The organism is Sphingomonas sp., from assembly GCF_013812825.1.
GTDB lineage: Bacteria > Pseudomonadota > Alphaproteobacteria > Sphingomonadales > Sphingomonadaceae > Sphingomicrobium.
The window spans coordinates 55,382-99,328 of the sequence record NZ_JACCSU010000027.1; the positions used below are offsets into that span (position 1 = coordinate 55,382).

General features: G+C 66.6%; 46 protein-coding genes. 20 read left to right on the forward strand and 26 right to left on the reverse strand.

Annotation, left to right across the window (positions count from 1 at the left end; all coding sequences use genetic code 11):
• Positions 1-11: 11 nt before the first annotated feature.
• The 9 genes from H0T81_RS03725 (at position 12) to queE (ending at position 6,621) form a co-directional block, all read left to right on the forward strand.
• Positions 12-821 (forward strand): ABC transporter permease, encoded by an 810-nt coding sequence (locus H0T81_RS03725; protein WP_294010068.1) that lies wholly within the window; start codon positions 12-14, stop codon positions 819-821.
• Positions 822-949: 128 nt separating this feature from the next.
• Positions 950-1,456 (forward strand): hypothetical protein, encoded by a 507-nt coding sequence (locus tag H0T81_RS03730; protein WP_294009967.1) that lies wholly within the window; start codon positions 950-952, stop codon positions 1,454-1,456.
• A 167-nt stretch (positions 1,457-1,623) separates the two neighbouring features.
• Positions 1,624-2,052 (forward strand): hypothetical protein, encoded by a 429-nt coding sequence (locus H0T81_RS03735; RefSeq protein ID WP_294009970.1) that lies wholly within the window; start codon positions 1,624-1,626, stop codon positions 2,050-2,052.
• Positions 2,053-2,202: 150 nt separating this feature from the next.
• Positions 2,203-3,393: an aspartate aminotransferase family protein gene (locus tag H0T81_RS03740; protein ID WP_294010069.1), complete on the forward strand. Its 1,191-nt coding sequence runs from the start codon at positions 2,203-2,205 to the stop codon at positions 3,391-3,393.
• 41 nt (positions 3,394-3,434) lie between these two features.
• Positions 3,435-4,337 carry an Hsp33 family molecular chaperone HslO gene (locus H0T81_RS03745; protein ID WP_294009972.1) on the forward strand — a complete coding sequence of 301 codons (903 nt, stop codon included), beginning with the start codon at positions 3,435-3,437 and terminating at the stop codon, positions 4,335-4,337.
• Positions 4,338-4,369: 32 nt separating this feature from the next.
• Positions 4,370-4,789, forward strand: coding sequence for a DUF3617 family protein (locus H0T81_RS03750; protein ID WP_294009974.1), 420 nt, complete (start codon positions 4,370-4,372; stop codon positions 4,787-4,789).
• A gap of 151 nt (positions 4,790-4,940) precedes the next feature.
• Entirely contained in the window at positions 4,941-5,291 is a 351-nt protein-coding gene (locus H0T81_RS03755) for a DUF3147 family protein (protein WP_294009977.1), read from the forward strand.
• Complete coding sequence (gene queC, locus H0T81_RS03760; RefSeq protein WP_294009979.1) at positions 5,288-5,986, forward strand: 7-cyano-7-deazaguanine synthase QueC; 699 nt, start codon at positions 5,288-5,290, stop codon at positions 5,984-5,986. The genes H0T81_RS03755 and queC overlap by 4 nt, the downstream gene beginning before the upstream one ends.
• 2 nt (positions 5,987-5,988) lie before the next feature.
• Positions 5,989-6,621: a 7-carboxy-7-deazaguanine synthase gene (gene queE, locus H0T81_RS03765; RefSeq protein WP_294009982.1), complete on the forward strand. Its 633-nt coding sequence runs from the start codon at positions 5,989-5,991 to the stop codon at positions 6,619-6,621.
• Between the two features lie 10 nt (positions 6,622-6,631).
• On the opposite strand, the gene H0T81_RS03770 is transcribed toward queE, so the two are convergent.
• The 3 genes from H0T81_RS03770 to lipB all read right to left on the reverse strand — a co-directional run bounded on the left by H0T81_RS03770 (position 6,632) and on the right by lipB (position 7,986).
• Complete coding sequence (locus H0T81_RS03770) at positions 6,632-6,907, reverse strand: hypothetical protein (RefSeq protein WP_294009985.1); 276 nt, start codon at positions 6,905-6,907, stop codon at positions 6,632-6,634.
• A gap of 97 nt (positions 6,908-7,004) precedes the next feature.
• Positions 7,005-7,238, reverse strand: a complete 234-nt coding sequence (locus H0T81_RS03775; protein ID WP_294009989.1) for a hypothetical protein — start codon at positions 7,236-7,238, stop codon at positions 7,005-7,007.
• Between the two features lie 85 nt (positions 7,239-7,323).
• Positions 7,324-7,986, reverse strand: coding sequence for a lipoyl(octanoyl) transferase LipB (gene lipB, locus H0T81_RS03780; RefSeq protein WP_294009992.1), 663 nt, complete (start codon positions 7,984-7,986; stop codon positions 7,324-7,326).
• 100 nt (positions 7,987-8,086) lie between these two features.
• On the opposite strand from lipB, the gene H0T81_RS03785 reads away from it, so the two are divergent.
• On the forward strand, positions 8,087-8,917 hold the full coding sequence (locus H0T81_RS03785; RefSeq protein ID WP_294009994.1) for a hypothetical protein: 831 nt from the start codon (positions 8,087-8,089) through the stop codon (positions 8,915-8,917).
• On the opposite strand, the gene H0T81_RS03790 is transcribed toward H0T81_RS03785, so the two are convergent.
• Positions 8,863-9,492: a GNAT family N-acetyltransferase gene (locus H0T81_RS03790; RefSeq protein WP_294009996.1), complete on the reverse strand. Its 630-nt coding sequence runs from the start codon at positions 9,490-9,492 to the stop codon at positions 8,863-8,865. The two genes, H0T81_RS03785 and H0T81_RS03790, sit on opposite strands and share 55 nt — an antisense overlap.
• Positions 9,493-9,625: 133 nt before the next feature.
• Positions 9,626-10,480, reverse strand: coding sequence for an oxygen-dependent coproporphyrinogen oxidase (hemF, locus tag H0T81_RS03795; protein WP_294009998.1), 855 nt, complete (start codon positions 10,478-10,480; stop codon positions 9,626-9,628).
• Between the two features lie 177 nt (positions 10,481-10,657).
• On the opposite strand from hemF, the gene petA reads away from it, so the two are divergent.
• From petA to H0T81_RS03815, 4 genes are all read left to right on the forward strand, one after another.
• The gene (petA, locus tag H0T81_RS03800; RefSeq protein WP_294010000.1) at positions 10,658-11,236 is read left to right on the forward strand and encodes a ubiquinol-cytochrome c reductase iron-sulfur subunit; all 579 of its coding nucleotides are present in this window, start codon (positions 10,658-10,660) and stop codon (positions 11,234-11,236) included.
• 16 nt (positions 11,237-11,252) lie between these two features.
• Positions 11,253-12,563, forward strand: a complete 1,311-nt coding sequence (locus tag H0T81_RS03805) for a cytochrome b/b6 (protein ID WP_294010002.1) — start codon at positions 11,253-11,255, stop codon at positions 12,561-12,563.
• 15 nt (positions 12,564-12,578) lie between these two features.
• On the forward strand, positions 12,579-13,508 hold the full coding sequence (locus H0T81_RS03810; protein ID WP_294010004.1) for a cytochrome c1: 930 nt from the start codon (positions 12,579-12,581) through the stop codon (positions 13,506-13,508).
• Between the two features lie 100 nt (positions 13,509-13,608).
• Entirely contained in the window at positions 13,609-14,148 is a 540-nt protein-coding gene (locus H0T81_RS03815) for a hypothetical protein (RefSeq protein WP_294010006.1), read from the forward strand.
• A gap of 15 nt (positions 14,149-14,163) precedes the next feature.
• Here the strand turns inward: H0T81_RS03815 and H0T81_RS03820 are convergent, their stop codons facing one another.
• From H0T81_RS03820 to H0T81_RS03830, 3 genes are all read right to left on the reverse strand, one after another.
• Complete coding sequence (locus H0T81_RS03820) at positions 14,164-14,607, reverse strand: MaoC family dehydratase (protein WP_294010007.1); 444 nt, start codon at positions 14,605-14,607, stop codon at positions 14,164-14,166.
• A 65-nt stretch (positions 14,608-14,672) separates the two neighbouring features.
• Positions 14,673-17,138: a TonB-dependent receptor gene (locus tag H0T81_RS03825; protein ID WP_294010008.1), complete on the reverse strand. Its 2,466-nt coding sequence runs from the start codon at positions 17,136-17,138 to the stop codon at positions 14,673-14,675.
• A 91-nt stretch (positions 17,139-17,229) separates the two neighbouring features.
• On the reverse strand, positions 17,230-19,068 hold the full coding sequence (locus H0T81_RS03830; protein ID WP_294010010.1) for a tetratricopeptide repeat-containing sulfotransferase family protein: 1,839 nt from the start codon (positions 19,066-19,068) through the stop codon (positions 17,230-17,232).
• A gap of 20 nt (positions 19,069-19,088) precedes the next feature.
• Between H0T81_RS03830 and H0T81_RS03835 the strand changes: the two genes are divergently transcribed.
• A complete protein-coding gene (locus tag H0T81_RS03835) occupies positions 19,089-19,748 on the forward strand; it encodes a phosphatase PAP2 family protein (protein WP_294010012.1) in 660 nt (219 codons plus the stop codon).
• Here H0T81_RS03835 and H0T81_RS03840 read toward each other — a convergent pair.
• Together H0T81_RS03840 and ychF are read right to left on the reverse strand one after the other, a co-directional pair.
• Positions 19,723-20,091, reverse strand: a complete 369-nt coding sequence (locus H0T81_RS03840) for a VOC family protein (protein WP_294010016.1) — start codon at positions 20,089-20,091, stop codon at positions 19,723-19,725. The two genes, H0T81_RS03835 and H0T81_RS03840, sit on opposite strands and share 26 nt — an antisense overlap.
• 10 nt (positions 20,092-20,101) lie before the next feature.
• Positions 20,102-21,202, reverse strand: a complete 1,101-nt coding sequence (gene ychF, locus H0T81_RS03845) for a redox-regulated ATPase YchF (RefSeq protein ID WP_294010019.1) — start codon at positions 21,200-21,202, stop codon at positions 20,102-20,104.
• A gap of 116 nt (positions 21,203-21,318) precedes the next feature.
• Here ychF and H0T81_RS03850 point away from each other — a divergent pair, with 116 nt between their 5' ends.
• Positions 21,319-23,793, forward strand: coding sequence for an NAD-dependent epimerase/dehydratase family protein (locus H0T81_RS03850; RefSeq protein WP_294010022.1), 2,475 nt, complete (start codon positions 21,319-21,321; stop codon positions 23,791-23,793).
• On the opposite strand, the gene H0T81_RS03855 is transcribed toward H0T81_RS03850, so the two are convergent.
• The 6 genes from H0T81_RS03855 to H0T81_RS03880 all read right to left on the reverse strand — a co-directional run bounded on the left by H0T81_RS03855 (position 23,790) and on the right by H0T81_RS03880 (position 29,980).
• Positions 23,790-24,389, reverse strand: a complete 600-nt coding sequence (locus H0T81_RS03855; protein ID WP_294010024.1) for a TIGR02466 family protein — start codon at positions 24,387-24,389, stop codon at positions 23,790-23,792. The genes H0T81_RS03850 and H0T81_RS03855 overlap by 4 nt on opposite strands.
• On the reverse strand, positions 24,386-24,964 hold the full coding sequence (gene pth / locus H0T81_RS03860; RefSeq protein WP_294010027.1) for an aminoacyl-tRNA hydrolase: 579 nt from the start codon (positions 24,962-24,964) through the stop codon (positions 24,386-24,388). Before pth ends, H0T81_RS03855 begins: the two co-directional genes overlap by 4 nt.
• A 92-nt stretch (positions 24,965-25,056) precedes the next feature.
• Positions 25,057-25,755: a 50S ribosomal protein L25/general stress protein Ctc gene (locus H0T81_RS03865; RefSeq protein WP_294010030.1), complete on the reverse strand. Its 699-nt coding sequence runs from the start codon at positions 25,753-25,755 to the stop codon at positions 25,057-25,059.
• A gap of 143 nt (positions 25,756-25,898) precedes the next feature.
• On the reverse strand, positions 25,899-27,878 hold the full coding sequence (locus tag H0T81_RS03870; protein WP_294010033.1) for a TIR domain-containing protein: 1,980 nt from the start codon (positions 27,876-27,878) through the stop codon (positions 25,899-25,901).
• A 176-nt stretch (positions 27,879-28,054) separates the two neighbouring features.
• Positions 28,055-28,870 carry a TraB/GumN family protein gene (locus H0T81_RS03875; RefSeq protein ID WP_294010036.1) on the reverse strand — a complete coding sequence of 272 codons (816 nt, stop codon included), beginning with the start codon at positions 28,868-28,870 and terminating at the stop codon, positions 28,055-28,057.
• Between the two features lie 210 nt (positions 28,871-29,080).
• The gene (locus H0T81_RS03880; RefSeq protein WP_294010039.1) at positions 29,081-29,980 is read right to left on the reverse strand and encodes a TraB/GumN family protein; all 900 of its coding nucleotides are present in this window, start codon (positions 29,978-29,980) and stop codon (positions 29,081-29,083) included.
• A 134-nt stretch (positions 29,981-30,114) separates the two neighbouring features.
• Here H0T81_RS03880 and H0T81_RS03885 point away from each other — a divergent pair, with 134 nt between their 5' ends.
• Both H0T81_RS03885 and glyS read left to right on the forward strand, forming a co-directional pair.
• The gene (locus H0T81_RS03885; RefSeq protein WP_294010041.1) at positions 30,115-30,987 is read left to right on the forward strand and encodes a glycine--tRNA ligase subunit alpha; all 873 of its coding nucleotides are present in this window, start codon (positions 30,115-30,117) and stop codon (positions 30,985-30,987) included.
• Positions 30,987-33,362: a glycine--tRNA ligase subunit beta gene (glyS, locus tag H0T81_RS03890; protein ID WP_294010043.1), complete on the forward strand. Its 2,376-nt coding sequence runs from the start codon at positions 30,987-30,989 to the stop codon at positions 33,360-33,362. The genes H0T81_RS03885 and glyS overlap by 1 nt, the downstream gene beginning before the upstream one ends.
• Here glyS and H0T81_RS03895 read toward each other — a convergent pair.
• From H0T81_RS03895 to H0T81_RS03930, 8 genes are all read right to left on the reverse strand, one after another.
• Complete coding sequence (locus H0T81_RS03895) at positions 33,359-33,658, reverse strand: hypothetical protein (RefSeq protein WP_294010046.1); 300 nt, start codon at positions 33,656-33,658, stop codon at positions 33,359-33,361. The two genes, glyS and H0T81_RS03895, sit on opposite strands and share 4 nt — an antisense overlap.
• A 75-nt stretch (positions 33,659-33,733) precedes the next feature.
• On the reverse strand, positions 33,734-34,723 hold the full coding sequence (locus H0T81_RS03900; RefSeq protein WP_294010049.1) for a type II secretion system F family protein: 990 nt from the start codon (positions 34,721-34,723) through the stop codon (positions 33,734-33,736).
• Positions 34,724-34,739: 16 nt separating this feature from the next.
• Entirely contained in the window at positions 34,740-35,708 is a 969-nt protein-coding gene (locus H0T81_RS03905) for a type II secretion system F family protein (RefSeq protein ID WP_294010052.1), read from the reverse strand.
• Positions 35,709-35,769: 61 nt separating this feature from the next.
• Positions 35,770-37,035, reverse strand: coding sequence for a pilus assembly protein CpaE (locus H0T81_RS03910; RefSeq protein WP_294010055.1), 1,266 nt, complete (start codon positions 37,033-37,035; stop codon positions 35,770-35,772).
• Between the two features lie 3 nt (positions 37,036-37,038).
• On the reverse strand, positions 37,039-37,668 hold the full coding sequence (locus H0T81_RS03915; protein WP_294010057.1) for a CpaD family pilus assembly protein: 630 nt from the start codon (positions 37,666-37,668) through the stop codon (positions 37,039-37,041).
• 29 nt (positions 37,669-37,697) lie between these two features.
• Positions 37,698-39,131, reverse strand: coding sequence for a type II and III secretion system protein family protein (locus H0T81_RS03920; protein WP_294010058.1), 1,434 nt, complete (start codon positions 39,129-39,131; stop codon positions 37,698-37,700).
• 1 nt (position 39,132) lies between these two features.
• Positions 39,133-40,191 carry a Flp pilus assembly protein CpaB gene (cpaB, locus tag H0T81_RS03925; RefSeq protein WP_294010060.1) on the reverse strand — a complete coding sequence of 353 codons (1,059 nt, stop codon included), beginning with the start codon at positions 40,189-40,191 and terminating at the stop codon, positions 39,133-39,135.
• A 45-nt stretch (positions 40,192-40,236) separates the two neighbouring features.
• Positions 40,237-40,710 carry a prepilin peptidase gene (locus H0T81_RS03930; RefSeq protein ID WP_294010062.1) on the reverse strand — a complete coding sequence of 158 codons (474 nt, stop codon included), beginning with the start codon at positions 40,708-40,710 and terminating at the stop codon, positions 40,237-40,239.
• A 63-nt stretch (positions 40,711-40,773) separates the two neighbouring features.
• Between H0T81_RS03930 and H0T81_RS03935 the strand changes: the two genes are divergently transcribed.
• Entirely contained in the window at positions 40,774-41,895 is a 1,122-nt protein-coding gene (locus H0T81_RS03935) for an FAD-binding oxidoreductase (protein WP_294010064.1), read from the forward strand.
• Here the strand turns inward: H0T81_RS03935 and rnhA are convergent.
• Entirely contained in the window at positions 41,892-42,353 is a 462-nt protein-coding gene (gene rnhA, locus H0T81_RS03940) for a ribonuclease HI (RefSeq protein ID WP_294010071.1), read from the reverse strand. The genes H0T81_RS03935 and rnhA overlap by 4 nt on opposite strands.
• Positions 42,354-42,382: 29 nt before the next feature.
• Positions 42,383-43,330: a 4-hydroxy-3-methylbut-2-enyl diphosphate reductase gene (gene ispH, locus H0T81_RS03945; RefSeq protein WP_294010065.1), complete on the reverse strand. Its 948-nt coding sequence runs from the start codon at positions 43,328-43,330 to the stop codon at positions 42,383-42,385.
• A gap of 92 nt (positions 43,331-43,422) precedes the next feature.
• Here ispH and H0T81_RS03950 point away from each other — a divergent pair.
• On the forward strand, positions 43,423-43,947 hold a 525-nt coding region (locus tag H0T81_RS03950), incomplete at its 3' end, for a hypothetical protein (protein WP_294010067.1).

Genomic DNA, 43,947 nt, shown 5'->3' on the forward strand with positions numbered 1-43,947 from the left:
ATCAACCTCCGCTGTGGCTTCGCAACGAGCCCGGAGCGCCGGTGTTGAGCGGAGTCAACTGGGTCGGCCTCAAGACCCTCTATATCAAGGAGGTGCGCCGCTTCTTCAAGGTGCAGATGCAGACCGTGTGGGCGCCCGCGGTCACGACCCTGCTCTACCTAGTCATCTTCACCGTCGCTTTGGGCCGGGGCGGACGCACCGTCCTGGGCGTCGATTTCGCCGATTTCCTCGCGCCCGGCCTGATCGTCATGGCAATGCTCCAGAACGCCTTCGCAAACTCGAGCTTCTCGCTGCTGGTCGGCAAGATGCAGGGCAACATCGTCGATTATCTGCTGCCGCCGCTGTCGGTCGGAGAGCTGATCGCCGGGCTGGTCGGAGCCGCGGTCACGCGCGCTTTCCTGGTCGGCCTGGCGGTGTGGCTGGCGATGCTTTTCTGGCCCGATGTGTCGGTGACTGTCCGAGAGCCGCTGGGGCTGCTGTGGTTTGCACTGATGGGGTCGCTGATGCTCTCCTTCCTCGGCCTCCTGACGTCGATCTGGGCCGACAAGTTCGACCACGCCGCGGTGATCGGCAATTTTGTCGTGACGCCCTTGTCGCTGCTTTCGGGCACCTTCTATTCGGTCGAGCAATTGTCGCCGACCTTCCAGGCGATCAGCCACGCCAACCCGTTCTTCTACGTGATCTCGGGCTTCCGCTACGGCTTCCTCGAGGTGACCGATTCTCCGCTGTGGATCGGCGCCGCCGTGCTGCTCGTCATCAACACCGCGCTGTGGGGGACCTGCTACGCGCTTTTGAAAAGCGGCTGGAAAATCAAGAACTGAAAAATTGCCCCGCTGTCGCCGGCTGTGGGGTTAATCTTGTTGAACGGCTGATAACGATCGCGTTCAGCCTCACCTCAATCGGCGAGGCGCACCTTCCCTCGCATCACCCGCTCACAAGGAGAGCCAAGATGCGTCCCGTCCTGATTTCCCTTGCCGCCGCCGCTTCGGCTCTCGCTCTCGCGACCCCGGCTTCGGCCCAATATTTCCCCGTTCCGCAGGGCTACGCCTACGGCCATCAAGGCAATTATGGCCAGGTCCGTCGCCTCCAAGCCCGGATCGATCATATCCAGCGCCAGATCCGCATCCTCGACCGCCGCAACATCCTGAGCGACCGCGAGGCGCGCCGGCTGCGCCAGGATTCGCGCGAGCTCGAGCGCCGGCTTCGGTTTGCCGCCCGCGACGGTCTGCACCCGCAGGAGCGCTACCACATCGAGCGCCGTCTCGCCCGCCTCGAGCATCGCCTGTTCCGCGACGCTCGCGACGGCAACCGCCGGGGTTATTACGACGGCCGCCAGGGTGGCTTCGACCGCGACCGCGACGGCCGCGACGACCGCTGGGAACGCGACCGCCACGATCGCGACGACCGCCGGGATCGCGACCGCCGGCGCGACCGCGACGATGACGACGACGACTAAGCTCGTCGGCTAGTCCAAGCAAAAGGCGCTCCGGACGCGAGCCGGGGCGCTTTTGATCGCACCGGTTTTTCGCGCCGGCGTGAACGGTTCATAACGGCTGCGTTCAGCGTCTCCTCAACAGCGGTATGCGACAAGGGCAGCTCAGCTTGCCCACGAGGAGAATTGAGATGCGAACTGCACTTTTCACCATCGGCGCCGCAGTATCGGCTCTCGCCGTCGCGGCCCCGGCTTCGGCCCAGTATTTCCCGCCGCCCCCGCCGCCCGGCTATGCTTACGGACAGCCGCCCCACGCCTATGGCTACGGGCACCGGCCGCCCGTCTATGGCTTGGGCCATGCGCGCGCGATGAAGGCGCGGCTCGACCACATGCAGCGCGAAATCCGCCGCCTTGCGCAGTATCGCATGATCTCGCGCAACGAATATCGCGATCTCATTCGGGACTCGCGCGACATCGAGCGCCGCCTGATCCGCAACGCCCGCGACGGCCGCGGCCTCAGCCCGCGCGAAGCCTACAACGTCGAGCGCCGGATCATCCGTCTCGAGCACAAGATCGCCCGCGACGTCCGCGACGGCCGGCAGTGGCGTTACCGCTGGTAACCATCGCCGCGGCCGCCTGGCGGCACCGCTCAAGCCGAAAGGCGCGCCGGGCGACTGGCGCGCCTTTTTCTTTCCAGGTGCGATGGCTATAGCTCGCGCCGGGCGCCCGCGAGGCCGCTTGACGAACCGACACTGCAGGGAATGCTTCGCATGGCCATCACTCCGCTCATGCCCGTCTATCCGCGCTCGCCCGTGCGGCCGGTTCGCGGCGAGGGCGTCTATCTCTATGGCGAGCAGGGTGAAAAATATCTCGATTTCGCCTCCGGAATCGCGGTCAATCTGCTCGGCCACGGCCACCCGCATCTGACCACGGCGATCCAGGAGCAGGCGGCGACCTTGATCCACGTGTCCAACCTCTATGGAAGCCCGCAGGGCGAGGCGCTGGCCAAGCGCCTCACGGACCTGACCTTCGCCGACACGGTGTTCTTCACCAATTCGGGAGCCGAGGCGGTTGAGTGCTCGATCAAGACCGCGCGCCGCTACCATCACTCCAAGGGCAACCCGCACAAGCATGAGCTGGTCACATTCTCGAACGCCTTTCACGGCCGGACGATGGCGACCATCAGCGCCACCGACCAGGTGAAGATGATCGACGGCTTCGCGCCGCTCCTGCCGGGTTTCAAGGTGGTCCCGTTCGACGACCTCGAGGCGGCGCTGGCGGCGGTCGACGACAACACCGCCGGCTTCCTGCTCGAGCCGGTCCAGGGCGAGGGCGGGATCCGCCCGGCGAGCCACCAATTCATCAGCGGCCTTCGCGCCGCCTGCGACGACAAGGACCTGATGCTGCTGTTCGACGAGGTCCAGTGCGGCGTCGCGCGCACCGGCACGCTCTACGCCTACGAGCAATACGGAATCGCGCCCGACATCTTAGCGACCGCCAAGGGCATCGGCGGCGGCTTTCCGCTCGGCGCCTGCCTGGCGACCGAGAAAGCCGCGAGCGGGATGGTGGTCGGCACTCATGGCTCGACCTTCGGCGGCAACCCGCTGGCGATGGCCGCCGGCCAGGCGGTGCTCGACGTCGTCGCCAACGACGAGTTCCTTGCCCGGGTCCGCCAGACGGGCGACCGGCTGCGCTCGGCGCTCGAGCAGATGATCCCCAACCACGACCATTTGTTCGAAGGCGTCCGCGGCATGGGGCTCATGCTCGGCGTCAAGATGAAGAGCGACAGCCGGGCATTCGTCAATTACCTGCGCACCCGCGGCCTGCTGACGGTCGCTGCGGGCGACAATGTGATGCGGGTCCTGCCGCCGCTGATCATCGAGGAGGCCCACATCCGCGAGTTCGTCGATGCGCTGTCGGCCGCCGCCGCCGATTACGAGGTCCCGGCCGCCGCCGCCTGAGGCGAGTTGAGCGGCTGCCGGACGCCTCCTATCTAGCCGCAATGCAGACAATCGACCTTGGCACCGACGTCGCGCTCGGCGTCACCATCCCGGCGCGCAACGCCCGCGGGCGGCTAGCGCGGATCGGGCCGGTGCTCGAGGAGGTACTTGCGAAGCACAAGTACCCGCCAATCATCGAGCGGTTGCTCGCCGAGGCTTTGGTTTTGACCGCCCTGCTCGGCTCGCTGCTCAAGGACCCGACCGGCCAGACCACCCTCCAGGCGCAGACCGAGAACGGGATCGTCGACCTGCTGGTGTGCGATTATCTCGGCGGCGAGCTGCGCGGCTATGTCCGGCATGACGCCGGGCGGCTGGCCGAGGCAGGCCCGCAGCCGTCGCTGTTCGCTTTGTTCGGCAAGGGCTATCTGGCGATCACCTTCGACCAGCCGGCGACCGACGAGCGCTACCAGGGCATCGTTCCGCTCGAGGGCAACAGCCTGGCCGAAGCCGCGCAAAGCTATTTCACCCAGTCCGAGCAAATCCCGAGCATCGTCCGGCTCGCCGCCGCCAAGGGCGCCGGCGGCTGGAGCGCCGGCGGCCTGCTGTTCCAGCACCTGCCGGAGGGCGAGGAAGGGCGCGATCGGCTGCACACGCGGCTCGACCACCCCGACTGGCCGCACGTCGCCATCCTCGCCGGCTCGGCCAAGCCCGACGAGCTGACCGACCCGGGCCTGCCCCTGGACGACCTCGTCTGGCGCCTGTTCCACGAGGAGGACGAAGTTCGGACCCTGGAGCCGCTCGCGCTCACTCGGGGCTGCCGTTGCAACCGTGACTATGTGCGCTCGGTGATCGCCCGGTTCCCGGCCGACGAGCGGCAGGCGATGGTCGGCGAGGACGGGCTGATCCGGGTCGATTGCGCGTTCTGCTCGCTGAGCTTCCCGATCGCGCTCGACGAAGTGACCTGAAGTCGTCGGCTCTTCCAAAAATTTACGATTCCATGCTAAAAACCGCGATTATGCGGCGGGTGCGGACGGTTTCGGTGAGTTGTGCCGGTGCGGCAGCCGTGTTGCTGTCGGCAGCGGCGGCGCGCCCGTCGGCTCTCGACCAGACCAGCCCCGGCCTGTGGGAGCTGAGCGGCCTGCCGAATGCCGGCGCCGCCGTTCGCCAATGCGTCGGCGACACCGCCGCGCTCGCCCGGGTCGAGCACCGCGGCCAGAGCTGCACGCAGGTCGTGATCAAGGACAATCCGACGTGGACGGAGATCCATTACACCTGCACCGCGGGCGGCTTTGGACGCAGCAAACTCACCGTCCTGACGCCGCGGTCGCTGCGCATCGAAACCCAGGGAATTTCGGCGAAGTCCCCGTTCAACTACACGGTCCAGGCGCGGCGGGTGGGTGGCTGCAGCGCTCATTAAGCGGGGGTTTAACCAAGCTGTCCTAGAAGGTGCGGGTGCCGGATTTGGCACGCTTTCCTCCCAATCGGACTTACGTCCGATACCTGGGCCGTCGCGTCCTCGGACGAGGCGGCCCTTCTTTTGTCCCCGGCTCGGCAGTAGAGGGCGCTCGATGCTCTATCTGCTCGTCAAGGCGGCCGTTTCGGGAGTACTGATCGCGGTCATTTCGGAAGTGGCGCGCAAGAACCCCGGCTGGGGCGGGCTGCTGGCCTCGCTTCCACTGGTGTCGCTGATCGCCATTGTCTGGCTGTGGCGCGACACCCACGACCCGCAGCGAGTCGCCGAGCAGGCCATCAGCACCTTCTGGTTCGTCCTGCCCTCGCTGCCCCTGTTCCTGATCCTGCCGCTGCTGATCCGGGCCGGGTGGGGATTCTGGCCGGCGATCCTGTTGTCGGTCGTTGCCACGCTCGGCCTCTACGCGGCGATGATCGCGTTGAGCGCCCGGGTGGGGTTGCGGCTGTGAAGCGCAAGGCCGTCGTCCTGCTGTCGGGCGGGCTCGATTCCATGGTTTGCGCGGCCCTCGCCCGCGAGGCGGGGTTCGAGGTGCTGGCGTTGACCATCGACTACGGCCAGCGCCACCGAGTCGAGCTGGCGGCCGCCGAAGCGATCGCCGCGCAACTGGCCGACCGCCACATTGTCCTGCCGCTCGACCTGACCCGATTCGGCGGCTCGGCGCTGACCGGAGGGGCGGAGGTCCCCAAGGACAGGCTGGCCGAGCGAAGCTCGGGCACCGGGATTCCGGTCACCTACGTGCCGGCGCGCAACACGATCTTCCTGAGCCTGGCGCTGGCCTGGGCGGAAGCGGCCGGCGCCCGCGACCTGTTCATCGGAGTCAATGCGCTCGACTATTCGGGCTATCCCGATTGCCGGCCCGAATTCGTCGCGGCGTTCGAGGCGCTGGCGAACCGCGCGACCAAGGCCGGAGCCGAAGGCGAGGGGTTCCAGGTCCACGCGCCGCTGCTGGACATGAGCAAGGCGGATATCGCCCGCCAGGCCAAGCGCCTGGGGCTCGACGCGGCGATGAGCCACAGCTGCTACGACCCGGCGCCCGACGGCAGCCACTGCGGCCATTGCGATGCCTGCCTGCTGCGCGCCAGGGGCTTTGCCGAGGCCGGGCTGCCCGATCCGACGCGCTACGCCGAGGCCGCGGAGGGCTGAACATGACCTACGCCGTCAAGGAAGCCTTCCTGACGCTCCAGGGGGAAGGCGTTCAGTCGGGCTGCCGGGCGGTGTTCCTGCGCTTTGCCGGCTGCAACCTGTGGTCGGGTCGGGAGGCGGACCGTGCCTCGGCGCAGTGCAATTTCTGCGACACCGATTTCGTCGGCACCGACGGACCCGGCGGCGGGAAATTCACGACCGCGGACGAGCTCGCCGCGCATGTCGCAGCGCTGTGGGGCGACAGCGACGAGCGCCGGCTGGTGGTGATCACCGGCGGCGAGCCGATGCTGCAGCTCGATTCGGCGCTGGTCGATGCGCTCCACGCCGCCGGCTTTCGAGTCGCGGCCGAGACCAACGGCACGCTGGCCGCGGTGCCGGGCCTCGACTGGCTGTGCGTCAGCCCCAAGGCCGGGAGCGAGGTCGTCCAGCGAAGCGGCGACGAACTGAAGCTCGTCTGGCCGCAGCCGGGGATCGACCCGGTCGAGTTGGAACAGTGGGAATTCCGCCATTTTCTCGTCCAGCCGATGGATTGCGACGACGGCCGGGCGGCGGTGGAGGCGGCGATCGGGCTGGCGATGGAGCGGCCACGGTGGCGACTGTCGCTCCAGGCGCACAAGGTCGTCGGGCTGCCGTGAGAGCGGCCACCTAGTCGGCGTTATTGGCGGTCTCGTTGTTGGCGGTCTCATTGCCCGCCGAGCCCTCGTTGCCGGCCAAATTGTCCGTCTCGTTGAGGGTGAAATCCACGTCGGCGGCCATGTTCGCGTCCTCGCCGGTCGCGGCGTCGATCGACGTCGTATCGTTGGCGGAAATGTTCTGGGCGGCGAGGTCCTGGTCGACGTTGGTCGTGTTGGCGACGGGCTGGTCGCTGTTGCACGCCGAAATTGCCACGGCCGCACCGGCGACCAGGATCAGAACACGCATTCGAACCTCCCTGCCTTCATCATGGGCAAAAAAAGAGGCTGCCGGCGAACCGGCAGCCCCTGTCAGGTGGCACTTCGTTGCCGAAGAGCCAAGCCAATTACAGCGTGTTGGTTGTCGTGTTGACGTCCGCGTTCATGTCCGCGTTGGCGTCCATGTTGTCGGTCGCGTTCATGGTCATGTTCGCGTCGAGATTGGCGTCGAGAGTGTTATCGATGACGATGTTCTCGGCTGCGAGATTCTCGTCGACGTTCATTGTGTTGTCGGCGGCTTCGTTGCTGCTGCAAGCCGAAACCGCCAGGGCCGCACCGGCGACCAGGATAAGAGCACGCATTCAAAACTCCCTAGATTATCCGATCTGGAGCGGTAATCGCCGCTGCCCAAATCGCGTGCACAATAGGCTGAAGCGCTCGTGCCCATCAAGACACTTTGTCGGACTGGCCTAAGTCGTTGACGAACCGGTGGAAACAGCGCTTCAGGGCGGCATCAACGCGGGTCATGGGCATTTGTTGCCCGAGCTCCGCGAGGCTGGTGACGCCGAATTCCGCGATGCCGCACGGGACGATCCCGGCGAAATGCGACAGGTCCGGAGCAACGTTGATCGAGAAGCCGTGAAGGGTCACCCAGCGCTTCACTCGCAGGCCGAGCGCGGCGATCTTGGCTTCCTGGGGGCCGTCGCCGACCCAGATGCCGATGCGGTCCGGCGAGCGGTGGGCGGCGACCCCGAGCTCGGCGAGCGTGGCGATGATCCAGTCTTCGAGAGCATGGACGAAGCGGCGGATGTCGCGGCCGCGCGCATCGAGGTCGAGCATCAGATAGCCGACCCTCTGGCCCGGCCCGTGGTAGGTGTAGCGCCCGCCGCGCCCGGCATCGTGGACCGGCAAGCCCAGCGGATTGCTGAGCTCGGCCGGGTCGGAGCTGGTGCCGGCGGTGAACAAAGGCGGGTGCTCGAGCAGCCACACGCATTCGCGCCCGCTGCCGGCGCGGATCGCCGCCGCCCGCTGCTCCATGAAGGCCAGCGCCTCGCCGTAGGGCACCAGGCCGGGGCTGATTCGCCATTCGATTTCGTCAAAATCGTCCATCGGCGGGGGTGAGATGGAGCGGCGGCGCGCCTTCGGCAAGCAGATTGCGCCGGGCGCTTTAGCTCCGCATAAGCGCGCCAAACCATCGAAGGGGGCACAGGTGGCCAGATTATCGATTTCGAAGGCGTGGGACGAGACCCGGGCGCTGCTCAGCCGCAACGGCAAGCTCATGACGACCGTCGCCGCGGCCATGTTCCTGCTCCCGCAGGTGATCGTCGGGGTGATCACCGGGCAGGGCACGGACGCATCCGAGACTGCTCCGGCGCTCGGACTTCCAATTTTTTTGATCGCCGCGATCATTGGAGTGGTCGGTCAACTGGCGATCGCTTGGCTGGCGATCGGCACCGGCATCAGCGTCGGAGAATCGATCCGCCATGGGTTGCGGCGGACGCTGCCGTTCATCGGCGCGTTTCTGCTGATGATTGCGGCGTTCGTGATCTTTTTCGTGATCGCGGCGGGGCTGCTGATGGCCCTGGGGGTGGTCGACGCGACCGTCGCCCAGCCGAGGCCCGGGGATGTCATCATCATCCTGCTAATAATGCTGGTGCCGATGTTGTTCGTTGCGGTTCGAATGCTCCCCTCGGTGGCGGTGGCGGTGGCGACGGCCGAGCCGCAGGGGCCGATCGGCATCCTCCGGCGCAGCTGGACCCTGACCAGCGGACATTTTGGGCGGCTGCTCGGGTTCTTCCTGGTGTTCGTGCTCGCCGCGTTGATCGTCGCCGTGACGGTCACTTTGGTCAGCGGCCTGTTGGTCAGCGTCCTGTTCGGAAGCACCGAGCCTTTTTCCATTGGAGCGCTGGTGCTCTCGCTGCTTGTCGGGCTGCTCCAGGTGGCGCTGATCCTGGTTTACGTGGTGATGATCGCCCGGATCTACGTTCAGCTGGCCGGCGGCGGTGCTGCCGAGGCGAGCGTCCCGACCACCGGCAGCTGAGGGGCGCAGTCGGCCGCGAGGATCCCGAGCAGCCGCGGGTCGGGGAACCGCTCGATGGCTCGCCTGTAGGCGGTGAAACCGGCGCGCCGGTACGCGGGCAGGGCGGCCGGATGATCGAGCGTGCAGGTGTGGACATGGACCCGGGCGATGCCGCCCAGCCCGTCATCCTGTCTCCAGGCGAGCCGTAGCGCCTCGGCCAGCAGCCAGCGGCCGTGACCCTGGCCGGCAAGCTCGGGCACCAGACCGATGAACGCCAGCTCGCACTCGCCCCCTTGGCGGAAATCGAGCTCGAGCAAGCCGACCTCGTCGCCCGCCGAGTCGAGGACCGAGTGCAGCTCGACGCGGGGATGGCCGATGATCGCGGCAAGGGCGTCATCGTCCATCACCAGCCGCGAGAACCACAGCCAGCGCGCCCCGACGAGGCGGAACAGTCGTCGGTATGCGGCCGGGTCGGGGTGCTCGATTCGCCGCAGCGCCAATGGCGACGAGGGCACCGGCGCCTCCCGCGGCGCCAGCATCTCGAGATAGGTGACGACCGCCGCCAGCTCGCCGTCGGGCACCGATTCGTAGGCCATCAGTTCCTCCCCACGAGTGCGTGGGGAGGGGGACCAGCGCAGCTGGTGGAGGGGTCCCTTGTTCTTTGCCAGAACCCCTCCACCATCGAATCTCCGTTCGATGGTTCCCCTCCCCATCTCCGATAGGGAGGAACTAGGCCCATTTGGCGAGCGGCGGCAGGCTCATCAGCACCGCCTCGATGTTGCCGCCCGTCTTGAGTCCGAACAAGGTGCCGCGGTCGTAGAGCAGGTTGAACTCGACGTAGCGGCCGCGGAACTCGAGCAGCCGCTGCATGTCCTCGTCGGTGAACGGCGTCGCCATCCGTTTGCGGACGATCGTGGGGAAGATGTCGAGAAACGCCTCGCCGACGTCGCGGGTGAAGGCGAAATGGGCGTCGAAATGCCCTTCGAGATGGTCGTAGAAGATGCCGCCGACGCCGCGCGCCACCTCGCGGTGGGGCAGCCAGAAATACTCGTCGGCCCATTTCGAAAAGCGTGGATAGAAGGTCGGGTCATGGGCGGCGCAGGCGGCGCGCAGCCGGGCGTGGAACGCGTCGGTGTCGTCCTGGTAGGGGATCGCGGGGTTGAGGTCGGCGCCGCCCCCGAACCAGCGCCTGGTGGTGGTGATGAAGCGGGTGTTCATGTGCACCGCGGGGACGTGCGGGTTGGCCATGTGGGCGACCAGGCTCAATCCGGTGGCGAAGAAGCTCGGGTCTTCCTCGGCGCCGGGGATGGTCGCCGCGAACTCGGGCGAGAAGGCGCCGCCGACGGTCGAGACGTTCACTCCGACCTTCTCGAACACCTTGCCGGCCATGTGGCCACGCACTCCGCCGCCGCCATCCCTGGCGCCGGGACCGCCGCTCGAGTCGGTCCGCTCCCACGGCAAATAGGCGAAGGCCGCGTCGCTTCCGGACTGGCGCTCGATCTCCTCGAACGCGGCGCAGATCCGGCCCCGCAAGCCCTCGAACCAGTCGCGCGCGGCCTGCTGCTGGTCATCGAGCGGTTTCATCGTTCCACGCAATGACGACTGCGCTCGAAATCGTCAAAAACATGCCCTTGGCAGCCCCTGATGCGGCGGCTATCAGGCGCGCCAATCGCCTCCCGGGGCTTCCAGGGGCGGCCTCGCTCGGTGCTTGTCCGGCAGGACGGCGCGTCACCTGGCAGAATTCGCGTCACAAGGGTTCAAATGGCCACGCTGGAACAGTCCGCAGAGGGTTCCGAGACCATCCACGCAGATGGCGGCGAAGGCGTCCGCCGCCGCGACTTCATCAATGTCGCGGCGTTGAGCTTCGCTGGTGTCGGAGTGGTCGCGGCGACGCTTCCGCTGATCACCCAGATGAACCCGTCGGCCGACGTGCTGGCGCTGGCTTCCACGGAAGTGGATATCTCCAAGATCGCTCCGGGGCAGGCGATCAAGACCATCTGGCGCAAGCAGCCGGTGTTCGTGCGCAACCTGACCCCGCAGGAAATCCAGGCCGCCAACCGGGTGCCGCTGGGCCAGTTGCGGGACCCGCAGACGCTCGCCGAGCGGACCAAGCCGGGCAAGGCCAACTGGCTGATCACGCTGGGCGTCTGCACTCATCTGGGCTGCGTCCCGCTCGGCACCGGCGAGGGAGAGAACCGCGGCGAATATGGCGGCTATTTCTGCCCGTGCCATGGGTCGCACTACGACACCGCGGCGCGCATCCGCAAAGGCCCGGCGCCGATCAACCTGGTGGTGCCCGAGTATCGGTTCGTCTCCGACACCGTGGTCCAAATCGGCTGAGGGGGATCAAGGCCAGATGAGCTTTTCCTGGGCAAAGCCCTACGAACCCAAGTCGCCGTTCATGCGCTGGATCGACGAGCGGCTGCCTCTCCCGCGGCTGGTCTACGGAGCGGTCGGCGGCGGCTATCCGGTGCCGCGCAACCTCAATTACTGGTGGAATTACGGCGTTCTCGCCGGCGTCTTCCTGATGATCCAGATCGTCACCGGGATCGTGCTGGCGATGCATTATTACTCGTCGGTCGACGGGGCGTTCAACTCGGTCGAGCACATCATGCGCAACGTCAACGCCGGCTGGCTATTGCGCTACGCCCACGCCAACGGCGCCAGCTTCTTCTTCATCGTCACCTACATCCACATCTTCCGAGGCCTCTATTACGGAAGCTACAAGGCGCCGCGCGAGCTCGTGTGGATGCTGGGCCTGGTCATCTACCTGCTGATGATGGCGACCGCCTTCATGGGCTATGTGCTGCCGTGGGGGCAGATGAGCTACTGGGGGGCGCAGGTCATCACCGGCTTCTTCTCGGCCTTTCCGCTGATCGGCGAGCCGGTGCGCATCTGGCTGCTCGGCGGCTGGACGCCCGACCAGGCGGCCCTGACCCGCTTTTTCTCGCTCCATTACCTGCTGCCCTTCATCATCGCCGCGGTGGTCATCCTCCACATCTGGGCGCTGCACATCCCGGGCTCCAGCAACCCGACCGGAGTCGACGTCAAGGACGAGCAGGACACTTTGCCGTTCCACCCGTTCTATACCGCCAAGGACGGCTGGTTCGCGGGCCTCGTCCTGATCCTGTTCGCGCTGGTGCTCTATTTCGCGCCCAACGCGCTCGGCCACCCCGACAATTACATCCGCGCCAACCCGCTGGCGACGCCGGCGCACATCGTCCCCGAATGGTATTTCCTGCCCTTCTACGCGATCCTCAAGGCGTTCACGATCGACTTCATCCTGCCGGCGAAGCTGTGGGGCGTGCTGGCGATGTTCTTCTCGATCCTGCTGCTCTTCTTCCTGCCGTGGATCGACAAGTCGCCGGTTCGCTCGGGCAGCTATCGGCCGATGTTCAAGCGCTTCTTTTGGTTGCTGGTGCTCGATGTGCTCGTGCTCGGTTGGGCCGGCGGTCAGGTGGCGACGCCGATGATCGTGGCGATCAGCCAGATCGGGACCGCTTATTATTTCGTGCACTTCCTCGTCATCCTGCCGCTGGTCTCCGCTTTCGAACGGCCGCTGCCGCTGCCCGATTCGATCTCAACCTCGGTGCTTCACGGCGAAAAGGCAGAGGCCGCTCCGGCTGGATCCGGGCCCGCTCGGCGCGGCTCCACGGCCAGCGCGTAAGGGGACCAAGCCAACATGTTGCTGCGCTTCATTCTGGGTCTCATCGGGGTCGGCTTCGCGTTCATCCTCACCATCTCGCTGATCAGCGACCTCACTACTTTCCTGAGCTCGCCGCCGGAGGAGAGCGCCGAGCATGAGTTCCACAAGCATCCCAAGCACCTGGCCCTCGCCAGCGACGGTCCGTTCGGCAAGTTCGACCGGCAGCAGCTGCAGCGCGGCTTCCAGGTTTACAAGGAAGTCTGCGCGGCCTGTCACAGCTTGAACCTGGTCGCGTTCCGCAACCTCCACGACCTTGGCTATGAAGAGGCCGAAGTGAAGGCGATCGCCAACCAGTGGCAAATCGAGGTGCCGACGGTGAACCCGGAAACCGGCGAGCCGGCGACCCGCAAGGCGATCCCGTCCGACACCTTCCCCGATCCCTATGCGAACGAGACCGCGGCGCGGGCGGCGAACAACAATATGCTGCCGCCCGACCTGTCGCTGATCACCAAGGCGCGCGAGGGCGGGGCGGCCTACACTTACTCGATATTGACCGGCTACCAGCGCCAGCCGGCCAAGCTGGTCCGGGAGTTCCCGGCCGCGAAAACTCCGCCCGGGCTGCACTACAACCCCTATTTCGCCAATCTCAACATCGCCATGCCGCCGCCGCTGACCTCTGCGGGCCAGGTCACCTATGCGCCGGGCAATCCGGCGCCGACGGTCGACCAGATGGCCGAGGACGTGTCGGCGTTCCTGGTGTGGGCGGCCGAGCCCAAGCTCGAGAACCGCCACCGCTCGGGAATCGCGGTGGTGATCTTCCTGTTGGTCGGAACCGTGCTTGGCTATCTCGCCTACCGGCAGATCTGGGCCGAGGCCAAGCGCAAGGTGCGGGCCACCGGCGCGCTCGATCCCAAGAATCTGGCAAAGAGCCGCCGAGCCAAGGCCAAATCGGGCGTGACCGGCTGATTTCCGACGGTTTTCGCGGGGCTTAGCGGATTAATTCAGCCGCTGTTCACTCGCCGGGGGCGAAATAATAATACAACTCGTTTTTCCGTGGAGATTCGCAATGCGCGCACTTCCTCTTCGTTCCGCCGCGATCGTGCTGGTCGCCGCCGTCGGCCTCGGCGGCTGCGCCACCTATAGCCCGTTCGGCTATGGCAACGGCGTGTCGGTCAGCTACGGCGACCGCTACCACGATCCTTATTACGACCGCTACTCGCCGTACGGGTCGCGCTATGGCTCGCGCTACGGCTACGGCGCCGGCTACGCGCCTTACGGCTGGTACGACGGCTTCTATTATCCGGGCAGCGGCTATTACGTCTACGATCGCTACCGCAATCCCTACTATTGGAACGACGGCCAGCGCCGCTACTGGACGGTCCGCCAGAAGGACCCCTCGGTCCGCGAAGTCTGGAGCGACTTCGCTCGCAACCGCGCCACCACCAGCGGTACGAGCGGCACGAACCAGGTCGAACGCATGACGACCAGCCGCGTTGAGCCCGTCCGGACGAACCGCGTCGAGCGTCGGAGCGAGCCGAGGTCGTCGGTAACCGAGCGCATCCGCAGCCGCATCGCGACCCGGAGTGAACCCCCCAAGGAAGACTAATCCGGCCGGACCAAGCTAGGGTCGGCGCTGCATCATCACGATCGACGTGAAGCTCATCACGTCGACGCCGGCCTGGTTTGAAACCATGGTCCTGGTGCGGATGACGCCGATGTGCGGCTTGGAGCGCGACGGGATCTTCTCGACGACCGCGCCGCGAACCTGCAGCCGATCGCCGGGATAGACCGGCTTCAACCAGCGCAGCTCGTCGACTCCCGGCGAGCCGAGTCCCGCCTGCCGGTCATCGACGACGTAGCGGGCGATCACCGCCATGGTCATCGCGCAGGTGTGCCAGCCGCTCGCCGACAGGCGCCCGAAATGGGTCCTGGCCGCTGCCTCGTCCGACAGATGAAAGGGCTGCGGGTCGTACTTGCGAGCGAACTCGAGCACTTCCCCGCGGGTGACGTCGTAATGGCCGAACACGGTCTCGTCGCCGACCGCGATGTCGTCGAAATATTTCATCGGGCGTCTTTGCGGGGCGCGCGGCGGCGAAGCAACCGCTTCGCCCTCGCTCGACGTGCCGAAAGCTAGAACCTGCGGCCGACTCGCAGGCCGATGGTTCGCGGCCGGGTGACGGCGGTGTAGATCTTGCCGCCGCCCGGCGTCAGCCCGTCGGGGTCGCCGCACACCGCCTCGACGCACTGGATGCTTTTGGTGATCTGGCCGCGGACGTCGAAGATGTTCTTGACGTACAGGTCGACGTTCCACGGGCCGCGCTCGACGCCCGCCGCGGCATCGACCAGCGAGTAGGCTTTCATGTTGCCGTAGATCGACTGCTCGAAGTCGCGCAGGTCGCGCCGGCGATTGCCTTCATAGCTGACGCTTCCCTGGACGTGCGCCCGCATGCCGGACAGATCCCATTCGTAGCGGGCGCGGCTGTTGGCCTTCCACTTGGCGGTCAGCGGCAGGCGCGTGCCCTTGCGAGCAAGCAGCTCGTTCTCGCCGACCGGCACGGCGCAGTCGAAGTCCTCATTGGCGATCAGGCAGAAGTCGTTGCGCATCTTGGCATCGTTGAACGCTACGCCGGTGCTCCAACTGAGGCCGGGCAGGGGACGAAGCAGCAGGTCCGCCTCGACGCCCCAGATGCGCGCGTTTCCGGCGTTGCGAATCTCGGTCAGGCCATTCAATCCGAGGAACGACAGCTGGATGTCGTTCCAGTCCTCGCGATAGCCGGCGAGGTTGAAGTGCGCGCCGTTGCCGAAGCTGATCTTGGCCCCGGTTTCGTAATTGACCAGGAAATCCGGCTTGTAGGGCGGAAGCGTGCCGCGGCGATTGACTCCGCCTGGGCGGAATCCCTTCGACCAGGTCGCGTAGAAGAGCAGGTCGCCGTTGGGCTTGTAGGTCGCGTTCAGCCGGTGGACGAACCCGTTGTCCTTGGTCGTCTTGTCGACATTGTTGCAGGGCCCGCCGACGGTCGGCGGTCCGAACAGGTCGCAATTATATTGGTCGTTGCCGCTGTAGCCAACGCCGTCGTCTTCGAACGAATTGAAGCCGAAGAAGCCGACCAGCGAGTTCTTGAAGCGGTACAGCCGTCCGCCGCCAGTGAGCGACACCTGCGGCGTCAGATCGTAGGTGGCTTCGCCGAAGACCGCGTAGTCGCGATCGACGCGGAGCTGCTTGGTCAGCCAGATATTGTCGTCCGTGCCATCGACCGCGAGATCGTCGGACAGATTGTCGATGATGTAGTTCTGCTCGATGTTGTGCGTCTGGCGCTGGTAGAACAGCCCGCCGACGAGGCGGATCGGCCGGTCCGGCGGCGAGGTGAAGCGCAACTCGTGCGACTGCTTGGTGAAGCTGTCGTCGGAGACGATGTACTGCGTTGGCTCGATCTGGTTGAAGTCGTTGTCGTACCAGTAGACCGCGTAGCCGGCGAGCACGTCGTAGAAGTAGCTGTAGTCGGAATAATCGAATTCGCCGTCGATTTGGCGCTTCATGTAGGAGCCGGCGTAGGTGACGTCGAAATTGGCGAGCTTGCCTTCGACCGTCAGCGACGCCTGCCACCATTTGTCGTCGTTGCGTTCGGGCCGGAATTGCATCGTCTCGAGCGGGCCCAGGCCCGATTCTTCGGCAAAGGAGCCGTCGCTCTTCTGCCGCTGGCCCATGATCTGCGGAGTCACGGTCCAGCTGTCGTCAAGGTCGATCCGGAGCGCAGCTCGAGCCCCGTACGTGTCGACGTCGTTGTAATTGTCCTCGGCCAGACTGCTGATGGTGATGTCGTCGCCGGGCAGGTCGACGAGATTTCCCTCATCGTCGAACTTCATGATCGGGTAGGTGCGAGTGCCCTCGACATTGTCGATGTAGCCGCCGTCGCGCCGGTACCAGCCGACGACCCGGGCGGCCATGTTGCTCGCCACCGGCAGGTTGACGAAGCCCTCGCCGGTGTAGCCGAAGTCGCCGTGGGCGACCTTGTTCACCTCGAGGTTGACCTGGCCGTACGCGCTGCTGAGGTCCGGCTTGTTGGTGATCAGCCGGATCGTTCCAGCCTGGCTCGAGGCGCCGTAGAGCGTGCCTTGCGGGCCGGCGAGCGCCTCGACCCGGGCGAGGTCGAAGACGTGCAGGTCGAGCGCACCGGTGATGGTCGTGATCGGCTGCTCGTCGAGATAGGTGCCGACGCTTGGCAGCGACGCCGAGTGGTTGGCGTTCTCGCCGCTTGCAACGCCGCGGAAGTAAACGTTGGCGAAGCCGGGTCCCGCCGACTTGTACGACAGCGACGGGACTATTTTCGCGTAATCGTCGAACGAGTCGACCTGGTTATCGTCGAGCGTCTTGGTGGTGATCGCGGTGATCGCAATCGGCACGTCCTGGAGATTCTCGGCGCGGCGCTGGGCGGTGACGATGATGTCCTGGCTGTCGCTGTCGACCTGCGTCTTGGCCTCGGTGCCGGCCGGTTCGCCCGCGCCCGTGTCCTGGGCGGCCGCGGTAGCGGGCGAGGCCAGCACGGTCGACGCAAGCAGCGCGGCCGCGGCGCGCCGAGTCCAGTCAGCCGATGCCATCGTCCATCCCCCCTTGTTCGCCCATGCAACACTGTGCCCGCGCCGATTCGGCGTCAATCGCTTTGTCGATGCATGTCAAAAAATGGCGCTCCTATGGCCTCGGCGCATCATCCCAATGGTCGAGCGCCGCGCCGAGCGCTTGCTTCAGCGGGCCGAGCCACTGCTCGAACCGCCGCCACTGGTCGAGCCCTTCGCTGCTGATCGGCCGCCGCACTTGCTCGGAGCTGGCGGTGCGGACCGGCCGGGCATTCTCGTAGAACCTCAGGCAGGTCTCATCGAAGGTCAAACCGAGCGCGTCGAGCAGCCGGCGAATTTCGCCCTCGGGATCGGCGACCAGCCGCTCGTGGACCACTCGGTGGACGACCCCCGGAATGACGCGGTCGAAATGCGCCATCAGCCGCACATAGTCGCGGTAATAGGCGCCGACCGCCTCGAGCGAGTAGGAAAATGCCTGGCCGCGCGCGAAGTGCTGCTTGAAGTTGGAAAAGCAGCAGGCGAGCGGGTGGCGGCGCGCATCGATGATCCGGGCGTTGGGCAGGATCAGCCGGATAAAGCCGGTGTGCGCCCAATTGTTGGGCATCTTGTCGATGAAGAAGGGCGTGCCGGCGGTGCGCTGGATCCGGGTCCGGTCGAGATACTCGCGGCCGAGCGCTCCGAGCTCCCCGGCCGGCAGTTCGGCGAGGATCGCCGGGTATCGCGATTTCTGTCCGCGATCATCCTCGCGGCGATCATCCTCGCGGCGGTTGGCCCGCTGCGACAAGGCGATGATGTCGGGCAGCTCCATCGTGCCTTCGACCAAGGGGTGGCTGGCGAGGATCTGCTCGATCAGGGTCGACCCGGCGCGCGGCATTCCGAGGATGAAAATGGGATCGGGCGAACGGCACCCGGCGCCCGCGCGCTCGGCGAGGAATTCGGCCGTGAACAGCGCTTCGCACGTTTCGACATGTTCGGTGATCGCCGCCGGGTCGTAATGGAGCTGGCCGGCACGGATCCGATTGCCCTGGGAATAATGGTCGAAAGCGCCGTCGTCCTCGCGCCGGTCCTCGAGCGCCTTGCCGAGCGCGAAATGGAGGTGCAGCCGATCGTCGTCGCTGATTGCCTCGCCGGCAAGAGCGGAGCGCATCGCGGCGATGTCCTCGTCCGAAAAGCGCACGGTCTTGAGGTTGGCGAGGCTCCACCACGCCTCGCCGAGGCTCGGGGCGAGCTCGATTGCCCGGCGGTAGGCGGCGATCGCCTCGCCTTGTTCGCCGACCGTCTTGAGCAAATGGCCGAGGCTCATCCACACTTTGGGCTGCCCCGGGTGGCGCGACAGCACGTCCCGGTACAGCGCGATGGCCTCGTCGTAGCCGCCCAGCCGGCCGAGCGCCGCCGCGCGCAGGTTGCGCTGGGCATCGTCCTGCGCTCCCAGGCGCTCGATCCGGTCGAGCTCGGCAAGAGCTTCCTCGGCGCGGTGCTGCCGGTAGAGGATCGTCGCGAGGTTGGCGCGCGCCGCCGCCCAGCCGGGAGCGAGCTCGATCGCCCGGCGGAGCAAGTTCTCGGAGTCGACGCGGCGGCCGAGGCGGGCGGCAAGCTCGGCCATCATCCGGATCGCGGCGACGTCGGTCGGCCGGCGCTTGAGCAACGGCCGAAGGATCGCTTCGGCCGCCGGCAGATCATTGTCGACCAGCGCCGCACCCGCGCGGATCAGTTCGGGATCGCGGACCGACGCGGAGATGGCGGCGAGTTCGGCCTCGTTGGCGGCCTCGTCCTCGCCGGTTCGGCGCAGCGCCTCGCCGAGCAGCCGGTAGCCGTCGGCGCTGCCGGGGACCGAGGCGAGGATTTCGCGTGCCTGCTCGGCGGCCAGCCTGGGCTGCTGCTCGAGCAGATTGCGGCCGTGAGCGAGCGCCGCGGCAACATTTGGCGCGGTCTGGGGATTGAACGCCCTGTCCATGGTGAAGCTTGCCTAGCCTCTTGGCGGCGATCGCGACAAGGGAGCGGCTGGTGCCTCTGCTGACTCTGGCCGTGCTTGCGGGGGTGTGGCTGGCGATGCTTCTGCTCGGCGCCGGGAATAGCGACCGGGCGCTGCTGATGGCGCTGTACGCCGGCGATGAGCCGTGGCTGGCGCTGGCGGCGCTCGGTTTCACCTACCTGGGCAATTGGCCGACCGTGGTCGCGGTGACCATTCTCGGCTCGGGATGGCTGCTGTATCGAGGCAAGCGCCGGGCGGCGCTGCTGCTGCTCATTGCGAGCTTCTCCGGCCGGCTCCTTGTGATCCTCGAAAAGGCCTATTTCGCGCGCCTCCGCCCAGAGGAGAATTTGCGCCTCGCCGAAGTCCATTACCAGTCGTTCCCGAGCGGCCACGCGGCCAATTCGATGATCGTCTATCTCGGCTTCGCATTGCTCGCGTTCGACGATCCGCGGCATCGGCGCTGGGCCGTCGCGGCGGCGCTGCTGCTTTCCGTCCTGATCGGCTTCAGCCGGCCGATGCTCGGAGTTCATTGGCCGAGCGACGTCGTCGCCGGCTGGTCGTTCGGATTGTTCTGGACGCTGCTGGTGATCGCGGTTGCGGAGCGCTGGGCGGGGCGCAGCCTTGCCAAGAAAGACCCTACGGATCGGGCGGAGAGCGTTTGATCTCGAACAGGTGACCGTCGGGGGTCCGGAAATATTGCCACTCATGGCCGTTCCACGACCCCCGATCGCCGATCAGCTCGGCTCCCCCGGCGACCAAGGCTCGCGCCGCTCGGTCGACGTCGTCGACCTCGAAGGCGATGGTCGGGGGCGTGTTGAGATCCTTGCCGCGCCCGTCGCGGCCGAAGATCTCGAGCTGCTGGCCGGGCGCGACTCGAAGGATCGCCTGACGGTCGCCGCTCGCCTCGACCGTCAGGCCGAGCACCTGCGTGAAGAATCGCAGCGAGGTTTCGTAGTCGTCGGTGCCGACGCCGACCCAGGAGAAGCCTTTGACCCTTATCGCCATTCGCTGACCCTCATACGTTGAACCGGAACAGCAGGACGTCGCCGTCCTGGACGACATAGTCCTTGCCCTCGGCGCGCATCTTGCCGGCCTCCTTGGCCCCCGACTCGCCGCCGCAGGCGATGAAATCCTCATAGGCAATGGTTTCGGAGCGAATGAAGCCGCGTTCGAAGTCGGTGTGGATGACTCCGGCGGCCTGCGGCGCTCTCGCTCCCCTGGGCACGGTCCAGGCGCGCGCTTCCTTGGGCCCGGCGGTGAAGAAGGTGATCAGGCCCAGCAGCTGATAGCCGGCGCGGATCACGCGCGTCAGGCCGGTTTCCTCGAGCCCCAGGTCGGCAAGGAACGCCGCTCGGTCGCTCTCCCCCAGCGTCGCGATCTCCGCCTCGATCGCGGCCGAGACGATGACCGCCCCGGCGTGCTCGGCGGCGGCTTTCTCGAACACTTGCGCCGACAGTGCATTGCCCTCCGCCGCGTCGGCCTCGTCGACGTTGCACACGTAAAGGACGGGCTTGGCGGTCAGCAGCTGCGCGCGCTCGAGCGCCTTGTGCTCCTCCGCATCTTTCGGTTTGACCAGCCGAGCGGGCCTGGACTCCTTGAGCAGCTCGAGCGCCTGGCCGAGGACCGAGGCTTCGATCCTGGCCTCCTTGTCGCCCTGCTGCGCTTTCTTGACGAGGTTCGGCACGCGCCGCTCGAGGCTGTCGAGATCGGCCAGCATCAGCTCCGTCTCGACGACCTCCGCGTCGGCGATCGGGTCCACTCGGCCCTCGACGTGGGTGACGTCGCCGCCGGTGAAGCAGCGCAGCACGTGGACGATCGCGTCGACCTCGCGGATGTTGGCGAGGAATTTGTTGCCCAGGCCCTCGCCCTGGCTGGCTCCGCGGACTAGTCCGGCGATGTCGACGAACTCGATCTGGGTGTCGATCGTCTGGGCGGACTTGGCGATCCCGGCGATCTTGTGCAGCCGCTCGTCGGGCACCGCGACGCGGCCGACGTTGGGCTCGATGGTGCAGAACGGATAATTCGCCGCCTGCGCTGCCGCGGTCTCGGTCAGAGCGTTGAAAAGCGTCGATTTCCCGACATTCGGCAAGCCGACGATGCCGCAGCGAAAGCCCATCGGAAGTCCTTTGGTGAAGGGGATTGCGACGCGCTTAGCGGTGCCTCGGGACAAAATGAAGCGGCTGCGGCCGAACTCGAACGGAAACCGACGGTCGGCCCCGCCGTTAGTTCATCGTGGCAACGCGCAAGAGCGGCAAACCGATCGTGCTGATCACCGGCGCGGCGGGGAATATCGGCACGTCGTTGGCGAAGGTTCTGGCTGACGACTATCGCGTCGTCGGTGTCGACCGGCCCGGCTCCGAAGCGGAATTCCCGCTGATCGAGGCCGACCTTGGCGACGACCAATCGGTCGAAAAAGGCATCAGCGAGTTTGCGAAGCGTTTCGGCAAGCGCGTCGCCAGCGTGGTCCACCTCGCTGCCTATTTCGATTTCACCGGCGAGGAGAACCCACTTTACAAGTCGATCAATGTCGATGGCACCCGCCGGCTACTGCGCGGGCTGCAGCGGCTCGAGGTCGAGCAGTTCCTCTATTCTGGGACGATGCTCGTGCACGCGCCCGGCAAGCCGGGACAGCCGATCGACGAGCAGCAGCCGATCGAGCCCAAATGGGCCTACCCGAAGTCGAAAGCCGAAGCGGAGGAGGTGATCCGCGCCGAGCACGGCGGCATCCCCTACGTGCTGCTTCACCTCGCCGGGCTCTATGACGATGAGACGGCGGTGCCGACGCTCAGCAACCAGATCGCCCGGATTTACGAGCGCGATCTCCAGAGTCACCTATACTCGGGCTCGACTCTGGTCGGCCAATCGATGGTCCATCGCGCCGACATGCTCGACGCGTTCAAGCGCGCAATCGACCGGCGAAGCAAATTTCCGTCGGGAACGGTGATCCTTGTCGGCGAGGAGGAAGCGGTCGGCTATGACGCGCTCCAAGACGAGATCGGCTATTTGATCCACGGTTCCGAGGACTGGCCGACGCTACGGGTGCCCAAGCCCGCCGCCGCCGTCGGAGCGTGGGTTCAAAACAAGCTCGAGCCGGTCGTCCCGGACGCGATCGACCAGGGCGAAGCGCCCTTTATCAAGCCGTTCATGGTGGCGATGGCCGACGACCATTACGAGCTCGACGTCTCCCGCGCTCGCGAGCTGCTCGGCTGGGAGCCCGAGCACCGGATCAAGGACACTCTGCCCAAAATCGTCGCCGCACTGAAACGCGACCCGGAGGGCTGGTACGAAGACAACGGCCTCACCCCGCCGCCGATGGTCACGGACGCGCAAACTGCCGGTCGCGATCCGGAGCGGGTGCGCGCCGAGCATGAAAAAGTGCTGGTCGGCGAGCACCGCCAGTTCCGTTGGGCGCACTTCACCAACATTTTTCTCGGTCTGTGGCTGGCGCTGCAGCCGCCTTTGATCGGGGTTGATAGCAACGCGCTTGCGTGGAGCGAGGTTGGGCTCGGCCTTGCCGTCATCCTGTTTGCCACTTTGTCGCTGTCCTGGCGGCTGCGGTGGGCGCGCTGGGCGACGGCCGGAGCGGGAGCGCTGGCGATGGCGGCTCCATTCCTGTTCTGGACCGAGAACGGCGCCGCTTATCTGTCCGACACCCTGGTCGGAGGCCTGATCTTCGCCTTTGCGGTCGGCACTCGGCCCGAAGTCGGTCCGTCCCCGCTCGCTGCGACCGCGGGGCCGCACACTCCGCCCGGCTGGAGCTACAATCCCTCGACATGGTCGCAACGCCTGCCGATCATCGTTCTCGCCGTCGTCGGCTTGGAGGTTTCACGCTATTTGGCCGCCTACCAGCTCGGACATATCGAGGGGGTATGGGAGCCGTTCTTCGCCGGCTCGCCGGCCGATCCCAGGAACGGCACCGAAGAGATCATCACCAGCCATGTCTCCGAGGCATGGCCGGTGTCCGACGCGGCGGTCGGCGGGTACACCTACGCGCTCGAGATTCTGACCGGGATCGTCGGTTCGCGAGCGCGCTGGCGGACGATGCCCTGGCTGGTCGTGCTGTTCGGATTGATGATTGCCCCGCTCGGCGTCACTTCGATCTTTTTCATCATCATCCAGCCGATCCTGATCGGCACCTGGAGCACCTTGGCGCTGATCGCCGCCGCGGCGATGCTGGTGCAGATTCCCTATTCGCTCGACGAATTGCTGGCGACGCTGCAGTTCATCCGGCGGCGAGTGAAGGCGGGCAAGAGCTGGCTGCGCGTGTTCCTGTTCGGCGACACCGATGAAGGGCCCGATGAGGAACCGGAGAACGAATTCGGGCACGGGGCGGGGCCCTTCGTGAAGGACATGGTCAGCGGCGGCGTGAATTTGCCGTGGAACCTCGCGCTCGCCGGACTCGTCGGGCTGTGGTTGATGTTCACCCGGCTGACGCTCGGCGCGGCCGGCTCGATGGCCAACGCCGATCACCTGATCGGAGCGCTTGCGCTGACCGTGATTTCCCTCGCGGCCGCCGAAGTCGCGCGACCATTGCGCTTTCTGCTGGTGCCGCTCGGAGTCGTGCTTCTGGTGACTCCGTTCGTCTTCGAGGCAAGCACCACGCAATCGATCGCCAGCATCGTCTGCGGCGTCGCGCTGATCGCGCTCAGCGTCCGCCGGGGCGCGGTTCGCGGCCGGTACGGCGCCTGGCAGGGCTGGATCGTCTAGGCGAAGTTGAAGCTGATGCTGAGGCGCTCGCCGCGCGCGCGGCCGGGGCGCACTTCGTGGCGCAGCCAGCTCTCCCACAGCAGCAGGAGGCCCGGCCGCGGCTCGATCTCGACGAAAGTCTGGAGGTCCTGCGGCGCATCCTTCGAGCGCGTCGGCGCGGCCATCATCATCGGCAGTCGCGGGTCTTCGAAGCCAATCGCGCCTGAGCCGGGCGGGGCTTCGACATAGAAAGTGCCCGACAGGATGCTGTGCGGGTGGAGATGCCCACCGTGCCGTCCACCGGCTTTCAACAGGTTCACCCACAGGCTGTCGAGGCGCGGCTTGCGCGGCAGGTCGAAGGCGAGCTCGCTGGCGAACGCAGCAGCGTGGCGGCTCAGCAGCTTCTGCAGGTCGGCGAACGCCGGATCGCGGGTCGCGAGGTCATCGAGCGACGCGTAGCTGGTGTAGCCGGGATAATGATGCTCGCGGCTCCAGCGGCGCCCGGCGCTGTCGTCGCGGGCCAGGGTCCGGATCGAGTGCGAAAGATCGGCCAGCAGCTCGGGCGAATCGAGCTCCGCCTCATAGAGGCGGGTCGCGAACAGCGAGCGGACGCTCACTCGTCGTGCATCCGGCGCGCGACCTCGCTCATGAAGCGGGGGTCGTCGCCTTCGGCCAGCCATTCGGCCTCGGCGGCGATCGCGGCGAGCAGGTCGGCCAGCGGCTCCATCTCGACCTTGGAATAATTGCCGAGCACGTGCGGAGTCACCTTCTCCTGCTGACCCGGGCCGGGGTGGCCGATGCCGATCCGGACTCGGCGAAATTCAGGGCCGAGGTGCGCGTCGATCGAGCGCAGCCCGTTGTGGCCGGCGGTGCCGCCACCGACCTTCACCTTGACCTTCATCGGCGCGAGATCGAGCTCGTCGTGGAACACGGTCAAGGCGTCGAGGTCGAGCTTGTAGAAGCGCAGCGCCTCGGCGACCGCTTCGCCGCTGCGGTTCATGAACATTTGCGGTTTCAACAGCAGGATCCGCTGCTTGCCGATGCGGCCCTCGCGAAGCTCGCTCCGGAATGCTTTCTTCGGAGCCGAAAAGCCGTGCGCCGCGGCGATGACGTCGGCCGCCATGAAGCCGACATTGTGGCGGTGGAGCGCATAACTCGCGCCGGGATTTCCGAGGCCCGCCCAGATCTGCATCAGCGCTCCCTAGCGTCTCGCCCGTCCAAAAAGAAACCGCCCGCCCTCCGGAGAGGGCGAGCGGCTGCTCAGACTGTTTTGCGGGACTCGGATCAGCCCTTGTCGCCGTCCTTGTCGCTTTCCTCGGCTCCGGCTTCGCCTTCGCCCTCCTCCTCGTCGATGGTCGGGACCTCGCCCTCGGCGGCCGCGGCGGCTTCGGCAGCTTCATCCGCCTCGGCCTTCATCGCCGATGGCGCAACCAGGGTGGCGACAGTGAAGTCGCGGTCGTCGATCGCCGTCTTGGTGCCCTCCGGCAGGGTGACCTGACTGATGTGGATCGCATCGCCGATGTCGAGGCCGGCGAGGCTGACGTGGATCTCGTCCGGGATCTTCGAGGCCGGACAGACCAGCTCGAGCTCGTGCTGGACGATGTTGAGCACTCCGCCGCGCTTGATGCCGGGTGATTCCTCCTCATCGTCGAACCGCACCGGCACGTTGACCGTGACCTGGCTGTGCTCGCCGATGCGCAGGAAATCGACGTGGATCGGCCGGCTGGTGACCGGGTGGAACTGGACGTCCTTGGGCAGCGTCCGATGCGGCTCGCCGCCCGCATCGACCATCACCACGGTGTTCATGAAGTGGCCGGTCGAGAGCATCTTGGCGAGACGCTTCTCCTCGACATGCACCGACAGCGGCTCCTTCTTGTCGCCGTAGATCACGGCGGGCACCCGTCCGTCGCGCCGCAATGCACGGGAGGCTCCCTTGCCAGCCCGTTCGCGCGCTTCAGCGGGCAGCGTCAGCTGTTCGCTCATTTGAACTTACTCCAATGCAAAGCCCCGCCACGCCTCCAGGGATGACCATCGCCGGGGAAGGCGCGCCCTAGTCGAGGGGCTCCGGAAAAGCAAGAATGCAGGGGCCAGGGGCGGAGGAACGGGTGGGCGGCTCGTGCGTAGGATCAAGGACCTCCATAGGTCTTTACCGGGAACAGCGGCAATCCGGCGGTGACGCCCTGCTTGCGCCGTGCGGCGGCGATGCGGATCAGCTTGGGATGGCGGAACAGCTGGTGATAGCGCGGGTCGGCGCGCTGCTCGGGGGTGAAGGTCAGGCGCCCCTCGTTGAGGATGTCGAGGACCGAGTCGGCCTGGTCCCGCTCGGTCGCGGTGCGGGCATGGCGGAGCCCCTCGTCGAAGCTCCTCATCCGGGCGGCAATCGCCGCCGCGAAGAAATCGACACGCGCATCCTCCGGTATCGGCGGGAGCTTGAATGGCCGGCCGAGGATCAGGCGGTCGGCAATGCCGCGAACCTCGGCTACCTCCTGTTCTGACAATTCGCCGGCAAGCGCCGCTTTCGCGAGGACTGGAAAATCCTCACGATATTGTGCCGGAGTCGCAAATCCGGCCATCGCGCTGAACCAGTACCACCCGATCGCCTCGCAGAAATCGCGGCAGTTGATAGCGGCATCGCGCACCGTTCCATAATCGCCGAGCGAATAGAGGATCTTGACTCGGTAGAAGGGCAGCAGGGTGTCGAATGGGTCACGTTCGATCGCCTGCTCGAGATGGCCCAGCGCTTCGCGCGTTCGGCCAGTCAGCCACAGGCTTGCGGCAATGGAATAGTGCGCCGGCCCGAAGTTCGGCGACCTTTTGAGCACCGCCTGGTCGATTGGAAGCGCCTGGTCGACCGCCCCGCTGAAGTTGTTGAGCGCCGTCGACTTGGCGACCAGCGCGAGATTGTTCTCCGGGTCGAGCTCCAGGGCTCGCTCATTGGCGCGGCGCTGTTCGGCGATGAGCTCGCTCCACGACATGCCGAGCTGATCGGGCATGCTCAAGGCCATCAACCAGGCATAGCCGGCATGCGCATCGGCGAAATCCGGCTGGATCGAAGCGGCAAGTCGAAACTGCTTGATCGCCTCGAGCCGGGCGTCCCGTTCGTCGCGCACCGACACTCGTTCCAGCGCCCGGAGATAGGCTTCGTAGGCTGCCGGATCGACATTGCGCCGCTGGGCGACGTCGCCCTCGCCGGCACCGAGCCCCGCCCTCAGTCCGCCAGCCAGCTCGCGCGCCATCCGGTTCTTGAGCACTTGAAGTTCATCGGCCGCGCCTTCGAATGTCCGCGCCCACACCTGCTCTGACGACTTGGCGTCGATCAGCCGGACCGAAATGCTGAGGCGCTCGCCGAGCTTCTGAACGTTTCCTTCGACCAGATGCGTGATGCCCAGCCTCTGGGCGATTTCCGGCGCGGTCAGGCTCTTGCCGGCGAGCGCGTGGGTCGATGTGCTGGAAGTGATCCTGAGCCCCGACAGCGGGGTCAGGCTGTCCGCCAGTGCGCTCGACAGGCCCGCGCCGAGATATTCGATGCCGCGGTCGCCGGAAGTGACGAACGGCATGATCGCCAGCGAGACGCCTTCGCCTTGCTTCTGCCCCGAGATTAAGCGGTCAATGGGTTCCGGCCGGACGATCGCCAGCGTCGCGGCGCCGGCCAGCAGCAGTGCTCCGATCCCGGCGGCGATGAGGCGGCGCGGCGGCCTCGAAACTGAGCGTTCGGCGGGTGCCGACTTTTCGACTTCGAGCGCCTCGGCGAGTGCGGGCGGGATGGGGGCGCCCTTGGCGGCCCATTTCTTCAGGTCGATTGTCTGAAACTGGCGAAAACCCAGCGGTGGCGGCGTTCCGTCGATGGTCACGGCGACCAGCCGCCCGCTGTCCGCGGCGACGCTCGCCTCGTCACGCACCCAGCGCGAATCCGCCGCTTCCTTCGACCACATCACCAGCACCTTCGATGCGGCGTTCAGCTGTTTCTCGATGTCGCGCGAAAAATCGGACCCGCCCTTGATGTGACGGTCCCACCAAACCGTCAGCCCGGTATCCGCGATCGCGCCTGCAAGGCGCTCGGCCGTGACGCGGTCCGGCCGTGCGTAGGACAGGAATACGTCGGCCAATCTCTGCTCCCCGTTCCACCCCAGAGCCCAAGGCTAGCACCATCGCGGCGGCAAATGGAATGCAGGCCTTGAGGCGCGGCGGGCTTTTTCGTGCCGGGCTTCCAGTGCTCGCCATGCCCCCGGCATGGCTGCGCGCGCTTCCAGTGCTCGCCATGCCCCCGGCATGGCTGCGCGCTTCAGTTGATCCGGGCGGAGCGGATGTTGAGCTCGGCGAGCTTGGCCTGGACGCTGTCGGGGCCGGCGAGATGGCCGACTCCGACGGCGACGAACGCGGTGCCCGGCTGTTGCAGCCGCCGGGCGATCCAGCCCGCCCAGTGAGCGTTCCGCTGGGTGAACATGACGTGATAGGTGTCCGGCGAGTTCCACCGCATCTGATTGAGCATCATCGCGAAAATGCGCGAATCGCCGCGGTTCCAGGCGGTCTGCATCTCGCCCATCGCCACCGACAGATCCTGCATCGTGACTCGGTCCGGAGCCGCGCCGACCGCTTCCCCCGGCCGGGCAAGCCGCGCGGGGCGGGTGGGCATGGAGCGGAACATGTTCAGCTGAGCGGCGAAGCTCTCGAGCCCGATGACGGGCTTGCCGAACGCGTCGGCTGCTTCGCGCAGGACCATGTCGGCTCCGTTGGCGGAGCTCATTCCGCGCGCTCGCCCGGCCGAGATTGCGAGACGGGTCGAGGCGAGGAAAGAAGCGGTCGCGGCCACCGGGTGGAGCGGCGGTCGTGAAGCGCCCGAGCTTCTGGGCGCTCCGCGGGCGAGGTCCGGAACGATGGTCTCGAGCACCAGCTCGTCGGAAGCGGCGAAAGCGGTCAGCACCTCGTCGTTGAACCAGGCGGTCCGGCCGTCGAGCGCGTGAAACGTGCCGAACAGATAGATGATCGTGTCGTGATCGTTGACCACCCAGATCGCCGGATCGGCGTCGGCCATGGCGGACGCGGAAGCCGGCGAGACCGATGCGGCGGCCAAAGCAGCGGCGATCAGAAATTTGGCCATCCCTGGGTCTCCCGCCCATCGGACCGGCGCTGAGGATGGTGATGACGGTGAGCCCGGCGCGCCGAGCGCCCGGTCGTCCGTGCACCGTGCCCCCCAGCCCGATACCCGGCGATCATGGTCACCGAGCGGTTAATAAAAGTCTAGCGGAAAGCCGCGCCGAGTGAATTTTTGTCATTCCGGCTCGGCAACTAATCGGAGCGGCGGTGCTGGTTATTGGATACGGCGGACCCGGTAGCCGTCCCGCTGCAGCATCGCCACGACCGAGTCCGGGCCGGCGAGGTGGCCGGCGCCGACCGCAACGAACACCGATCCGGGCGCCGCCATGCGCCGCTGGATCCAGCGCGTCCAATTGACGTTGCGCCGCTTGATCAGGGCATCGCGAAGCTCGGGCGAACCCGACAGGTCCTCGTTGAAGGTCGCGCCGATCTTGGCGACGTCGCCGCGCGCCCAGGCGGTCAGCATCTCGTTGAACTGCGTGCGCATCTCGGCCGGGGCGTCGAGCGCTCCCTCGAGCAGCGAGCGCTGGGCGGATTCGGGAAGCGTGTCGAACAGGCTCAATTGCTCGGTGTTGGTCTCCAGCTGGCCGACCGGCTTGCCGGCCTGCATGAAGGCGTTGCGAAGCACGGCTTCGACGCCCGCCTCGCCGATCAGGCCGAGATCCTTGAACTGCGTGCCGAGCAGCATGAAGGCGGCCGCCCAGGTCTCCATCCGGTCATAGGCCGTACGTGGAATGCCGGTCTTGCGGATCGCCGCCTCGAGCATCGGACGCTTGGCCGGCGAGACCCGCTCGGCGAGCGGCGGCAGGCCGGCGCGGAAGCCGAGGCGAGCAAGCTCGGCGACCAGCGCCTGCGGATTCTTGTTGTCGACAACGGTCTCGACGACCAGCGTTTGCGAGCCTGCAACCGCCCGGTCGAACGCCGCCGTGCGCCACGCATAGTCCTTGGGCAGCAAATGGATCGTCCCGAACAGGTAGATGGTCGTGTCGCGGTCGGCGACTTGCCACAGCGCCGGGCGGCCGGTGGCGCTCTCGGCCGGAGGCGTGGTTGCGCAGCTTGCCAGCGCGACAACGCCGAGCATCGCCAGCCCGCGGCGAAGGATCCTCATCAACATTGCCTGGCCGCCTTTCGTCGCGAACGCCCTTGAGTTGCGGGCATGTAGGAAGCCTGAACGCCACCGTCCACTTGCCGGGCTTCATCGCATGCGCCAAACGCCGCGGGACCGGTTGCGCGACAGGGGCACTTCGCTTGAGCCTAAGCTTCCAGGACCTGATCCTCACGCTCCACCGCTACTGGAGCGCGCAGGGCTGCGTGCTGCTCCAGCCCTACGATCTCGAGATGGGAGCCGGCACGTTCCACCCGGCGACCGTGTTGCGAGCGCTGGGTCTCGAACCGTGGAAATGCGCTTATGTCCAGCCGTGCCGACGACCGACCGACGGCCGCTACGGGGCCAATCCCAACCGGCTTGGCCATTACTACCAGTACCAGGTGATGCTGAAGCCAAGCCCGCCCGAGCTTCAGGAGCTGTACCTCGGCAGCCTCGCCGAGATCGGCATCGATTTCCTCAAGCACGACATCCGCTTCGTCGAGGACGATTGGGAAAGCCCGACGCTCGGCGCGTGGGGCCTGGGCTGGGAAGTCTGGTGCGACGGGATGGAAGTCACCCAGTTCACCTACTTCCAGCAGGTCGGCGGGTTCGAGTGCCGGCCGGTCGCCGGCGAGCTGACCTACGGGCTCGAGCGGCTGGCGATGTACATCCAGGGCGTCGACAATGTGTTCGACCTCAGATTCAACGATGCCGGCGTGTCGTACGGCGACGTGTTCCTCGAGAACGAAAAGCAGATGTCGGCATGGAATTTCGAGGTTGCCGACACCGACACATTGTTCGACCTGTTCCGGAAAGCGGCGGTCGAGTGCGAGAACTGCCTCGCCGCCAGGCTCGCCATCCCCGCCTACGAGCAGGCGATCAAGGCCAGCCATCTGTTCAACACTCTGCAGGCGCGCGGAGTGATCTCGGTCGCCGAGCGCCAGGCTTATATCGGCCGCGTGCGCGACCTCGCCAAGGCCGCGTGCAGCGCCTGGCTCGAGGTGCAAGGCCAATCGGCGGGGCAGGCGGCCTGATGGCGGATTTCCTGCTCGAACTGCTGTCCGAGGAGATCCCGGCGCGGATGCAGGCGCGGGCGCGGGGCGATCTCGCGAAGATGTTTGCCGGGGAGCTGGAGAAAGCCGGGCTCGAGACCGGCGCGATCGACGTCCATTCGACTCCTCGGCGGCTGGTCCTGATCGCCCGCGACGTCGCCGCGCAAACCGCGGCGGCGCGCGAGGAGATCAAGGGACCCAAAGCGTCCGCGCCGCCGGCTGCGCTCGACGGATTCTTGCGCAAGACGGGCCTGGCGCGCGAGCAGCTCGAGGAGCGCGACGGAGTTCTGTTCGCGGTCATCGACCGGCCCGGGCGACCGGCCGCCGCGGTGATCGGCGACGCGCTCGGTCGCATCCTTGCTGATTTCCCGTGGCCAAAATCGATGCGCTGGGGCGGCGGATCGGAACGCTGGGTTCGGCCGCTGCACGGCATCGTCGCGCTTCTGGGCGAAGACATCGTTCCGTTCGAGATCGGCGGAATTGCCAGCGGCGCGACCACGCTGGGCCACCGATTTCATCATCCGGGCCCGATCACCATCGGCGGCGCCGGCGACTATGCCGAGAAATTGCGCGCCTGCCACGTGATCGTCGACCAGGACGAGCGCGAGCGGCTGATCCGCGAGGGCGCCGACAAAGCGGCGGCCGATGCCGGACTGAAATTGCTCGCCGACGAGGGGCTGGTGGTCGAGAACGCCGGACTGACCGAGTGGCCGGTGCCGCTGCTCGGCCGCTTCGACTCCGAATATCTCGACGTGCCGCGCGAGGTGATCGTGCTCACGATGCGCACCAACCAGAAATATTTCGCCTGCACCGATGACGGCGGGGCGCTCGCGCCGGCGTTCGTGTGCATCGCCAACATCGACGCCAATGACGGCGGCGCGGCGATCGTCGAGGGCAACCGCCGCGTGCTCGCCGCGCGCCTCGCCGACGCGCGTTTCTTCTGGGAGCAGGATTTGAAGGTGCCGCTCGAGGAGCAGGCGAAGAAGCTCGACCAGATCGTCTTCCACGAGAAGCTCGGCACTCTCGCCGACAAGGTCGAACGGGTCGCGAAGCTGGCGAGGTGGCTGGTCGAGGAGGGGGTGGTCAAAGGCGCCGACGCGGAGCAAGTCCAACGCGCCGCGCGCCTCGCCAAGGCCGACCTCGTCACCGGGATGGTCGGCGAATTTCCTGAGCTGCAGGGCGTGATCGGCGGATATCTGGCGCGCGCGCAGGGCGAGCCCGATTCGATCGCCGACGCCGTCCGCGACCATTACAAGCCGGTCGGGCAGGGCGAGGAAATGCCAACCTCGCCGGTGACGGTGGCGGTCGCGCTGGCCGATAAGCTGGACAGCGTTTTTCTGTTCCCGTCCGCGGGGATGATGCCAACTGGATCAAGCGATCCCTACGCGATTCGACGGGTTACGATCGCGGTAATACGGTTGCTCATAGCCAACGATGTTCGCCTGCCGCTTCGAGCCGCGCTCCGCGTTTGGTACGATCTATTGGCCGAGATGTGCGTCACTGATTCCGAAGGCGTTGAATACGTAGGGGTGCTGCGGCGATACCACGAAGTAGTCGAGAACGATTTCGCTTACACGGTGCAAAGATATCAACCGAAAGGACTTCCGTCGAATGAGTGGGAGGAACTCACTCTCGCTTTCGTAAATTCATCTGATATCGAGTATCACAAGACCTTCGGGCTCGATGCTAATGACGAAGCGCCATTTTACTATCACGAATTCAATTCTCCCGCGGACATTATCAAAGCGGTTTGGAGTTTCCTCGCCGACCGCCTCAAGGTGCAGCAGCGCGAGGCAGGGGTTCGGCACGATTTGATCGACGCGGTGTTCGCGCTTGGTGGGGAGGATGACCTGGTGCGGTTGCTGGCTCGGGTGAAAGCCCTTCAGGAATTCGTCGCGACCCCGGAAGGCGCCGACCTGCTGGTCGCCTACAAGCGCGCGGCCAACATCCTCAAGCGCGAGAACTGGACCGCTCCGCAGGTCATGAGCTCAGCCGCCGAGCAGGGCATCCCGCAGACCGGCGAGGAGGACCCGCTGGTGCTGGTCGAGGAGCCGGGGATGGCCGAGGCGATCGCCGAGATGGCGTCGGGCAGCGCCGGAGCGGACCTGCCGCAAGAGCAGGCGCTGGTGGCGGCGCTCGACAAGGCCGAGCCCGAGGCGACGGCGGCGGTCGAGGCCGAGGATTTCACGCGCGCGATGGCGGCCCTGGCGCGGCTGCGCGGGCCGATCGACGAGTTCTTCGACCATGTGACGGTCAACGATCCCGACCCGGCGACGCGCGAGCGGCGCTTGAACCTGCTGCTGCGGTTTCGCGACGCGGTTCACCGGGTCGCCGACTTCTCGAAGATCGAAGGCTAGGCCCGGCGGTCGTCGTCGGGACGGCGGTCGGCATCGTCGCGCACCCCGTCGCCGTCGCGGTCCCGGATTCGGTCGCCGCGAGTCGAATCCTGGTCGCGCCATTCCCTCTCGCGGGTTTCCCACCGAGCGCGGTCGTCGCGAAGCTCATGCTCGATCGCCTCGCGGCGCGCCGATTCCTCGCGGTAGCGGGCTTTCCACTTGCGGCGTCCGCCGGCCGTCAGGAAGGCGCCGATCAGCAGCCCGAGGATGAAGACCAGCGCGACAATGACCCATTGGTCCGAGGTGAAACCGACCATCTTTCCGCTCCCCTTGTTCAAGACACCCGGGGATACAGCGCTCAAGCCGGCGCTAGCGTTCCACTGCCGTTGAAATCAGGCGTTGATGAGATTGTCGCTGATCGAGCAGGCTGCCGGGCCGAGGATGACGATGAACAGCGTCGGCAGGATGAACAGGATCAGCGGAATGGTCATGATCGCCGGCAGGCGCGCTGCCTTTTCCTCGGCGCGCATCATGCGCTCGTTGCGGAACTCGGCCGACAGCACGCGCAAAGCCGACGCCAGCGGAGTGCCGTACTTCTCGGTCTGAATCATGGTCGTGACGACGCCTCGGACCGCCTCGAGGTCGACCCGGTTCGCGAGGTTCTCGAAGGCCTGGCGGCGCTCGTTGAGGAAGCCCAATTCGATCGCGGTCAGTCCGAACTCGTCGCCGAGCTCCGGATAGGCCTTGCCGAGCTCCTTGGCGACGCGGGCGAAGGCGGCGTCGACGGTGAGGCCGGCCTCGGCGCAGATGACCAGCAGGTCGAGCGCGTCGGGGAGGCCCTTGCGAACCGCGTGGCTGCGCTTGGTGACCTTGTTCTTGAGCCACACGTCGGGCGCCTTGTACGCTCCGACAAGGGTCGCCGCGACGGTGCCATAGCGGCGCCACCACGACCATTCCGGGAAATAGTCGAAGGCGTAGATCATCAGCACGGCGGTGACCCCGAGCACGACGGGAAGCACGAAGCGCGCGAAGATGATGAAAAAGGCGAGTTCCTTGGTGCGGATGCCGGCCTGCATCAGCTTGAGCTGCGTTTTCTTGAGCTGGTCGTCCTGGATCATCTTGAAGCTGGTCAGGATCGACCGGACTCGGTCCGCGGCCTCGTTGCGGTTGGTGAGCTTCTTGCGCTTGTTGGTCGAGGCGACGATGCCGGCTTTCAACTGCTCGCGACGGTCGTTGAGCGCCTTGATCCGGCGCGCCATCGGGTCGCGGACGGTGGTCGCCGCATAGATTGCGATCAGCACGGCGAAGGTCGCGACGGCGCTGAGCATCGTCGCGATCCAGATGACGTCGAAACCGAGAAGGTTGGGGCCTGCCGCCTGCATTGCTATCGATTCCCCACTAGATCTCGAAGTTGACCATCTTGGCCATGATGAAGCCGCCGATGCCCATCCACACCATTCCGCCAAGGCCGGCGACGATCAGCCGCTCGTCGGTGAAAAAGCCGCCCATGTAGTTCGGGTTGATGAACCACACCATCGTGAAGACCACGAACGGAAGCGAGCCGACGATGTAGGCCGAGGCCTTCGACTCGGCGCTCATCGCGCGGATCTTGAGCTTCATCTGCGCGCGCTTGCGAAGCACGTCGGCAAGATTGGACAGGGTCTCGGCGAGGTTGCCGCCGGTTTCCCGCTGGATCGCCAAGGTGATGACGAAAAACTGGAACTCGGCTGTGCCCAGGCGGTCGGCGGTTTCCTGGAGCGCGACCTCCATGGTGCGGCCGATCTTCATCTTGTCGGCGACGGCCCGGAACTCGAGTCCGACCGGCCCCTGGATTTCGGCGGCGACGATGCCAAGCGTCTCGGTGATCGGAAGGCCCGAGCGCAGGCCGCGGACCATCAGCTCGATCGCGTCGGGAAAGTTGGAATTGAACTTGTTGATGCGCCGCTTGATCAGCTTGCCGACGAAGAAATACGGCCCGCCGAGGCCGAAGAACAGGCCGGCGAACAGCGCCAGCAGGATCGGCGCGCCGCGCATCATCAAAGCGGCGGCGATGAACACTCCGATGCCGAGCGAAATCAGGCCGTATTTGGCCAGGGTGATGTCCTTGCCGGTCATCTCGAGCCGGCGGCGAAGCAGCGCCGGCTTGGGGATCAGCGTCGAGGCGAGGCTTTCGATGCGCGTCGCGCGCTGAGCGAACAGCTTGCGGATCTGCGCCTGCGCATGCCCGGCGATGACGTCGCCGTGGCGTTCACGGATCATCTCGACGCGCCGCTTGAGCGTCTTCGAGGCCGATGGCCCGCGATACGCCTTGGCGATCAGCAGCAGAGCCGCGCCGGCCACAACGAAGAACGTCACCATGAAAAACATTCGTCAGTCCCTTCGGAGCGGCAGGGCGGGGGTTGGCCCCCCGCACTTGCCGCCGTTCGCTTCAGGCCGCTTTGGCCTTCGGCTTGGCCAGCATCGACTTCAGATTGTCGACCAGCGACCTGGCGCCGACCATCGCTTTTGAATCGCCGGCTCCTTCCTCGGTCGCATGGCTGAGGACCATGTTGGCCAGCGTGTTGAACGGCGCCGCCATCTTGCCGCCCGCGACCTCGGCCATCGGCTTGCCGAGCTTGGCGGATTGCGCGGCCAGTTTGCCGTCGCTCGGAAAGACGATGTCCACCGGCCGCTCGATCGACTGCTCGAAGTCCTTGCGGCTGATCTCCAGCGCTCCGCCCGAGGGCACGCCGTTGGCGACGACGATGACCTTGGTCTGGGGAGCGTTCGACTTCAGCCAGGCGAGGATCCGGATCGTGTCGCGGGTCGCGGCCAGGGTCAGCTCCGACACGACGACCGCAACGTGCGCGTCGTGGACCATGTGCGGATACTGGATCAGCATGTGCCGCGGCAGGTCGATCACCGTCGATTCAAACGCGTTGCGCATTTCCTCCTGAAGCTGGAAGAAAGCGGTTCCGTCCGTGACCAGCGGCTGGTGGATCGGCGCTTCGGCCGACAGCACCGAAAGCCGCTCGTTGGCACGGACCATGGCGCGCTCGATGAACAAACCGTCGATCCGGCTGGGATTCTCGATCGCGTCGGTGAGGCCGCGGCCGGGCTCGAGGTCGAGCGCCAGGGCGCCGGTGCCGAAATGGATGTCGAGGTCGAGCAGCGCGGTCGAGCGGTGAGCGCGCTCGCCGAGCAGCCAGGCCAGCGAGGTCGCGATCGTCGATGCCCCGACTCCGCCGCGAACTCCGACCACGGCGGTCATCACGTGCGGCTTGTCGGCATGGGCCTCGCCGCGAGGTCCCGAGATGATCTGCTGGGCATGGGCGAACGTGTCGCGCAGCTGGTCGACGGTGAACGGCTTGAGCAGATAGTCGTGGATGCCGCTCGCGACGAGGTCGCGATAGAGGCGCACATCGTTGACCTGACCGGTGGCGATGACGATCGTGCCGGGTTCGCAGACTTCGGCGAGCGCGTTGATGTCGTTCAAGGGATCGGCCGATTCCGCCAGGTCCACGAACAGGATGTTCGGGCTTGCCGAGATCGACAGCGACTGCACTGCGTTGCGCAGGCCCCCCTTGTTGACCTTCTCCGGCGACCAGCCGTGCTCGACCGCGACCGGCCGAAGCATGTCGGCGGTGGCATCGTCGCAAACGAAAGCCGTGAATGGATCGCGCAGACCCGCGCGTGCCTGGAACGGAGCGTTCATCGCCTAGTCGCCCTTCTTTGTGGTGTTGATGTCCTGGAGACCCTTGGTGCCGGTCGGCTCTGCCTTGCGGTAGACGCCGATCGCCTTCGAGGACGTCAGAGAGTCGCCGAGTCCGGTGCCCTCGCGCCCGTGGACCAGGTCCTGCGGGTTGGCGACCATCGCGGCGAGGTTGGAGTTCACCGCGCAGCCGAACGTCGACATATTGCGGTTCTGATGATTGGGTTGCGCCGGAAGGCTCCAATTGGGGCAGTAGGGGACGCTTGCGCGCATCCGGCTGACGATCACCCGAACCGACCCGGGAACGACCGCACCGGTCGTGACTGGAGCGCCCGGAGCGACCATCAGGCCGTAAGCACCGGCAACCTGGGCAACGTCGGCTCGAGCCTCGTACGGCCCGTCCACATAGATCGAATCGCCGTAGCCGAGGCCGAGGCCGCCGAACCAGGAGTTGAGCCGGGCCGCCTCGCCGGGAGCCAACTGGCCGCCGGGAGCCGACGCGTCGAACACATAATCGGCGCGGGAGACGACCGGCACGTTGACCGCGGCGACGCCCCGGTCGGGCAGGTCGTACGGCGTATGGCTGCAACCGGCGAGCAGCGCCGCGGCAAGCAACAGTGCGGATTTCGAGGCCATCGTGGCATCCTTCCTGATCAACTGGCGGGTCACAGCTTGAACCCCGGAGCAGCAGCGGCGCCGCCGGCGACGGGCGCCGGCGTGACCACACGGCGGCCACGGCTCGGGCCGACGAAGTTCTGGCCCTGGAGGACCTGCTGGACGTCGCTCGGAGCGCGATAGCCCTCGGTCGGAAGGGCGAGCTGCCCCGAGACCGGCCGGACCAGATACGGCGTGACGATGATCACCAGCTCGGTTTCCGAGCGGCGAAATGACGTCGACCGGAACAGCGCGCCGAGGATCGGCAGATCGCCGAGGAAAGGCGCTTTCTCGATGACGTTGGTGTTGGCGTTGCGAAGCAAGCCGGCGAGCATGAAGCTCTGGCCCGAGCCGAGCTCGACGGTCGTTTCGGCGCGGCGCGTCGTCAGCGCCGGCACGTCGAAGCCGTTGAGCTTGATCGAGCCTTCGGTCGAAAGTTCGCTGACTTCCGGCCGAACGCGCATCGAGATGCGGCCGTCGGCAAGCACGATCGGAGTGAAGGCCAGACCGACTCCATATTGCTTATATTCGATCGCCACCGAGCCCAGCGACTGCGACACCGGGATCGGGAACTCGCCGCCGGCCAGGAAGCTCGCCGTCTCGCCGGACAAAGCCGTCAGGTTCGGTTCGGCGAGCGTGGTGACGAGACCATCGGTCTCGGCCAGGTTGAGGCGCGAGATGAGATCGAGTCCGAGGATGTTCTTCCTCAGGGCGAGGGTGGTTCCGATCAATCCGCGGATGATCGAGCCCGTTCCGTCCGTGGCCGGATCGCTCGTCTCGCCCACCTTGGGAAGGAAGATGCCATCCCCCTGCAAGATGTCGAAGTCGCCGGCACGGCCGAGCAGGTTGACGCCGATCTGCTTCATCAGCGAACGGTTGATCTCGGCGATTCGGACCTTGAGCGTGACCTGCAGCGGGGTCGCCGAACGCAGCCGGCTGACGACTTGCGTGCCTTCGCCGACATAGGCCTGGACCAGCCGCTGTGCTTCCTCGACGTCGGTCGGCGAAGAGACGGTGCCGGTCAGCAGCACGAGATTGTTCATCGGCGTCGCCTGGATGCTGGCTTCGGGCATCGCCAGAAGGAGCATTTCGCCGACCGAGCTGATGTTGTTGCCGACCCGGACATTGGCCGCATAGACAACGCGCCCGTCCTTGCCAGTCGCGTAAACCGTGGTCTCGCCGCGGCCCTTGCCGAACACATAAAGCTGGTTCGCGGACCGCACCTGGACGTCGGCGATCGTGTCGTTGGCGACGAACACGTCGCTCATCGGCCCGGCCAGCCGGACAAGGGTGCCGGTGCCCTGGCTCAGGGTCAGTGTCTCCGACGGCGCAGCACTGTGCTGGGCGAGCGCGGGGACGGGTGCCGCAACCGTGCCGAGGCCGAGGGCCAGGGCAGCGAATGCGGTGCCGAGACGCGCTCGGCGAGTGGTTTTACGACTGGTCATTTTAGCGAACTCCCACCGGAACGACGGTGACGGTATTGCCACGGGAAACGCGAACGACCGGACCGGTGTAGACCGGAGCGGCACCTGACGGGCCGGCCGGAGCCTGGTCGCTGCGCATAGCCTTGGCGAAAGATGCGAGTGCGTCGTTGGGGCTATTCGAGCCCGCCGACGACGCGCGGCCGGGGACGGTGCGGCGCTGAAAGCGCGAGACGTCGCCCCCCGTGGTGTAGGTGGTGTTGGTGTCGATCGGCCGATTGGCGACCGCGAGCAGCAGGCGCCGCTCCTCGGCCGGGTTGGTGCCCTGGGGCAGCCGGACCTCGCCCGAAGCGACCATGCGCTCGAGCTCGGCGGTGTTGTCGGCGATCGAGCGCAGCGACAGGGTCAAAGTGCCCATGCTCTGCGCGACCGCGATCTTCTCGGCGATGCGCGGAGTGGCCTCGAGAGTCACGTTGGAGAAGGTCTTGACCTCGGTCTTGCCGTCCTCGCCCTTGCTGTCGATGCGCTGATCGGTAGCGAGCACGCGCACGTTGCGAACGATCGTTTCGGAAACCTTGAGGGGCGGGCCGTCGCCGCCGCCGGCAACGAGCTGCGTCAGGACCATGTCGACCCGGTCGCCCGGGAAGACGAAGCCGGCGACACCGCTCGACACGTTGACCGGAACGGTGACCGCTCGCATGCCCGGGCCGAGCGCCGCGGCGAGGAAGCCGCGATCGTTCGGTCCGACCAGCGCGCCATGAGTCAGCGGCTGGCCGGCGGTGACCGGATGCCGGACCACGGTGCCGAGCAGCTTTTTCATGTCGGAGTCGGGCGAGCCCTCGGTGTAGTAAGCGCTCTGGATGAGCTCCTTGGGCCAAGGCTGATAGGCGAGGCTCTCGGCATCGATGATGGTGCCGACCGCAAGCGCCTTGCGGGCGACCAGGACCTTGGGCCCAAGCGGAACCGCGGGCGCGGCCGAAGCCTGCTCCGCTCCAGCTCCGACAAACATGTTCTTGGCCATGACCGCGGTGACCACCGCAATGACCAGCGCTCCAAACAGCAGCGCAATTTTCTTCACGTTCATGGCGTGATCGCCTCCCCTATCGGGCCCCGTCGAAGTGATGACACATCAGGCAAATTGGTTAAGAAACCGTTGGGTGAGAATGGCGAGGCCGCCAAAAGCGATGGCCACGCCATAAGGAATTTCGGGACGCCCGGCCTTTCCGCGCACCCGGTGGAGCGCGACGACGAACAGCGTCAAGACGCCGCCGGCCAGCGACATCAAAACAAGGAATTTGAGAGTCGAGGCCGGCGAGAACCACAAAGCCAGGGCCGCTGCGAGCTTGACGTCGCCGCCGCCCATCATGCCCGCGTAAAAGGCTCCGGCCAGCAGCGCGAAGACTGCGGCGCCGACCGCCAGCTGGATCGCCGCGTTGGGCCACAGCGGCAGCGCGATCGACAACCAGTAGAGCGGCGCGAGCAGCGCGATCGCGAGGTTGAGCGAGTTGGAAATGGTAAAGGTGCGCACGTCGACAACCGCCGCGACCAGCAGCAGGACTGCCAGGAGCCCAAGCAGCAATTCGGTGAATCCGGCGTTGATCATGACGCCGACCACTAGACGGTGCGGCTTTCCAATTCGTAACCAAGGCCAAAGTTAAGCAAGGACATGATTATCGTGCCGGACGCCCATCTCTGCGACATATTGATCGTCGGCGGCGGAATTGCCGGTGCCAGCCTCGGCGCGCGGCTCGCCGGCCGGCGGCGCGTGACGGTGATCGAGGCCGAGGATCTGTGCGGCCGCCATTCGACCGGGCGCTCGGCGGCGTTCTGGGTCGCGAGCCTCGGCTCGTCTCCTGGGCGCAGACTGAGCATCGCGTCGAAGCCGATGTTCGACGCCGGCTGGCCGGGATCCTCGACGCCCCTGCTGCGCCGCCGCGGCACCGTGCACCTGACCGGAGCGCATGGCGACACGGTCGAGGGCGCCGAGGACCTGGTCGGCGAGCATGCGCTGATCCCTCTCGACCGGGCCGAGCTCGACAAGATGGTGCCGGGGCTGCGCGAGCAGTGGACCGGCGGCTGGTACGAGCCGACCTGCGCCGACATCGAGGTCGCCGCGTTCCACGCCGCCGCCCTGGCGGCGGTTCGCCGCCAGGGCGGCGAGGTGCGGACCGATACAACGCTTCGATCGGCGAAACCGCGGGGGGATTCGTGGGAGGTCGAGACCGCGACCGGCACGATCAGCGCGGGCCTGTTGGTCAACGCCGCCGGCGCCTGGGCCGACGACGTCGCGAAGCGCTGCGGAGTGCCGCCGATCGCGCTCCAGCCGATGCGCCGAACCGTGGTCCAGATCCGGGTCGGTCGCGGCGGCCTGCGCGACCTGCCGCTCGTCACCGACCTCCACGACAGTTTTTACTTCAAAGGCGAGGGCGACCGCAGCGTCTGGGTCAGCCCGCTCGACGAGACCCCGGTCGACCCGTGCGACGCGGCGCCCGAGGAGATCGACGTCGCGACCGCGATCGACCGTTTCGAGCGGGCGATCGACTGGCCGGTCGAGGCCGTCGAGCGCAAATGGGCCGGGCTTCGGACCTTCGCTCCCGACCGCCTGCTCAAGCTCGGCTTCGACCCGCAGGCGCCGGGGTTCTTCTGGTGCGCGGGGCAGGGCGGCATGGGCATCCAGACCGCGCCAGCCGCGTCCTTGCTGTGCGCCGCGCAGATCCGCGGGGAGGCGTTGCCGGCGGAGCTGGCGGGGATCGATCCGGCGGACTTCGAGCCGCGCGCCGGTTCCTAGCGCTGCGAGTCGGCGGCCGCGCAGGCGAGCGCGTCGACCAGGTCGTTTTCGGGATGGCCGCTGTGGCCCTTGACCCAATGCCACTCGATCCGGTGCCGGGCGACCGCGTCGAGCAGCTGCTGCCACAGATCGGCGTTATTGACCGGCTTCCTGTCCGACGTCCGCCAGCCGTTGCGCTGCCAGCCGTGGATCCAGCGGGTGATTCCTTCGCGAACGTAATTGCTGTCGGTGGTGAGCTTGACCCGGGACGGCTTGTTGAGCGCGTTGAGGCCCTCGATCGCCGCCTTGAGCTCCATCCGGTTGTTGGTCGTCAGCGGCTCGCCGCCCGACAGCTCGCGCTCGCGCCCGCGCGCGCGCGCTGCTGATTCGGAAGCAGGGCCTGATTCGCAAGCAAGGCGAATGAATACCGCCCAGCCGCCCGGCCCGGGATTGCCGCGGCAGGCGCCGTCGGTGAACATCTCGACCTGCGGCAATTCGCCTCGAGTGGTCAGGCGACCAGCTCCCGCGGCAGCTTGAAGCTCAACCGCTCGGGCGAGTGATCGGCTTCCTCCTCGGTGACGTCGAAGCGCTGGCGAAGGGCGTCGATCACCTCGCGCACGAGGAGCTCGGGCGCCGACGCTCCGGCGGTCACTCCGAGCGCCGCCGGCCGGCCGAGCCAGTCCCAGTCGATGTCGGTCGCGCGCTCGATCAGCCGCGCGGGAACTCCCATCCGCTCGGCGACTTCGGCCAGGCGGAGCGAATTGCTGCTGTTGGGAGCGCCGATCACCAGCATTTTCTCGCACGAGGGAGCGATCGCCTTGACCGCCGCCTGGCGGTTCGAGGTCGCGTAGCAGATGTCCTCGCTGCGCGGCGCCTGGATCGACGGGAAGCGCGCCTTCAACGCGTCGACGATCGCCGCGGTGTCGTCGACCGACAGCGTCGTCTGGGTGAGGAAGGCGAGGGTCGCGGGGTCGTCGACGGCGACGTTGCGGGCATCCTCGACGGTCTCGACCAGGGTGATCGAACCTTCCGGGACCTGGCCGAAGGTGCCGATCACCTCGGGATGGCCGGAATGGCCGATGAACAGGATATGCCGGCCGTCGGCGATCAGCCGCTCGGCCTGGCGATGGACCTTGGAGACGAGCGGGCAGGTCGCGTCGAGGAAATGGAGGCCGCGCTCGCTCGCCGCCGCCGGGACCGATTTGGGCACTCCGTGGGCCGAGAACACCACCGGCCGGTCGCCGGGGACCTCGTCGAGCTCGTCGACGAACACCGCGCCCATGTTGCGCAGCCGGTCGACGACGAAGCGGTTGTGGACGATCTCGTGGCGCACATAGACCGGGGCCCCGAACCGCTCGAGCGCCAGCTCGACGATCTGGATTGCGCGGTCGACGCCGGCGCAGAAACCTCTCGGCGCGGCGATCAGCACATGCAGCGGGGGGCGGGCCGTGGCCATCGCAAGGCCATGTAAGGCATCGCTTGCAGCGTTGAAAGGCGCTTCCTATGAAGCGGGCCAACCCCCGTCACGCCGGTTTTTAAAGGAATCCCATGAAGCTCCGCCTCTTGCCGCTGCTGGTCCTGTCGCTGTTGTCCGCCTGCTCGCGAGGCGGCCAGGTCGAGGACGGCGGCGTGTACATCACTCGGAGCGCGTGCCCGCTGCTCGGGATTCCCGCGGCGACCGGCGACGTCACCCTGTTCAACCCGGCCAACAGCCGCGATGCGTCCGCGATCGACGTCACCGCGACGATCACCAACCTGTTCCACAATTGCGACGAGAGGGGCGACTGGGTCACTTCCAACGCCGCCTTCGACGTCGTCGCGGTGCGCCGCGACGCCGGACCCGCCCGCCAGGTGGTGCTGCCCTATTTCAGCGTCGCCGTGCAGGGCGGCAGCCAGATCGTCGCCAAGCGCATCGGCCATGTCGCCCTGAACTTCCCGGCCGGAAGCCAGCGCGCGCAGACCAGGGGGCAGGCGGTGGTCCGAGTCTCCCGCGCGGCGGCGAGTCTGCCGGCCAACGTGCGCGAGATCCTGACCCGCCGCCGCCGGGCGGGCGAGGCCGAAGCGGCGGTCGAC

Bases quoted from the DNA above. Each gene is read 5' to 3' on its own strand.
- H0T81_RS03730 (WP_294009967.1), top strand. From the start codon at position 950: ATGCGTCCCGTCCTGATTTCCCTTGCCGCCGCCGCTTCGGCTCTCGCT.
- H0T81_RS03735 (WP_294009970.1), top strand. From the start codon at position 1,624: ATGCGAACTGCACTTTTCACCATCGGCGCCGCAGTATCGGCTCTCGCC.
- H0T81_RS03740 (WP_294010069.1), top strand. From the start codon at position 2,203: ATGGCCATCACTCCGCTCATGCCCGTCTATCCGCGCTCGCCCGTGCGG.
- H0T81_RS03745 (WP_294009972.1), top strand. From the start codon at position 3,435: ATGCAGACAATCGACCTTGGCACCGACGTCGCGCTCGGCGTCACCATC.
- H0T81_RS03750 (WP_294009974.1), top strand. From the start codon at position 4,370: ATGCTAAAAACCGCGATTATGCGGCGGGTGCGGACGGTTTCGGTGAGT.
- H0T81_RS03755 (WP_294009977.1), top strand. From the start codon at position 4,941: ATGCTCTATCTGCTCGTCAAGGCGGCCGTTTCGGGAGTACTGATCGCG.
- queE (WP_294009982.1), top strand. From the start codon at position 5,989: ATGACCTACGCCGTCAAGGAAGCCTTCCTGACGCTCCAGGGGGAAGGC.
- H0T81_RS03770 (WP_294009985.1), bottom strand. From the start codon at position 6,907: ATGCGTGTTCTGATCCTGGTCGCCGGTGCGGCCGTGGCAATTTCGGCG.
- H0T81_RS03775 (WP_294009989.1), bottom strand. From the start codon at position 7,238: ATGCGTGCTCTTATCCTGGTCGCCGGTGCGGCCCTGGCGGTTTCGGCT.
- lipB (WP_294009992.1), bottom strand. From the start codon at position 7,986: ATGGACGATTTTGACGAAATCGAATGGCGAATCAGCCCCGGCCTGGTG.
- H0T81_RS03790 (WP_294009996.1), bottom strand. From the start codon at position 9,492: ATGGCCTACGAATCGGTGCCCGACGGCGAGCTGGCGGCGGTCGTCACC.
- hemF (WP_294009998.1), bottom strand. From the start codon at position 10,480: ATGAAACCGCTCGATGACCAGCAGCAGGCCGCGCGCGACTGGTTCGAG.
- petA (WP_294010000.1), top strand. From the start codon at position 10,658: ATGGCCACGCTGGAACAGTCCGCAGAGGGTTCCGAGACCATCCACGCA.
- H0T81_RS03805 (WP_294010002.1), top strand. From the start codon at position 11,253: ATGAGCTTTTCCTGGGCAAAGCCCTACGAACCCAAGTCGCCGTTCATG.
- H0T81_RS03810 (WP_294010004.1), top strand. From the start codon at position 12,579: ATGTTGCTGCGCTTCATTCTGGGTCTCATCGGGGTCGGCTTCGCGTTC.
- H0T81_RS03815 (WP_294010006.1), top strand. From the start codon at position 13,609: ATGCGCGCACTTCCTCTTCGTTCCGCCGCGATCGTGCTGGTCGCCGCC.
- H0T81_RS03820 (WP_294010007.1), bottom strand. From the start codon at position 14,607: ATGAAATATTTCGACGACATCGCGGTCGGCGACGAGACCGTGTTCGGC.
- H0T81_RS03825 (WP_294010008.1), bottom strand. From the start codon at position 17,138: ATGGCATCGGCTGACTGGACTCGGCGCGCCGCGGCCGCGCTGCTTGCG.
- H0T81_RS03830 (WP_294010010.1), bottom strand. From the start codon at position 19,068: ATGGACAGGGCGTTCAATCCCCAGACCGCGCCAAATGTTGCCGCGGCG.
- H0T81_RS03840 (WP_294010016.1), bottom strand. From the start codon at position 20,091: ATGGCGATAAGGGTCAAAGGCTTCTCCTGGGTCGGCGTCGGCACCGAC.
- ychF (WP_294010019.1), bottom strand. From the start codon at position 21,202: ATGGGCTTTCGCTGCGGCATCGTCGGCTTGCCGAATGTCGGGAAATCG.
- pth (WP_294010027.1), bottom strand. From the start codon at position 24,964: ATGCAGATCTGGGCGGGCCTCGGAAATCCCGGCGCGAGTTATGCGCTC.
- H0T81_RS03865 (WP_294010030.1), bottom strand. From the start codon at position 25,755: ATGAGCGAACAGCTGACGCTGCCCGCTGAAGCGCGCGAACGGGCTGGC.
- H0T81_RS03875 (WP_294010036.1), bottom strand. From the start codon at position 28,870: ATGGCCAAATTTCTGATCGCCGCTGCTTTGGCCGCCGCATCGGTCTCG.
- H0T81_RS03880 (WP_294010039.1), bottom strand. From the start codon at position 29,980: ATGTTGATGAGGATCCTTCGCCGCGGGCTGGCGATGCTCGGCGTTGTC.
- glyS (WP_294010043.1), top strand. From the start codon at position 30,987: ATGGCGGATTTCCTGCTCGAACTGCTGTCCGAGGAGATCCCGGCGCGG.
- H0T81_RS03895 (WP_294010046.1), bottom strand. From the start codon at position 33,658: ATGGTCGGTTTCACCTCGGACCAATGGGTCATTGTCGCGCTGGTCTTC.
- H0T81_RS03900 (WP_294010049.1), bottom strand. From the start codon at position 34,723: ATGCAGGCGGCAGGCCCCAACCTTCTCGGTTTCGACGTCATCTGGATC.
- H0T81_RS03905 (WP_294010052.1), bottom strand. From the start codon at position 35,708: ATGTTTTTCATGGTGACGTTCTTCGTTGTGGCCGGCGCGGCTCTGCTG.
- H0T81_RS03910 (WP_294010055.1), bottom strand. From the start codon at position 37,035: ATGAACGCTCCGTTCCAGGCACGCGCGGGTCTGCGCGATCCATTCACG.
- H0T81_RS03915 (WP_294010057.1), bottom strand. From the start codon at position 37,668: ATGGCCTCGAAATCCGCACTGTTGCTTGCCGCGGCGCTGCTCGCCGGT.
- H0T81_RS03920 (WP_294010058.1), bottom strand. From the start codon at position 39,131: ATGACCAGTCGTAAAACCACTCGCCGAGCGCGTCTCGGCACCGCATTC.
- cpaB (WP_294010060.1), bottom strand. From the start codon at position 40,191: ATGAACGTGAAGAAAATTGCGCTGCTGTTTGGAGCGCTGGTCATTGCG.
- H0T81_RS03930 (WP_294010062.1), bottom strand. From the start codon at position 40,710: ATGATCAACGCCGGATTCACCGAATTGCTGCTTGGGCTCCTGGCAGTC.
- H0T81_RS03935 (WP_294010064.1), top strand. From the start codon at position 40,774: ATGATTATCGTGCCGGACGCCCATCTCTGCGACATATTGATCGTCGGC.
- rnhA (WP_294010071.1), bottom strand. From the start codon at position 42,353: ATGTTCACCGACGGCGCCTGCCGCGGCAATCCCGGGCCGGGCGGCTGG.
- ispH (WP_294010065.1), bottom strand. From the start codon at position 43,330: ATGGCCACGGCCCGCCCCCCGCTGCATGTGCTGATCGCCGCGCCGAGA.